A 56,861-nucleotide genomic window follows, 5' to 3' on the forward strand; every position below is an offset into this window, starting at 1 on the left:
CCTGATCCGGCTGGTGCCGGGCGACCCCATCGAAACCATGGCGGGCGAGCGCGGGATCGATCCCGAGCGCCATGCCCAGCTGCGCGCGGCCTACGGCTTCGACAAGCCGGTGATCGTGCAGTACGGCATCTACATCGGCCGCGTGCTGCATGGCGATCTCGGCAAGTCGCTCATCACGCAGGAATCGGTCGCCAGCGAGTTCCTTGCGCTGTTCCCCGCCACGGTCGAGCTTGCCGCGTGCGCGATCGCCTTTGCGCTGCTGCTGGGGCTGCCGGCGGGCATCCTGGCGGCGGTGCGGCGCAATTCCATCTTCGACCATGGCGTGATGGCCACCTCGCTCACCGGCTATTCGATGCCGATCTTCTGGTGGGGGCTGCTGCTGATCCTGTTCTTCTCGGTGCAGCTGGGCTGGACGCCCGTGTCGGGCCGCATCTCGGTGCAGTACTTCGTCGAGCCTGAAACGGGCTTTCTCTTGATCGATGCGCTGCGCGCCGGCGACACCGGCGCCTTCTGGTCGGCGCTGCATCACCTGATCCTTCCGGCCATCGTGCTCGGCACCGTGCCGCTCGCGGTCATCGCGCGCATGACGCGCTCGGCCATGCTCGAGGTGCTGGGCGAAGACTACATCCGCACCGCGCGCGCCAAGGGCCTCTCGCGCCTTCGCGTGGTGGGGCTGCATGCGCTGCGCAATGCGCTGATTCCGGTGGTCACGGTGATCGGGCTGCAGGTGGGCGTGCTCTTCACGGGCGCGATCCTCACCGAGACCATCTTCTCGTGGCCCGGTGTCGGCAAGTGGCTGATCGAGGCCATCGGCCGGCGCGACTACCCGGTGCTGCAGGGCGGCATGCTGCTGCTGGGCGGCATCGTGATGCTGGTCAACCTGCTGGTCGACGTGGCCTACGGCGTCATCAATCCACGCATCCGGCATTGACCGATTCCATGGCAACGACAACGACACACGCAGTTTCGAGCAGCAGCGCTGGCGGCGCAGCGCCTCCCGGTCCCTGGCGCGAGTTCTGGACGGCCTTCTCTGCCAACCGCGGCGCGGTGATCGGCCTTGCCACCGTCGCGCTGCTGCTGCTGGTCGCGCTGTTCGCGCCGTGGATCGCGCCGCATGCACCCAACGAGACCAACAGCGCCGTCTTCCTGCTGCCACCCGCATGGCAGCAGGGCGGCTCCGCAAGCTACCTGCTGGGCACCGACGCCATCGGGCGCGACATTCTTTCGCGGCTGATGCACGGCGCGCGGCTCTCGCTGTCCATCGGCGTGGCGGTGGTGGCGCTGTCGGTGGTCGTCGGCGTGGTGCTCGGCCTTGTCGCGGGCTTCTTTCGCGGCGTGCTGGAGATCGCGATCATGCGGCTGATGGACATCGTGCTCACGATGCCGAGCCTGCTGATGGCCATCGTGATCGTCGCGATCCTCGGGCCGGGGCTGGTCAACGCCATGGTGGCGGTGGCCATCGTCGTGCTGCCGCACTACGTGCGCATCACGCGCGCCGCGGTCATTGCCGAGATCTCGCGCGACTACGTGACCGCCGCGCGCGTGAGCGGCGCCGGCACGCTGCGCCTGATGTTCCGCGAAGTGCTGCCCAACTGCGCAGCGCCGCTGATCGTGCAGGCCTCGCTCGGCATCTCCACGGCCATCCTCGATGCGGCGGCGCTGGGCTTCATCGGCCTGGGCGCGCAGCCGCCGTCGCCGGAATGGGGAACGATGCTGGCCGATGCGCGCGAGTTCGTGCTGCGCGCCTGGTGGGTCGTCACCTTCCCGGGCCTTGCGATTCTTGCGGCGGTGCTGGCGTTCAACCTGCTCGGCGACGGCCTGCGCGATGCGCTCGACCCGAAGCTCAAGCGATGAACATGCTGCTCGACATCAAGGACTTGCACGTCGAGTTTCCCACTCAGGGCGGCGTGCTGCACGCCGTCGACGGCGTGAGCCTCACGCTCGAGGAGGGCGAGGTGCTCGGCATCGTCGGCGAATCGGGCTCGGGCAAGAGCGTGACGATGATGGCGCTGATGGGCCTCGTGGGCTTTCCGGGCCGCGTGCGCGCACAGCACATGCGCTTTGCCGGCAAGGAACTGCTCGGCATTTCCGACAAGGCGCGCCGCGCGCTGGTCGGCAAGGAGGTGGCCATGATCTTCCAGGAGCCGACCACCAGCCTCAACCCCTGCTTCACCATCGGCTTCCAGCTGATGGAAACGCTGCGGCTGCACCTTCATCTGGACCGGCGCACGGCGAAAAAGCGCGCGACCGAGCTGCTCGAGCAGGTCGGCATACCGGCCGCGTCGTCGCGCCTGGGCAGCTATCCGCACCAGCTCTCGGGCGGCATGAACCAGCGCGTGATGATCGCAATGGCCATTGCCTGCAACCCGCGCCTGCTGATCGCCGACGAGCCGACCACCGCGCTCGACGTGACGATCCAGGCGCAGATCCTCGACCTGCTGCGCGAGCTGCAGAAGGAGCGCGGCATGGCGCTGGTGCTCATCACGCACAACATGGGCGTGGTCAGCGAGATGGCGCAGCGCATCGCCGTGATGTATGCGGGCCAGGTGATGGAGCAGCAGCGCGTCGACCGGCTCTTCGCGGATCCGCAGCATCCCTACACCGAGGCCCTGCTGGCCGCGCTGCCCGAACGCGCCGCGCCCGAGGGGCGGCTGGCCACCATCGCGGGCGTGGTGCCGGGCGTGCACGACCGGCCGGCCGGCTGCCTGTTCGCGCCGCGCTGCGGCTATGTGACGACGAAGGCCTGCAACGTGCGGCCGGCGCTGCGCGCGGTTGCGTCGCCGCCCGGCGCCGAGGTGCGCTGCCATTTCCCGCTCGGCGAGCCCGGGCGCATGGCGGCCATCGAGGCCGACCGGCCGCGGCCACAGGCCGTGGAGGCGCTGCCATGAGTGGCGATGCCATCGGCGACGTCGTCGTGGAGGCGCGCAACCTGCAGCGCACCTATGCCGTGCGGCGCGGCATGTTCCGCGCGCCTGCGCAGTTGCGCGCGGTCGGCGACATTTCTTTTCGCATCGAGCGCGGCCGCACGCTTGCGGTGGTCGGCGAATCGGGCTGCGGCAAGTCGACGCTCGCGCGCATGGTCGCATTGATCGAAAAGCCCACGGCCGGGCAGCTCGTGCTGGCCGGCCACGATGCCGTGGACCCGCCGCCCGCATACCGGCGCGAACTGCGCCAGGCCGTGCAGCTGGTGTTCCAGAACCCCTATGGCTCGCTCAATCCGCGCAAGAAGATCTCTGCGGTGCTCGAGGATCCGCTCGCCATCAACACCGCGCTCGGAAAGCCCGAGCGGGTTGCCAAGGCGCGCGAGATGCTGGCGCGCGTGGGCCTGCGGCCCGAGCATGCGAACCGCTATCCGCACATGTTCTCGGCGGCCAGCGCCAGCGCATCGCCATTGCGCGCGCGCTCATGCTGGAGCCGCGCCTGCTGGTGGCCGACGAGCCGGTGTCGGCGCTCGACGTGTCGATCCAGGCGCAGGTGCTGAACCTGCTGGCCGACCTGCAGGCCGAGCTGGGCCTGGCCTATCTCTTCATCTCGCACGACCTGGGCGTGGTGCGGCACATCGCGCACGAGGTGCTCGTGATGTACCTCGGCCATGCGGTGGAGCAAGGTTCCAAGGCGCGCATCTTCGCGCGGCCGCTGCATCCCTACACGCAGGCGCTGCTGGCATCCACGCCCGGCCTCAGCAGCCAGCGCATCGTGCTCAAGGGTGAGCTGCCGTCGCCGCTCGATCCGCCCACGGGCTGCGTCTTCAACACGCGCTGCCCGCACGCGACGCAGCGCTGCCGCGAGGAGCGGCCGCTGCTGCGCGCGCTCGACGAGCGCCTGGTGGCCTGCCACTACGCGGAGAAATTCCTCGATGGCACGCCGCCGGTCAGCGCCGATGTGCCCTTGTCCCCGCCGTTCGCCGCGCCTCTGGCGGCGAACCCCTAGTTCACTTCCACCGTGTCCCAAGGAGTTGCCATGAAGAAGACCACCCAGCCATCCGTTTTGCGCCGCTCGCCCAGGCTTGGCGCGCTGCTCGCGCCGGCGGCGCTCGCCGTACTCGCACTGGGCGCGGGCGCCGTGTCCGCCAAGACGCTGGTCTATTGCTCGGAGGGCAGTCCCGAGAACTTCTATCCGGGCGTGAACACCACCGGCACCTCGTTCGACGTGACCACGCAGGTGTACAACACCATTGTCGAGTTCGAGCGCGGCGGCACCAAGGTCGTGCCGGGCCTGGCTGAAAAATGGGACATCTCGGCCGATGGCACGGTCTACACCTTCCACCTGCGCAAGGGCGTCAAGTGGCACAGCACCAGCAAGAGCTTCAAGCCCACGCGCGACTTCAACGCCGACGACTTCATCTTCATGCTCGAGCGGCAGTGGAAGGAGAGCGACCCCTTCTTCAAGGTCACGAGCCAGAACCACTCCTACTTCAACGACATGGGCATGCCCAAGCTCCTGAAGTCGGTGGACCGCATCGACGACCTGACCGTGAAGATCACGCTCAACCAGGCCGAGGCGCCGTTCCTTGCCAACCTGGCCATGCAGTACGCGGGCATCCAGTCGAAGGAATACGCCATTGCAATGCTGAAGGCCGGCACGCCCGAGAAGGTCGACCAGGACCCGATCGGCACCGGCCCGTTCTACCTCGTGCAATACCAGAAGGACGCGGTCATCCGCTTCAAGGCCTTCCCGCAGTACTGGGGCGGCAAGGCGAAGATCGACGACCTCGTGTTCGCGATCACGCCCGACGCCTCGGTGCGCTGGGCCAAGCTGCAGAAGGGCGAATGCCACGTCATGCCGTATCCGAATCCGGCCGATCTCGACGCGATCCGCAAGGACCCGAACGTGCAGGTGCTCGAGCAGCCCGGCCTCAACGTGGGCTACCTTTCGTACAACACCACCAAGAAGCCCTTCGACGACGTGCGCGTGCGCAAGGCCATCAACATGGCGATCAACAAGAAGGCGATCATCGACGGCGTGTACCTGTCGACCGGCGTGGCCGCGAAGAACCCGATCCCGCCGACCATGTGGTCCTACAACGACGCGGTCAAGGACGATCCCTACGACCCCGAAGCCGCCAGGAAGCTGCTGGCGCAGGCCGGCTTTCCCGATGGCTTCTCGACCGACCTGTGGGCCATGCCGGTGCAGCGGCCCTACAACCCGAATGCCAAGCGCATCGCCGAGCTGATGCAGGCCGACCTGGCCAAGATCAACGTCAAAGCCGAGATCAAGAGCTTCGAGTGGGGCGAGTACCGCAAGCGCCTGCAGGCCGGCGAGCACCAGATGGGCATGCTCGGCTGGACCGGCGACAACGGCGATCCCGACAACTTCCTCTACACGCTGCTGGGCTGCGCCTCGGCCAAGTCGGCCAGCGGCAGCAACATCTCCAAGTTCTGCTACCAGCCCTACGAAGACCTCGTGCTCAAGGCCAAGAGCGCGACCAAGCAGGCCGAGCGCGATGCGCTGTACAAGAAGGCGCAAGTCATCTTCAAGGAGCAGGCGCCCTGGTTCACCATCGCGCACGCGGTGCAGCTGAAGCCGGTGCGCAAGGAGGTGGTCGACTTCAAGCTCAGCCCCTTCGGCCGCCACACCTTCTACGGCGTGGACATCAAGTAGCCGATGAACGCACCCGTTGCCATCGTCGCGGCGATGCACGAGGAGCTGGGCGCGCTGCTCGCGCAGATGCCGGACGAGCAGCGCGTGCGCGCCGCGGGCCGCGACTTCTGGGTCGGCCACCTGCACGGCCAGCCGGTGGTGGCCGTGCTGTCGCGCATCGGCAAGGTCGCGGCGGCGGTCACGGCCGCGGTGCTGCTCGAGCGCTTCGGCGTGCGCGCGATCGTGTTCACGGGCGTGGCAGGCGGGCTCGCGCCGGGCGTGGACGTTGGCGACGTGGTGGTCGCCACGCAGCTGCTGCAGCACGACCTCGACGCCTCGCCGATCTTCCCGAAGTACGAAGTGCCGCTCATGGGCCTTTCGCGCTTTGCGGCCGATGCCTCGATCGGCGATGCGCTGGCGGCCGTGGCCGAAGCCGCGCTGCGCGATCCGGCGGCGCTGGTGGGGCAGGCGGCCGCCGATGAATTCGGCCTCCGGTCGCCGAAGGTGCACCGCGGCCTGCTGGTGAGCGGCGACCGCTTCGTCTCGACGGCCGCCGAGAGCGCTGCCTTGCGGCGCAGCCTGCCCGATGCGCTCGCAGTCGAGATGGAAGGCGCGGCGGTCGCGCAGGTGTGCCACGACTACGGCGTGCCGTTCGCGGCCATGCGCACCATCTCGGACCGAGCCGACGACGCCGCGCATGGCGACTTCGCGCGCTTCGTCGCCGAGGTGGCGAGCCGCTACAGCCTGGCCTTGGTCGATGCGTGGCTGGCCACGCTGCCTTCTTGCGGAATGCCGGCCGCTACTTGAGCCAGCCGCGCCGGCGGAAGTACCACATCGGCACCAGCGCGCTTGCCGCCATCAAGGCCAGCGCATACGGATAGCCCAGCGACCAGTCGAGCTCGGGCATCAGCTTGAAGTTCATGCCGTAGATGCTCGCGATCAGCGTGGGCGGCAGCAGCGCCACGCTGGCCACCGAGAAGATCTTGATGGTCTTGTTCTGGTTGATGTTGATGAAACCGACGGTCGCATCCATCAGGAAGTTGATCTTGTCGAACAGGAAGGCCGTGTGGTTGTCCAGCGATTCGATGTCGCGCAGGATCTGCCGCGCCTCCTCGAACTGCTCGGCGTTGAGCATGCGGCTGCGCATCATGAAGCTCACGGCGCGGCGCGTGTCCATCACGTTGCGGCGGATGCGGCCGTTCAAGTCTTCCTGGCGCGCGATGGCGCCCAGCACCTCGCCGGCCAGCTCGTCGCTGACGTTGCCTTCGAGCACCTTCTTGCCCGCGATCTCGAGCTCGTCGTAGATGTTCTCGAGCGTGTCGGCCGAATATTCCGCGTCGGCGTCGAACAGCTTGAGCAGCACTTCCTTGGCGTCTTCGATGAGGCCCGGCGCGCGGCGCGCACGCATGCGCAGCAGCCGGAACACCGGCACGTCCTCGTCGTGGATCGAGAACAGCACGCCGCGGCTGCGAAGCTCGGTGTTGTGCTGGTTCAGGATGAAGGCCACGCGCACCGACCGCGGGTCTTCGTCGTCATCGATCAGGAAGTCGGAGCGGATGTGCAGCTCGCCGTTGTCTTCTTCATAGAAGCGGGCCGACTCCTCGATGTCCTCGTCCATCGCGTCTTCGGGAATCGAGAGGCCGTAGTACTGCTTGATCCAGCGCTTTTCCTCGAGCGTGGGCGATTCGAGGTCGACCCAGATCGGCTGGAACTTGGAAAGCTCCTCGAGCGCCTCGATCTCTTCCTGGACAAGGCGGCCGTTGGCAAGCGTAAAGATATTGAGCATGGGCTCACTCCCGTGAAATGGCTGAGGCGATGGGGCGAGGGGAGGGGTGCTTTCAATCCCCGGGCCCGGGCGTCAGGACGCGGGAGTTGAAAGCTGCCGAGACGGTGCGGTTTCCATGATGCGGTCTCCAGTTGCAGCGAGCGGCGATTATGTCATCGGCCATGTGACGGCAGGCCCTCCGATCTGGATGGACATACAGTAAAGTCGCGGGCATGCAGACCGCTGCGCTCCCCGCTTTTTCCGCCACCGGTGCCACCCAGGCCGAGCGCCTGGCCGCGGCGCTCTCGGCGCTCAACGACGAGCAGCGCGCCGCCGTCGAGCACGGCGTCGGCACGCTGACGGCCGGGCGCGACGAGCGGCCGCTGCTGGTGATCGCCGGTGCGGGCTCGGGCAAGACCAGCACGCTGGCGCACCGGGTGGCGCACCTCATCGCCGGCGGCGTCGATCCGCAGCGCCTGCTGCTTCTGACCTTCTCGCGCCGCGCGGCGCAGGAAATGGAGCGCCGCGCGGGCCAGGTGCTGGCGCGCGTGCTCGGGCTCAAGTCCGACAAGCCGCCCGCGCTGCCCTGGGCCGGCACTTTCCACGGCATCGGCGCGCGGCTGCTGCGCGAATACGCCGCGCACATCGGCCTCGACGACCACTTCACCATCCACGACCGCGGCGACGCCGAGGACCTGATGGGCCTCGTGCGCCACGAACTCGGCCTGTCGTCGAGCCTGAACCGCTTTCCGCGCAAGGGCACCTGCCTTTCGATCTATTCGCGCTGCGTCAACACGCGCGCCCCGCTGGCCGAGGTGCTGGCCGAGGCCTTTCCGTGGTGCGCCGAATGGGAAGCCGAACTCAAGCGCCTGTTTGGCGCCTACGTCGAGGCCAAGCAGCAGCAGAACGTGCTCGACTACGACGACCTGCTGCTCTACTGGGCCGGCATGGTGGCCGAGCCCGCGCTGGCGGCGCTGGTTGGCGAGCGCTTCGACCAGGTGCTGGTCGACGAATACCAGGACACCAACCTGCTGCAGGCCTCGATCCTGCGGGCGCTGAAGCCCGACGGCCGCGGCGTGACGGTGGTGGGCGACGATGCGCAGTCGATCTACTCGTTTCGCGGCGCAACGGTGCGTAACATCCTCGACTTTCCGTCGCAGTTCTCGCAGGCTGCGCGCGTGGTCACGCTGGAGCGCAACTACCGCTCGACCCAGCCGATTCTCGATGTCTCGAACCGGGTCATTGCACAGGCGGCCGAGCGGCATGCCAAGACGCTCTGGACCGACAAGCCCTCCGCCGGCCGGCCGCAGCTGGTGCTGGTGCCTGACGAGGCGCAGCAGGCCGTCTGGGTGGCCGACAAGGTGCTGGCGCACCGCGAGGGCGGCCTCGCGCTCAAGTCGCAGGCGGTGCTGTTCCGTGCCGCCACGCACAGCGCGCCGCTCGAGCTCGAACTGGCGCGCCGCAACATCCCGTTCGTGAAGTACGGCGGCCTCAAGTTTCTCGAGGCCTCGCATGTGAAGGATCTGCTCGCGGTGCTGCGCTTCGCCGAAAACCCGCGCGGCCGCATGGCGGGTTTCCGCGTCACGCAGCTCATCCCGGGCATCGGGCCGGCCACGGGCGCGCGGCTGCTCGATGCCATGGACCAGGCCGCCGATCCGGCGGCGGCGGTGCGCGAATTCGTGCCGCCCTCGGCCGCCCGCGCGGAATGGGCGGTCTTTGCCGAAGCCTATGCCGCGCTGTGCGCGCCCTCGCTGCCGTGGCCGGCCGATGTGGAACTGGCGGTGCGCTGGTATTTGCCGCACCTGGACCGGCTCTACGACGACCCCTCCGGCGTGCGGCGCGGCGACGTCGAGCAGCTGGCGCGGCTGGCCTCGGGCTACGGCTCGCGCGAGCGCTTCCTGACCGAACTCACGCTCGATCCGCCCGAAGCCACCAGCGACAAGCCGGGTCCGCCCTCGCTCGACGAGGACTACCTCATTCTTTCGACCATCCACTCGGCCAAGGGGCAGGAGTGGAATTCGGTGCACGTGCTCAACGTGGTCGACGGCTGCCTGCCGGCCGACGTGGCGCAGAGCGCGCACGAACTCGAGGAGGAGCGGCGGCTGCTCTACGTGGCGATGACGCGGGCGCGCGACCACCTGCATCTTCTGGTGCCGCAGCGCTTCTACGTGACGCAGCAGGCCGTGCGCGGCGACCGGCACCTGTATGCCAACCGCACGCGCTTCATTTCCGAATCGGATCTTGCGGGCTTCGAGCAGCAGACCTGGCCGCCGCCGCCGGCGCGCCCGCCCGCAGTGCCGCCGCCGGCCGCGGTGATCGACCTGCGCAACCGCATGCGCGCGGCCTGGAACTGAGCCGGCCGGCCCTTCGCCCGGCAGGGTCACCGCTGGTGACGCACTGAAACACTTGCTGCCAAAGTGCCGCATCGGCGGGCCTGCATGCGCGGGCCGCTATGGAATCGCTAGCGTGAGCAGCGCATGGTCCGCCGGCGTCCGCCACCCGGAGAAGTCTGCTATTGCAATACCGTGACAGCTTGGGCATAGTGAATCGACCGTTCCCTCTTTTCTCTTCTTCCCCTTTTCTCCCCCAACCCCATATCTGTTTCGCCGGCCACGCCCCATCCCGGAGCGGGGCCATTTTCCCAACCGTCAATTCTCAGGAGGTCATTCATGAATTTGACGATCAGCGGTCATCACCTCGACGTCACACCTGCCTTGCGCACCTACGTCACGAGCAAGCTGGACCGGATCACACGGCACTTCGACCAGGTGGTCGATGTGAAGGTGCTCCTCACGGTGGAAAAGCAGAAGGAAAAGGAACGCCGCCAAAGGGCGGAGTGCAACATTCACGTCAAGGGTAACGACATGTTCGCGGAGTCGAGCCACGCTGATCTCTATGCTGCGGTCGATGAACTGGTCGACAAGCTCGACCGCCAGGTGGTGCGCCACAAGGACCGCCTGCAGGACCACCATCACGCCGCCCCCAAGCGCGTGATGTAGCAGGCCACGGGCCAGAGGGCTGCAGCCCCTGCCGAGCCGCCTGCGGGCGGCTTTTTGCTGCCTGTTGCTGTTACCGGCGCTGACAAGGCTGCGAGGCCTCCGGGCAACATGTAGCCAAAAAGTAAGTAACGGGAGTGGGGGTTTTTACCAAGCGGGTGCATAATCGCCCCCGCCCTTCCCCCACCATGAATCGCCTCGCGTCCATCCTGCCGCCCGCTCAAGTGCTTGTGAGCGTTGACGCTACCAGCAAGAAACGTGCTTTCGAAGAAGCCGGCTTGCTGTTCGAGAGCCTTCACGGCCTCGGCCGCGCGCTCATCACCGACAGCCTGTTCGCACGCGAACGCCTCGGCTCCACCGGGCTCGGGCACGGGGTGGCCATTCCGCACGGCCGCATCAAGGGTCTCAAGGCCCCCATGGCCGCGGTCTTCCAGCTGGCCAACCCGATCGGCTTCGACGCGCCGGACGAGCAGCCCGTCGGGCTCCTGATCTTCCTGCTGGTGCCCGAGGCGGCCACCCAGAAGCACCTTGAAATCCTCTCCGAGATCGCCGAGCTGCTGAGCGACGCCAACCTGCGCGAGCAGATCAAGTCGAGCACCGACGCGGCCGAACTGCACGGACTCATTGCCGGCTGGCAGTCGACGCAAGTCGCCTGAAGTGCCTGCCCAGAGGCTCCCGCGGCCCTGCCGGGCCGGTTCCGCGGTATTCTGGCCGGCCTCCAACTAGGCGCGCAGCGCCATTTCCCTACGCATGAAGCCGACCGTCATCAGTGCCGACGCCATGTTCGAGGAATTCCGCGGGTCGCTCCGCTGGGAATGGCTCGCCGGGCTCGGGGCGTCAGAGCGCCAGTTCGACCCTGAAGTCATCAGCCGGGCCCAATCGGCGGCCGATCTGGTCGGTTACCTCAATTACATCCATCCGTACCGCGTGCAGATCCTGGGCGCGCGCGAAGTGGCCTACCTGACGCGCGGCAGCCAGGAAGACTGCGCCCGGCGCATCGCCCGCATCGTCACGCTGGAGCCGCCCATGCTGGTGCTGGCCGACGGCCAGGCCGCGCCGGACGAGCTGCTATCGATTTGCGAGCGCGCCCAGCTGCCGCTGTTCGCCACCCGCGAGTCGTCGGCCTTCGTGATCGACCTGCTGCGGGCCTACCTGTCCAAGCATTTCGCGGAACGCACCTCGATGCACGGGGTGTTCATGGACATCCTGGGCATGGGGGTCATGATCACCGGCGAATCGGGGCTCGGAAAGAGCGAGCTCGGGCTGGAGCTGATCTCGCGCGGCAACGGCCTGGTGGCCGACGACGCGGTCGACCTGTTCCGCATCAACCAGAACACCATCGAGGGCCGCTGCCCCGACCTGCTGCTGAACCTGCTGGAGGTGCGCGGCATCGGCCTTCTGGACATCCGCGCGATCTTCGGCGAGACGGCGGTGCGGCGGAAGATGCGGCTCAAGCTGATCGTGCACCTGGTGCGGCGCGACAGCTTCGAGCGCGACTACGAGCGCATGCCCTCGGCGCCGCTCACGCAGGACGTGCTGGGCATTCCGGTGCGCAAGGTCATCATCCAGGTGGTGGCCGGGCGCAACATCGCCGTGCTGGTGGAAGCCGCCGTGCGCAACTCGATCCTGCAGCTGCGCGGCATCGACACCTATGCCGATTTCGTGGCGCGCCACCACAAGGCGATGGAAAGCGGGCGCGACGGGGACTGAACGGCTACCTTTTGTTTACGCAGTCGCCGCACAGGCCGTAGAGCGACATCGCGTGGTCCTGCAGGATCCAGCCCTTGTCCTTGGAGATCATCTGCTGGCGGCGCTCGATCTCGGCGTCGTAGAACTCCTCGACCTTGCCGCACGAGGTGCAGATCAGGTGGTCGTGGTGGGTGCCTTCGTTGAGCTCGTAGACCGCCTTGCCGCTTTCGAAATGGCTGCGCTCGAGGATGCCGGCCTGCTCGAACTGCGTCAGCACGCGGTAGACGGTGGCCAGGCCGATGTCGGAGTGCTCGTTCAGGAGCACGCGGAAAACATCTTCGGCCGTCATGTGGCGCTGGCTGCCGGTCTGGAAGATCTCGAGGATCTTCAGGCGTGGCAGAGTGGCCTTGAGGCCGGTGTTCTTGAGTTCGTCGATATTGGCCATGATGGTTCCTGCGCCCTGGGCTGCAGACAGGCCCCAAAAAGGGCCAGCCGCTACAATGGCCGATCATATCGCTACCCCCTTTTTTCCTCCCATGCCTGCCATTCTCCAACGCCGTCCCTGGCTGCTGGCCGCGGCCGTCGCCGCGACCTTCTGCCTCGGTGCCTGCAGCGGCTTCAGCGATCGCACGCGTGGTGCGCTGACGGCCATCACGCCCTACAAGGTCGAAGTGGTCCAGGGCAATTTCGTGTCGAAGGAACAGGTCGAGGCGCTCAAGCCCGGCATGTCGCGCCAGCAGGTGCGCGAAATCCTCGGCACCTCGCTTCTGACCGACGTCTTCCACAAGGACCGCTGGGACTACGTCTTCACGATCAGGCGCCAGGGCGTCGATCCCCAGGAGCGCCGCCTGACCGTCTTCTTCAACGGCGAATTGCTCGACCGCTTCGAGGGCGACCCGATGCCCAGCGAGGAAGAATTCGTCGCCACGCTGGACACCCGCAAGAAGAGCGGCAAGGTGCCGCCGCTCGAGGCGTCGGAAGAAGAGCTCAAGAAATTCGCCCCCAAGGACGACGGCAAGAAGGCCGATGCCACCGCCACGGCCACCAGCCTGCCGCCGCTTCCCGCCGCATACCCCCCGCTCGAAGCCGCGCGCTGAGCACGCGCCAAACACAGGGCGAGGGCGGGCGCACCCGCCGGGTCAGGCGGGGCGTGCCGGTTTCCATGCCAATTTCGAAGGCTGAATCCGCGTGACTGAATCCATTTCCACTTCTTCGTCCCTTTCCGAGTCTTCCACGCCCCCCCTGCGGCGCATCGCGATCGCAGGCGCCTCGGGCCGCATGGGCCGCATGCTGGTCGAGGCGGTGCGCGAGGCGCCCGATTGCCGGCTGGCCGGCGCGCTCGACATGGCGGGCAGCAACGCCATCGGTGCCGATGCGGCTGCGTTCCTCGGCTTCACGAGCGGCGTGCCGATCGTGGCCGACCTGCGCACCGGCCTCAAGGACGCGCAGGTGCTGATCGACTTCACCCGCCCCGAAGGCACGCTCGCGCACCTGGCTGCCTGCCGCGAACTCGGCGTGCAGGCCGTGATCGGCACCACCGGCTTCAGCGATGCGCAGAAGGCCGAGATCGCCGAGATCGCCAAGGACATCGCGATCATGGTCTCGCCCAACATGAGCGTGGGCGTCAACGTCACCTTCAAGCTGCTCGAAATGGCGGCCAAGGCGCTCTCGACGGGCTACGACATCGAGATCATCGAGGCGCACCACCGCCACAAGGTCGATGCGCCCTCGGGCACCGCGCTCAAGATGGGCGAAGTGATCGCCGGCGCGCTGGGCCGCGACCTGAAGGACTGCGCCGTGTACGCGCGCGAAGGCATCACCGGCGAGCGCGACCCGTCCACCATCGGCTTCTCCGCGATCCGCGGCGGCGACATCGTGGGCGACCACACCGTGCTGTTCGCGGGCACCGGCGAGCGCATCGAGATCACCCACAAGTCCGCGAGCCGCGTCACCTACGCGCAGGGCGCGCTGCGCGCCGTGCGCTTCCTGGCCGGCCAGAAGGCGGGCCTGTTCGACATGTTCGACGTGCTGGGCTTGCGCTGAAAGAACGATGAGCGTCCTCGAACTGCTCACCCAGGGCGACGGCGTGAGCCGCTCGGTGGCGGCGCTGCTGCTTGCGATGTCGATCGCCAGCTGGGTGGTGATTCTCTGGAAAGCCTGGCTGCTGCGCGGCGGCACGCGCGACGTGCTGCGCAGCATTGCGGCGTTCTGGCAGTCGGCCACGCTCGCCGATGCGCAGCAGCGCCTGCAGGCCTTCGACCGCGCCATGCTGGTGGGTCCGGCCGTGAGCGCCATCAGGAATGCGGCAGCGACGGATGCAGGCGACGCCACGCTCGGCGCCACCACCGGCGACCGCAACCAGCGGCTCACGCGGGCGCTGCGCGGCGCGCTGCATGGTGCGCTGCGGCGCCTGCAGTCCGGCCAGATCCTGCTGGCCACCGTCGGCGCCACGGCGCCCTTCGTGGGACTGCTCGGCACGGTGTGGGGCATCTACGGCGCGCTGTCGGGCATCGCGGGCCAGACCGGCGGCTTCACCATCGACAAGGTGGCCGGACCGGTGGGCGAGGCGCTGGTGATGACGGCCTTCGGCCTGGCCGTGGCCATTCCGGCCGTGCTGGCCTACAACGTGTTCGGCCGCGTCATCGGCCGCATCGAAGCCGAGCTCGAGGGCTTTGCGCACGACCTGCTCGGGAGCTTCGGCAGCCCGCCGACACCGCCCGCGCCGCCGCCCGCGCGGCCCATGCCGGTGTCGGCCTAGCCGAGCGGAGCGCACGAGCCATGGCCTTCGGTCGCACCTCCCTGGGCAGCAGTGCCGCCGGCGGCGGGCGCGCGACCGGGGCGGGCGGACAGCGGCCGCTGTCCGACATCAACGTCACGCCGCTGGTCGATGTGATGCTGGTGCTGCTGGTGATCTTCATCATCACCGCGCCGCTGATGGCGAGCTCGATCAAGCTCGACCTGCCGCAGACCGATGCCGGCCAGCCCAACGACACGCCCAAGTTCGTGAGCGTGTCGGTCGATGCCGCGGGCAAGACCTTCTTCAACGACCAGCCCGTGACCGACGAGGAACTGGCCGCCCGGCTGCAGAAGGCCGCCGCCGACAGCAAGGACACCGAGGTGCAGTTGCGCGCCGACCAGACGGTGCCCTACGGCAAGCTGGTGGCGCTGATGGGCATTGCGAACAAGGCGGGCCTGAACCGAATCGGCTTTGTGACCGAGGCCAAGGCGGCGCCCGGAACGCCGCGCTGATCCTGTCTTGCTCCTTCCCCTTCCGGGGGAAGGCTGGGATGGGGGCTGGCCCCGCATCCGATGACGCGAAGGCATCGAGGCCGACGTGCCCCCCACCCCGGCCCTCCCCCGGCAGGGGAGGGAGAAAGTCGAAGGCTCAGGCCAGCACCACGGGCTTGGTGTGCCAGATCTCGTGCGCGTACTGCGCAATCGTTCGGTCGGACGAGAACGCGCCCATGCCCGCCACGTTGAGGATGGCCATGTGCGTCCAGGCGTCCGGGTCGCGGTAGAGCGCATCGACCTCGGCCTGCTTCGCGACGTAGCTCGCGTAGTCGGCCAGCAGCAGGTAGTGGTCGCCCCAGTTCACGAGGGCGTCGTAGATGCCCTGGTAGCGCGAGGGCTCGCCGGCCGAGAAGGCGCCGTCACGGATCGCATCGAGCACGCGCTTGAGCTCGGCGTTCTCTTCGTAGATGTCGCGCGGCTGGTAGCCGTGGGCGCGGATGTCGGCCACCTCTGGCGTGGTGTTGCCGAAGATGAAGATGTTCTCCGCGCCCACGTTGTCGCGCATCTCCACGTTGGCGCCGTCGAGCGTGCCGATGGTGAGCGCGCCGTTGAGCGCGAACTTCATGTTGCCGGTGCCCGAGGCCTCGGTGCCTGCGGTGGAGATCTGCTCCGACAAATCGGCCGCGGGCATGATCACCTCGGCCAGGCTCACGCTGTAGTTGGGCAGGAACACCACCTTCAGCAGCTTGCCGACGCGGCTGTCGTTGTTGATGGTGTGGGCCACGTCGTTGACCAGCCGGATCACGAGCTTGGCCATCTGGTAGGCCGAGGCCGCCTTGCCCGCGAACACCACCACGCGCGGCACGATGTCGACCGGCGCGCCCGCGGCCTGCGCGTCGAGGATGCGGTGGTAGCGCGTGACCACGTGCAGCACGTTGAGCAGCTGCCGCTTGTATTCGTGGATGCGCTTGACCTGCACGTCGAACATCGCGTCGGTGTCGAGCACCAGGCCCATGTGCTGCTCGACCCAGTTGGCCAGGCGCAGCTTGTTCTCGCGCTTGGCATGGCGAAAGGCCCGTGCGAAGGGCGGCTGGGCCGCCATCGGCCGCAGCGCCTCGAGCTGCGAGAGGTCGCGCCGCCAGCCCTTGCCCAGGCGCTGGTCGAGCAGGCTCGCGAGCGGCGGGTTGGCCTGCGCGAGCCAGCGCCGCGGCGTGACGCCGTTGGTCTTGTTGTTGAAGCGCTCGGGGAAGATCTTTGCGAAGTCCGCGAAGATCGATTGCTTCATGAGCTCCGAATGCAGGCCCGACACGCCGTTGATCGAATGGCTCGCGAGCACCGCCACGTAGGCCATGCGCACGCGGCGCTCGCCCGCTTCGTCCACCAGCGAGAGCCGGCGCAGCAGCTCGACGTCGTTGCCCGCCTTCTGCGTCACGGCCGCGAGGAACTTCGCGTTCATGTCGTAGATGATCTGCAGGTGCCGCGGCAGGATGCGCCCGAGCATCTCGACCGGCCAGGTCTCCAGCGCCTCGTGCATCAGCGTGTGGTTGGTGTAGCTGAACACCTTCTGCGTGTGGGCCCAGGCCACGTCCCATGCCAGGCCGTGCTCGTCGAGCAGAAGGCGCATGAGCTCGGGCACCGCGAGCACCGGGTGCGTGTCGTTCAGGTGGATGCTGACCTTGTCGGCCAGCTGGTCGAAGCTCTTGTGGTTGCGCAGGTAGCGCCGCAGCAGGTCCTGCACGCTCGCGCTGCAGAAGAAGTATTCCTGGTGCAGCCGCAGCTCGCGGCCCGAGGGCGTGGAGTCGTCTGGGTAGAGCACGCGCGAGACGTTCTCGGAGTGGTTCTTGCTCTCCACCGCCGCCATGTAGTTGCCGCGGTTGAAGGCCGAGAGATCGATCTCCTCGGTGGCGCGCGCCGACCACAGGCGCAGCGTGTTGGTGGCCTGCGTGCCGTAGCCCGGGATGATGGTGTCGTAGGCCACGGCCAGCACGTCGTGCGTGTCGACCCAGTCGGCCGCGCCGTAGGGCGCGTTGGTGCCCTCGCGCTTCTGCACGCGGCCGCCGAAGCGCACGCGGTAGTTCACCTCGGGCCGCTGGAATTCCCAGGGGTTGCCGCGCGTGAGCCAGTAGTCGGGCGTCTCGACCTGCTGGCCGTCGACGATGCGCTGGCGGAACATGCCGTATTCGTAGCGGATGCCGTAGCCCATGCCCGGCACGCCGAGCGTGGCCATCGAATCGAGAAAGCAGGCCGCGAGCCGGCCGAGGCCGCCGTTGCCCAGCGCCGCGTCGGGCTCGCGCTCGGCCAGGGCCGCCATGTCGACGCCGAAGTCGGCCAGGGCTTCCCGCACCGTGTCGTAGAGGTCGACCGCCAGCAGCGCATTGGTGAAGGTGCGCCCGATCAGGAACTCCATCGAGAGGTAGTAGACGCGCTTGAGGTCCTGCGCATAGTTGGCGCGCGTGGTCGCCATCCAGCGCTCGACCAGCTGGTCGCGCACGGCCAGCGCGGTGGCGTGCAGCCAGTCGTCCTGGCTGGCCGCGACGGGGTCCTTGCCGACCGCATAGATCAGCTTGTTGGCGACGGCGCGCTTGAACGCGGCCACGTCGCGGTCGGGATGGTCGTAGGCGAAGTCTTTGAGGGTCATGGGCTTCGGTGAAGAGTGGTGGGGTGGTGCGCCGTGGCGCTTGGTTCAGGTGCCGGCGGACTCGAGCGCCTGCCGGTAGACCTCGATGTACTGGCCGGCGGCGCTGGCCCAGTCGGCCGGGCGCCGCATGGCATTGCCGCGCACGCGGCGCCAGTCGGGCGCACGCTGGTAGAGCGCGAAGGTGCGCCGCAGCGCGCGATCGTAGTCGGTGGCATCGAAGCGGTCGAAGACAAAGCCGGTGGCATGGCCGCTGGCCATGTCCTCGAGCGTGCAGTCGACCACCGTGTCGGCCAGGCCGCCGACGCGGCGCACCAGCGGCAGGCTGCCGTACTTGAGGCCGTACATCTGCGTGAGGCCGCAGGGCTCGAACAGCGACGGCACCAGCGTCACATCGCCGCCGCCGAAGAGCTGGTGCGCGAGCGTTTCGTTGTAGCCGATGGTGACGCTGACCGCGCGCGGCGCGGCCGCCGCGCGCTCGCGGAAGGCTTGCTCGAGCCCGGCCTCGCCGCTGCCGAGCAGCGCGAGCTGGCCGCCTTCGGCCAGCAGCGTGTCGAGGCCGCCGAGCACGAGGTGCAGGCCCTTCTGCTCGGTGAGCCGGCTCACCAGGATGAAGAGCGGCGCATCGGGGCGCTCGGCCAGGCCGAGCTGGTGCTGCAGCACCGCCTTGCAGCGCGCCTTGCCCGCCATGTGGCGGCCTTCGGGCGTGTGGTAGCCCTGCACCAACGCACTGTCGGTGGCCGGATTCCAGACCTCGTCGTCGACCGCGTTGAGGATGCCCGTGAGCACGCCGCCGCGCAGGCGCAGCAGGCCGTCCAGGCCGAAGCCCTGCTCGGGCGTCTGGATCTCGCGGGCGTAGGTCGGGCTGACGGTAGTCAGGCGGTCGGCAAAGTAGAGGCCGCCCTTCATGAACGACACCTGCCCGTGGTATTCGAGCCCGTTCATGTGGAACGCCGGCGCTGGCAGGCCGAGGTCGGCAAAGTTCCACGGCGCCGAGATGCCCTGGTAGGCCAGGTTGTGCACCGTGAACACGCTGCCCGTGCGGGTGGCGCCGGCCTCGCGCGCGAAGTGCAGGTAGGCCGGCGCCAGCCCCGCATGCCAGTCGTGCGCATGCACGACCTCGGGCTGCCAGGTGGGATCGAGCCCCTGCGCCAGCTGCGCCGCGGCCCAGCCCAGCAGCGCGAAGCGCCGGTGGTTGTCGCCGTAGGGCTGGCGCGTGGCGTCTTCATAGGGGTTGCCGGGCCGGTCATACAGCGCCGGCGCATCGATCACGTAGGCGGGGATCGGCGCCGCCGCGCCGTCGATGGCGATGCGGCCCGCGCGCAGGCCGAAGCGTTCCGGGCCCCAGGGCGCCGTGAATTCGGCCACGGGCGCCAGCTCGCGCACGCCGGCCAGGATGGCCGGAAAGCCGGGCAGCAGCACGCGTGCGTCCTGTCCGGCGGCCATGAGCGCGAGCGGCAGCGCGCCGGCCACGTCGGCGAGGCCACCGGTCTTGAGCAGGGGGAAGAGTTCGGCGCTGACCTGGAGGATTCGCATCGGGGAAGGGTGCGGCCTCAGGCAGCCAGCAGGCGCTTGAGCATTTCGCGGGTGACCAGCACCACGCCGTTGTCGGTGCGCTCGAAGCGCGCGGCATCGGCGTCGGCGTCTTCGCCGATCACCATCTCGTCCGGAATGACGCAGCCGCGGTCCACCACCACGCGGTTGAGCCGGGCGCCGCGGCCCACCTCAACGTCGGGCAGCAGCACGGCCTCGTTGATGTCGCAGAACGAATGGATGCGCACGCCCGAGAACAGCACCGAGCTGCTGACCTTGGAGCCCGAGACGATGCAGCCGCCCGAGACGATGGTGTTGACCGTCATGCCGTGCTTGCCCTCGCGGTCGAGCACGAACTTGGCCGGCGGCAGCTGCCGCTGGTAGGTCCAGATGGGCCAGTCTGTGTCATAGATGTCGAGTTCGGGCGTGATGGAGGCCAGGTCGAGGTTGGCTGCCCAGAATGCATCAATCGTGCCCACGTCGCGCCAGTAGGCCTTGGCGCCGGGCCCGCGCGAGGCGCGCGTGACGCAGGACATGCCGAAGGGATGCGCCAGCGCGCGGCCCTGCGCCACGGCGCGCGGGATGATGTCCTTGCCGAAATCGTGGCTCGAATCGGGGTTGGCGGCGTCTTCCTCGAGCAACTGGTAGAGGTACTCGGAATCGAACACGTAGATGCCCATGCTGGCCAGCGCCACGTCGGGATGGCCCGGCATGGCGGGCGGGTCGGCCGGCTTTTCGAGGAAGGCCGTGATCTGGCGGCCGTCGTCGATGGCCATCACGCCGAAGGCGGTGGCCTCCATGCGCGGCACCTCGATGCAGCCGACCGTGCAGCCCAGGCCGCGCTCGGCATGGTCCTTGACCATGATCGAGTAGTCCATTTTGTAGATATGGTCGCCGGCCAGCACCACCACGTAGTCGTGCTTGGTGGAGCGGGTCTGGATGATGTCCAGGTTCTGGTACACCGCGTCGGCGGTGCCGCGGTACCAGTGCTCGTCGCCCGTGCGCTGCTGCGCGGGCAGCACGTCGACCATCTCGTTGAGCTCGGCGCGCAGGAAGCTCCAGCCGCGCTGCAGGTGGCGCATCAGCGAATGCGACTTGTACTGCGTGACCACCGCCATGCGCCGGATGCCGGAGTTCAGGCAGTTCGACAGCGCGAAGTCGATGATGCGGAACTTGCCGCCGAAGTACACCGCCGGCTTGGCGCGCCGGTCGGTCAGCTGCTTGAGGCGCGAGCCCCGGCCGCCGGCCAGCACCAGCGCGATGGTGCGGCGGACCAGTTGATGCGCCTGCAGGGGGGCCTGCGGCGTGCTGTTGCTGCTGATGCTGTGGTTGTCCATCCTGTGTCTCCGTTCGTTTGGCGGTTTGTCGTCTTGTCTTCTTCGTCTTCAGCGCTTCTGCAGCCAGCCTAGCACCGTGTGGCGCGGCTGGCTTCTACCTTCTTGCAATCCGGAGGCTCGAACGCGGTACCTCCACCGTGCCGGCATGCGGCTGTGGCTGCGCGGCGCCGGCCTCGGGCGCCGGATCGTCGGTCGCGAGCCGCCACTGCCATGAACCCGCCGGCAGCCTGAACGGCATGGCCGCCGGCCCCGCATTCACCAGCACCAGCCAGGCGCCCGCATCCGCGGCCGCCGCTTCGAAAAGGATTGCAAGCGCCGTGCCGCAGTGCCAGTCGGCCTCGCGCATCGGCTGGCCGTCGGGCCGCAGCCAATGGATGCCCGGCGCGCCCTCTGCCGGCTCGGCCGGCCACCAGCGCGTGCTGCGCAGCACGGGGGCTTCGCGGCGCAGCGCGACCAGCCGGGCGACGAAGGCGCTCAGCCGCGCTGCTTCGCTGGCGGGATCGTGGGCGCCGATCCAGGCGAGCCAGGTGGTTTCGTTGTCCTGGCAGTAGGCGTTGTTGTTGCCTTGCTGGCTGTGGCCGAGCTCATCGCCGGCCAGCAGCATCGGCGTGCCCTGCGACAGCAGCAGCGTGGCGAGCAGCGCGCGCTGCAGGCGGCCGCGCTCGGCCTGCACGGCGGGGTCGTCGCTCGGACCCTCGACGCCGCAGTTGTTGCTCAGGTTGTGCGCATGGCCGTCGCGGTTGTTCTCGCCGTTGGCCAGGTTGTGCCGCTCTTCGTAGCAGAGCAGGTCGCGCAGCGTGAAGCCGTCGTGCGCGGTGATGAAGTTGACGCTGGCGGTGGGCGCGCGGCCATGGTGGGCGAACTGCGCGCTCGAGGCCGTGAAGCGATGCGCGAAGTCGCCCAGGCCGGCGGCCCCCTCGCGCCCCTGCCGCAGCCAGAAGCCGCGCTGGGTATCGCGGTAGCGGTCGTTCCATTCGAGCCAGCCCGGCGGGAATTCGCCCAGGCGGTAGCCGCCCGGCCCGATGTCCCAGGGCTCCGCGATCAGCAGCGTGCGTGACAGCACGGGGTCTTGCGCGATGGCCGCGAAGAAGGGCGCGCGCGGGTCGAAATCGCCATCGGCGCCGCGGCCCAGCACGGGCGCGAGGTCGAAGCGGAAGCCGTCGACACCGAGCGCGCAGGTCCAGTGGCGCAGGCTGTCCATCACGAGCTGCAGCACGCGCGGCTCGGCCAGGTCGAGGCAGTTGCCGGTGCCGGCCCAGTTGGTGTAGAGCGCGCGGTCATCGGCGCGCAGGTGGTAGTAGAGCGCGTTGTCGATGCCGCGCATAGACAGCGTGGGACCGAGCTCGTCGCTCTCGGCGCTGTGGTTGTAGACCACGTCGATCACCAGCTCCATGCCGCGCGCATGCACCGCGTCGGCCAGGGCGCGGAATTCGCTGGCCGGCGTGGTGCCGGCGCGGCCGCTCCAGTAGCGCGCCTCGGGCGCGAACCAGCCGATGGTGTTGTAGCCCCAGTAGTTGCCGAGGCCCATGGCGAGCAGCCGCTGTTCGTCGGCGCGGTGCTGCACCGGCATCAGGCTCAGCGTGGTGACACCCAGGGCCTGCAGGTGGTCGAGCACCACGGGCTCGGCCAGGCCCGCATAGGTGCCGCGCAAGGCCGCGGGCACGCCCGGGTGCAGCCGGGTCTGTCCGCGCACATGCAGTTCGTAGAGCACGCGCTCGCCGGCCGGGATGCGGGCATGGCCCGGTGCGGCCGAAGCATCGGCGGCGGCCGCCACGCGGCCCTTGAGCGCCACGGCGCCGTTGTCGCGCGTGTTGCGCTGGTGCGGATTCGCGGGATCGTGCCCGAGGAACAGGTCGCTGCCGTCGTAGCGGCCGACGATCTCGCGCGCATACGGGTCGAGCAGCAGCCTCGCGGGATTGAAGCGCTGTCCCGCGTGCGGCGCCCATGGCCCGTGCACGCGAAAGCCGTAGACCAGCCCGGCGCGACCGCTCGGCAGCAGCCCGTGCCAGACGCCGTCGGTGAAGGCCGGCAGCCGGATGCGCTGCTGCTCATGCTGGCCCGTGCCGTCGAAAAGGCAGAGCTCGACGGCTTCGGCGTTGGGCGCCACGAGCGCGAAGTTCACGCCGTTCGGCGAGAGCGTCGCGCCAAGGGGGAAGGGGGAGCCCGGGCTCAGCATCGCTTCAAGCCAGCACCCACATCACGGTGGCCAAGGGCGGCACGCTGATGAGAATCGAATCGGCCCTGCCGTGCCAGGGCACCGGTTCGCTGTCGACCACGCCGTTGCCGACACCGCTGCCGCCGTACACGGCGCCGTCGGTGTTGATGGCCTCGCGGTAGGCGCCCGCCGCGGGCACGCCGAGCCGGTAGCCGTGGCGCGGCAGCGGCGTGAAGTTGCACACGGCCACCACGAAGGAGCCGCCCTGGGCCCGGCGCACGAAGGCGAAGACCGACTGCTCCCGGTCGTCATGCACCAGCCACTCGAAGCCGGCCCTTTCGGTGTCGAGCTCGTGCAGCGCGGGGAAGTGCCGGTACACGTTGTTGAGGTCGCGCACCAGCCGCCGCATGCCCTGGTGCGGCGCCTGCTCGAGCAGGTGCCAGTCGAGGCTGCGGTCGGCGTTCCATTCCGCCACCTGGGCGAATTCATTGCCCATGAACAGCAGCTTCTTGCCCGGATAGGCCCAGAGGTAGCCATAAAGATTGCGCAGCCCCGCGAACTTCTGCCACTCGTCGCCGGGCATGCGGCCGAACATCGAGCCCTTGCCGTGCACCACCTCGTCGTGCGAGAGCGGCAGCACGAAGTTCTCGCTGTGCGCATACATCAGGCCGAAGGTGATCTTCTGGTGGTGGTGCTTGCGGTGGACCGGGTCGATGCCCGCATAGGCGAGCGTGTCGTTCATCCAGCCCATGTTCCATTTGTAGTGGAAGCCCAGGCCGCCGTCCTCGGGCGGCCGCGTCACGCCCGGAAAGCTCGTGGACTCCTCGGCCAGCGTGATGGCGCCCGGGCGCTCGACGCCCACCACCCGGTTCATGCGCCGCAGGAAGTCGATGGCCTCGAGGTTCTCGCGCCCGCCGTGGATGTTGGGCACCCATTCGCCGGGCTGGCGGCTGTAGTCGCGGTAGAGCATGGAGGCCACGGCGTCGACGCGCAGCCCGTCGACGCCGTAGCGCTCGAGCCAGTACAGCGCATTGCCGACCAGGTAGTTGCGCACCTCGGTGCGGCCGTAGTTGAAGATGAAGGTCTTCCAGTCGTTGTGGAAGCCCTCGCGCGGATCGGCGTATTCATAGAGCGCGGTGCCGTCGAAGCGGCCCAGGCCGTGCGCGTCGGTGGGAAAGTGCGCGGGCACCCAGTCGAGGATCACGCCCAGGCCCGCGGCATGCGCGGCTTCGACCAGATGGCGGAAGTCGCCGGGCGTGCCGAAGCGCGAGGTGGGCGCATACAGGCCGATCGGCTGGTAGCCCCAGGAGCCGTCGAACGGATGCTCGCTGACCGGCAGCAGCTCGATGTGCGTGAAGCCCATGTCGCGCGCGTACGGCACCAGTGTGTCGGCCAGCTCGCGGTAGTCCAGCCATTCATGGCCGTTCTTGCGGCGCCAGGAGCCCAGGTGCACCTCGTAGATGCTCATCGGCGCATGGCGGCCGTTGGCGGCGGCGCGCCCGGGCGGCATCGCCACCGGCGCGGGCAGCGGCGCGACCACGCAGGCGGTCTCGGGCCGCAGGCGCGAGGAGAAGGCGAAGGGATCGGCCTTGCGCAGCACCTCGCCCTGGGCCGAGAGGATCTCGAATTCGTAGCCGTCGCCCGTGGCCAGCTGCGGCGCGAAGATTTCCCACACGCCGCATTCGCGGCGCAGCCGCATCATGTGGCGCCGGCCGTCCCAGTTGTTGAAGTCGCCGACCACCGAGACGCGCCGCGCATTGGGCGCCCAGACCGCGAAGGCCACGCCCTTGACGCCATCCATCTCGCACAGGTGCGCGCCCAGCCGCTCCCAGGGCCGCAGGTGCGTGCCTTCGGCCAGCAGCCATACGTCGGTGGCGCCCAGCACGAACGCGAAGCGGTACGGGTCTTCGAGCCGCGAACTGTGCGTGCCCCAGTCGACCTGGAACGAATAGCCCAGCAGCGCCTCGGCTGCGGGCACCAGTCCCGCAAAAAGATCGGAGCCTTCCTGCCGCGACAGCAGCGCCAGCGGCCAGCCCGTGCGCGTGTGCACCACGGCGACGCTCTGCGCGCCCGGCAGCAGCGCGCGCACCAGCAGGCCGTCGCGCGTCTCGTGCGGACCGAGCACCGCGAACGGATCGCCGTGCTCGGCGCGCATCAGCGCGTGCACTTCGCGTTCGGGCAGCAGCAGGGAAGGCATGTTGTTCTTCACATCGGTTCTTCTTCGCCGGCGGGGCGGCCGAAAAACACGCCGTAGGGCGCCAGCCTCAGCATGCGCCTTTCAGCGCCGGCCTGCAGGGTCGACGACGATGCCAGCGGATGCCCCGCGAGCGGCTCGAGCGCCCCGTGCAGCGCGATGGACACCGACTCGCCTCCCAGGTTGAAGACGGCCTGCAGCGATTGGTTCCCTTCGCGCCGTTCGAACCACAGCACCGGCTCCGGTGCATCGAAGAAGGCGATGCTGCCGGTGCGCAGCAGCGGCTGGGTGCGGCGCCAGCGCAGCAGCGCGCGGCTGAATGCGAGCATCGAGTCGGGATCGGTGGACTGGCGGTCGACGGCCAGCGGCAGGTGGCGGCCGTAGACCGGCAACCAGGGCCCGCCGGTGGTGAAGCCGGCGTGCAGCTCGTCGGCTTTCCAGGGCATGGGCGTGCGGCAGCCGTCGCGGCCCTTGAATTCGGGCCAGAAGGCGCGGCCGTAGGGGTCCTGCAGCAGCTCGAACGGCACCTCGGCCTCGGGCAGGCCGAGCTCCTCGCCCTGGTAGATGCTGGCGCTGCCGCGCAGCGCGAGCAGCAGCGCGAGCCAGAGCCGGTCGCGCCGCGTGTCTTCCGGGCCGCCGCCGCTCCAGCGCGTGGCCACGCGCGGCACGTCGTGGTTGGAGACGGCCCAGCAGCCCCAGCCGCCGGTCGGCGCGAGCGCCTGGTCGAGCGTCTCGACCTGGTGGCGCAGGTGCCTGGCGCTGTGCTCGGCCGTCAGCAGGCTGAAGCTGTAGGCCAGGTGCAGGCGCTTGCCCAGTTCGGTGTACTGCGCCATGACGGGCGGCGCGTTCTCGTCGCCGACCTCGCCGAGCGCGACCGCGCCATAGTCGTCGAGCAGCCCGCGCAGGCTTTCGAGGAAGCGCAGGTTCTCCATCTGGCTCTTGTCGTAGAGGTGCTGCTGCATGGCATAGGGGTTGTCGGCCCGCACCGTGCTCACCTCGTCCAGCGAGGCGGCGCTGGCCGGCGGGTTGTCGCGCAGCAGCGCATCGTGGAACTGGTGGTTGCAGGCATCGAAGCGGAAGCCGTCCACGCCGCGCTCGCACCAGAAGCGCACTTCGCCCAGCAGCGCTTGCTGCACCTCGGCGCAATGGAAGTTCAGGTCGGGCTGCTCCTGGAGGAAGCTGTGCAGGTAGTACTGGCGGCGGCGCGAATCCCACTGCCAGGCCGGCCCGCCGAAGACGGAGAGCCAGTTGTTGGGCGGCGTGCCGTCGGGCCGCGGATCGGCCCACACGTACCAGTCGGCCTTGGGGTTGTCGCGGCTCGCGCGGCTCTCGGCGAACCAGGCGTGCTGGTCGGAGGTGTGCGAGAGCACCTGGTCGATGATGATCTTCAGGCCCAGCGCATGGGCGCGCGCCAGCATCTCGTCGAAATCGGCCAGCGTGCCGAAGATCGGATCGACCGCGCGGTAGTCGGCCACGTCGTAGCCGAAGTCTTTCATCGGCGAGCGGAAGAAGGGCGACACCCAGATCGCATCGACCCCCAGGCTCGCCACATGATCGAGCCGCGAGGTGATGCCGGGCAGGTCGCCGATGCCGTCGCCGTTGCTGTCCATGAAGCTGCGCGGGTAGATCTGGTAGATCACCGCGCCGCGCCACCATTCGCCATTGCTGCTGTTGTTGCTGCGCATGCTGTCCCTGTGGTCTGAAAATCATTGTGGCATGCGAGATCCGGGCCCGGTCCGTGCATGGGCCTGTCCCGGTCCCGCCTGAAAAGCTTTCTACACTGGGCGGGGTTCCCTGCGAACCCGCTTCCCGTTTCGTTTTGCAAGATGACCACCGACGCCGCTTTCCCCGCCCCATCCCCCCACCCGCAAGGCCTTGCCGCGCTCGAGCAGCGGCTCGCCCGGGATCTCGAATGCCTCGGCTGGCCCGTGCGCGCATGGATGCCGGTTCGCACGCACGGCGGCGAACCCGTGCTGGACGTGGCCATCATCGGTGCCGGCCAGGCCGGGCTGGCGGCCGCGGCCGCGCTGGCCCAGCAGGGCATCCGGGCCGTGGTGTTCGATCGCTCGCCTGCGGGCAGCGAAGGGCCATGGGCCACCACGGCGCGCATGGAAACCCTGCGTTCGCCCAAGGAACTGACCGGCCCCGCGCTGGGCCTGCCCGCGCTGACCTTCCGCGCCTGGTTCGAGGCCCAGTTCGGCTCGGAGGCCTGGACTGCGATGGACAAGATCCCGCGCCTGCAGTGGATGGACTACCTGCGCTGGTACCGCCGCGTGATGAACATCGATGTGCGCAACGACATGGCCGTCACCGGCATGCAGCCGCTCGCCGATGGTGCGATGGTGCGGCTCGCGCTGCGCACGCCGGCCGGTGCACAGCAGGTGCTGGCGCGCCGCGTGGTGCTGGCCACGGGGCGCGACGGGCTTGGCGGCCCCGCGGTTCCGGCGTTCGTCAACGCGCTGCCGCGCTCGCAGTGGGCCCATTCGTCCGACGAGATGGACTACGGCCGGCTCGCCGGGCTGCGCGTGGGCGTGGTCGGCGCGGGCTCGTCGGCCATGGACAGCGCGGCCACCGCGCTGGAGGCCGGCGCGCACAGCGTCGAGCTCCTGATCCGCCGGCCCGACCTGCCGCGCGTCAACAAGGGCAAGGGCGCCGGCGTGCCGGGCCTGACGCAGGGCCACTACGACCTGCCCGACGCGTTCAAGTGGCGCATCCGCCACTACATCAACGTGGCCAACGTGCCGCCGCCGCATGGCAGCACGCTGCGCGTGTCGCGCTACCCGAACGCGTTCTTCAATTTCGGCTGCCCCGTGCTTGCGGTCGAGCCGCAGGGCGCGGCAATGCGCGTGGCCACGCCCAGGGGCGACTTCGTGTTCGACTTCCTCGTTGTTTCGACCGGTTTCAAGATCGACTGGCGCTGCCGCCCCGAGTTCGACACCATTGCATCGCATGTGCGCACCTGGAAGGACCGTTTCGTGCCCGCGCCCGGCGACGAAGACCAGGAGCTGGCCGATTCGCCCGATCTCGGGCCGGCCTTCGAATTCCGCGAGCGCACAGCGGGCGAGTGCCCGGGCCTCGAGCGCATCCATTGCTTCTGCTATCCCGCGGCCTTGTCGCACGGCACGGTGTCGGGCGACATTCCCGCGATCAGCGATGGCGCCCGGCGGCTTGCGAGCGGCATGGCCAGCCTGTTCTACCGCGAGGACTTCGAGCAGCACTTCGCCAACCTCGAGGCCTACAGCGAGCCCGAACTGTTCGGCGACGAATGGATGCCCGCGCCACCGCCGTCCGAACGCGGCTGAACTCCAGACTTCTTCATCGAAACGCATGACCACTCTTTCCGAATCTCCCTTAGCCATCGACGTGATCGACGCCACGGTGCCGCTGGTGCCCGGCCACGCCACCCGCCTGCTGCGCCAGCAGCGCGACAAGGTCGTGGCGGCCACGCAGGGCAGCTACGACGCGATGTTCTCGCCATCGGTCGAAGGCCTCTCGGTGGCTGAGCGTCTGCTGGTCGCGCTGCATGCATGCAGCGTGTCGAAGGCCGCGACGCTCGCCGCGCACTACCGCGAGCAATTGCTGGCCGAGGGCGTGGACCGCGAGCTGATCGCGGCCGTGGGCAGCGGCGCCCCGGTGGCCGATGCGCGGCTGCGCACGGTGCTGGCATTCACCGCGAGCCTGATCGAGCGACCCATCGAGGGTGACAAGGCCGCGGTGCAGTCGCTGGCCGACGCCGGGCTCTCGACGCCCGCCATCGTCGCGCTGGGCCAGCTGATCGCCTTTCTCTCCTACCAGGTCCGCGTGGTCGCAGGGCTGCAGGCGCTGGCTGCTGCGGAGGTTGCAGCATGAGCACGAGCAATACGAACACGCCGATCCGCATCAAGGGCTTCACCAACGAGGTGCTGAGCTGGAAGCCCTGGCTCGACCCGGTCGACGTTGCCTCGGCCACGCCGGCCCAGCTGGCCGCGCTCGACGAGATGAGCCCGCAGGCGCGCACCTCGCCGTACTTCCTGCTGCTCGCGCATCAGCCCGAGATGCTGCTGCAGCGCTCCATCGCCTTCAACGCGATCATGTTCGCACCGGGCGGCATGCCGCGCGCGGAGCGCGAGCTGGGCGCCACGGTGGAGTCGCGCGTCAATGGCTGCGTGTACTGCGCCTCGGTGCATGCGCAGCGCTTCGAGCAGCTGGCCAAGCGCAGCGATGTGATCTCGCAGGTGTTCGAGGAGCCGGCTTCCGCGGGCACCACGCCGCGCGAGAAGGCCATCGTCGAATTCTCGATCCGGCTCGGCGCCGAGCCCGGCAAGGTGTCGGCCGACGATGTGCGAACGCTCAAGGCGGTGGGGCTCACCGAGCTCGAGATCCTCGACCTGGTCCATTCCGTGGCGCTCTTCGCCTGGGCCAACCGGCTGATGCTCAACCTGGGCGAGCCGGTCTTTCCGGCTGCGGCGGCCGCCGCGTCATAGGCGGGCGAGCAGGCCGGCCACGGTTTCAGTGACCAGATTCAGCGGCGCCAGCAAGTCGTTCTGCTGCCGGAAGTCGATGCCGCTGACCAGCGAGGCGGCGTCCACGATGGTGCGCGTCGCGGGTGTCGCCACGCCGGCGATGGCGCCGAGCGCTTCCACGAAGGCCAGGCCGTAGGGCATGTCTTCGCTCAGGTAGCGCGTGTCGGTGCGCACGGGGCCGGGCGGCCCGCCGCGCTTGGCATGCAGCTCGGCCGCGATGTCCTCGAGCCGCGACGATTCCGTGCCGAAGGAGCGCGCGAAATGCTCCTCGATGGGCCCGAGCGCGATGCCGAAGGCCTGGGCCACGGCGCGCCGCTCCCGGTCCAGCGCCTCGATCGCGCGGGCCACGCCGGGCGTCATGCAGTGGTACTGCGGCCAGTTCTCGGCATGCTCGATGCGCGTCCAGTTGAAGACGGCCAGCGGGCCGTGCGACTGCGGGTTGACGTTCGCGAGCGCGCTGGCGAGCGTGTTCTCCTGCGCGAAGAAGCCGCCGCCGAACAGCGCGGCGCACAGTTCGATGGCGCTCTCTATTTCCGCACTCGGCAGCGCTGACACACCGACCGCCTGGCGCCGCGTCATCACCCTGACCTGCGTGGCGGATTCGCGGCGCGCGGTCAGCACCGTGGTGCCGAAGCTCGCGACCGTCACCCGCTTGCCCGCCCGCCGTGCGCCTTCGTGCAGATAGAGCGACGACAGCGAGGCCATCGAGCTGACGATCACGACCTGTCCATCACGCAGGAAGGGCAGCAGCGCATCCATCACGCGCCGGTGTCCGTTGACCGGCAGGGCAATCAGCAGCACGTCCGATGCGCGGCAAAGTTGCGCCGCATCGCCGGCCACCTCGACCGCCACGCGGCAGGGCTGCACGCCGGCGGCTTCGAGCGGCTGCGTGCGCAGGGCCTCGGCACCCTGGCCGCCCGGCGACCAGAGCATCGCGGCGTGGCCCGCCTGGCGCAGCCACGCCGCGCTTGCCAGGGCGATCGCCCCGGTGCCCGCGATGCCGACGCGCAGGCGCCCTGCCGCAGGCTCAGTCAACTTTGATCCCCCCCTGCTTGATGACCTTCGCCCAGCGCTGGCTGTCTTCGGCAATCACCTTGCCCAGCGCCGCGCCGCCGCCGCAGGTGTTCACCGCGCCCAGCTGGGCGAAGCGCTGCTTGGTCTCGGGCAGGTTGCACACCTCGACCAGCGCCGCCGACAGCTTCTCGATGCTGGCCGCCGGCATGCGCGCGGGCGCCATCACGCCCACCCACACCGGCACGTCCATGCCCGCGAGGCCCGCCGCCTCCGCGACCGTCGGCGGCGTGCCGAGGCTGGGCAGGGCCGCGCGCGAAAAGGTGCCGAGCACGCGGGCCTTGCCGCTCGCCACCATCGGCTCGATGGAGGCGGCGCTGGTCACGATCAGCGCCACCTGGCCGCCCAGCAGGTCGGTCAGCGCCGGCGCCGCGCCGCGGTAGGGCACGTGCAGCAGGTCCACGCCGCTCGCCTGCGCCAGCAGCGCGCCCGTCAGGTGCGAGACGGTGCCGTTGCCGGTGGAGGCGTAGGTCAGCTGCCCGGGCTTCGCCTTGGCGTCGCGCAGCAGGTCGGCCAGCGTCTTGTAGGGGCTTTCGGTGCGCACGGCCACGGTCATCGGCGTGTCGCCGACCAGGGCCACCGGCGCAAGGTCATGCACCGGGTCATAGGGAAGCCTGGACTGCAGGTGGGGCGCGATGGTGATGGCGCCGCCGGTGGCCAGCAGCACGGTGGCGCCATCGGTCGCCTTGGCCACCGCATCGGCCGCCACGATGCCGCCCGCGCCCGCCTTGTTGTCGACGATCACGCTGCCGCCGAGCTTGTCGGTGAGCTTGGCGCCCAGGTAGCGGGCGATCACGTCCTGCGCCCCGCCGGCGGCGAAGGGCGCCACGATGCGCAGCGGCTTGTCGCCGTTCGGCTGCGCATGCAGCGGCACCGCGGCCAGGCTGGCAGCGGCCGCGAGGCCCAGGGCGAGGTGTTTCAGGAGCAGTTTCATGGCGTTTTCCGTCTGCGTCAGGTGGCAGGAAGTCATGCATTTTTCGCGAAACGCCGCGGAACCGGCTTTGCCGGGCCGCTGGTGTTGCCCCCGGCAGGGGGTTGGCGCAGCGACACGAAGTGCGCGAAGACTGGGGGCGAGTCTAGTCCGGCGCGATAATCCGTCCTCCCCGGCCACCCCGCGCCGGGTCTTGCCGAACCGCCATGAACCCCAGCTACAAACCCAGCGACGTCGAGTCCGCTGCCCAGGCGCAATGGAGCGCCGCCGATGCCTACCGCGTCACCGAGGACGCGAGCCGTAAAAAGTACTACGCCTGCTCGATGCTGCCGTACCCCAGCGGCAAGCTGCACATGGGCCACGTGCGCAACTACACCATCAACGACATGCTCACGCGCTACCTGCGCATGAGCGGCTACAACGTGCTGATGCCCATGGGCTGGGACGCCTTCGGCCTGCCGGCCGAGAACGCGGCGCTGAAGAACGGCGTGCCGCCGGCCAAGTGGACCTACGAGAACATCGACTACATGCGCGGCCAGCTCCAGGCCATGGGCCTGGCGATCGACTGGAGCCGCGAGATCGCCACCTGCGATCCGAGCTACTACAAGTGGAACCAGTGGCTGTTCCTCAAGATGCTCGAAAAGGGCATTGCCTACCGCAAGACCCAGGTCGTCAACTGGGACCCGGTCGACCAGACCGTGCTGGCCAATGAGCAGGTGATCGACGGCAAGGGCTGGCGCACCGGCGCCACGGTGGAGCGCCGCGAGATTCCGGGCTACTACCTGAAGATCAGCGACTACGCCGAAGAGCTGCTCGAGCACACGCAGCACAAGCTGCCGGGCTGGCCAGAGCGCGTCAAGCTGATGCAGGAGAACTGGATCGGCAAGAGCGAGGGCGTGCGATTCGCCTTCACGCACGACATCCAGGATGCGAGCGGCCAGCTGATCCAGGACGGCCGCATGTACGTGTTCACCACGCGCGCCGACACCATCATGGGCGTGACCTTCTGCGCCGTGGCGCCCGAGCATCCGCTGGCTGCGCATGCCGCCACGCTCGACCCCAAGGTCGCGGCCTTCATCGAGGAATGCAAGAGCGGCGGCACCACCGAGGCCGAGCTTGCCACGCAGGAAAAGAAGGGCGTGCCCACGGGCCTGACCGTCAAGCACCCGATCACCGACGAGCAGGTGCCGGTGTGGGTGGGCAACTACGTGCTCATCAACTACGGCGACGGCGCCGTGATGGGCGTGCCCGCGCACGACGAGCGCGACTTCGCCTTTGCCAACAAGTACGGCATCGAGATCATCCAGGTGGTGCTGGTCGACGACGAGCCGCACTTCGACTATCACAGGTGGCAGGACTGGTACGGCGACAAGCAGCGCGGCGTCACCATCAACTCCGACAACTTCAGCGGCATGACCCACAAGGAGGCCGTGGCCGCCGTGGCGCATGCGCTCGCCCAGAAGGGCCTGGGCGAGATGCAGACCACCTGGCGCCTGCGCGACTGGGGCGTGAGCCGCCAGCGCTACTGGGGCACGCCGATCCCGATCATTCATTGCGATGAGCACGGCGCGGTGCCGGTCCCCGAGAAGGACCTGCCCGTGGTGCTGCCGACGGACTGTGTGCCCGACGGCTCGGGCAACCCGCTCGCCAAGCACGAAGGCTTCCATGCCGGCGTGGTGTGCCCGGTCTGCGGCAAGCCCGCGCGGCGCGAGACCGACACCATGGACACCTTCGTCGACAGCTCGTGGTACTTCATGCGCTACTGCGACCCGAAGAACGACCAGGCCATGGTCGCCGAGGGCGCCGACTACTGGATGCCGATGGACCAGTACATCGGCGGCATCGAGCATGCGATCCTTCACCTGCTGTACGCGCGCTTCTGGACCAAGGTGATGCGCGACCTGGGCCTGGTGAAGGTCGACGAGCCCTTCAGCAAGCTGCTCACGCAGGGCATGGTGCTCAACCACATCTACTACCACCGCGACGAGAAGGGCGGCAAGAACTACCACCCGCCGCTGGAGGTGACGCCCACGCTCGACGCGCAGGGCCGCATCGTCGGCGGCACCACCGCGGACGGCACCAAGGTCGAATACGGCGGCGTCGGCAAGATGGGCAAGAGCGAACGCAACGGCGTCGACCCGCAGGACCTGATCGAGAAGTACGGCGCCGACACCGCGCGCCTGTACACCATGTTCACCGCACCGCCCGAGGCCACGCTCGAGTGGAACGACGCGGCCGTCGAAGGCAGCTACCGGTTCCTGCGCCGGGTCTGGAACTTCGGCGTGGCGCAGGCCGACGTGGCCCCGGTGGCGTTCGGCGGCCAGGCCTTCGGCAAGGCCGCCCAGGCGCTGCGGCGCGAAGTGCACACCGTGCTGCGCCAGGTCGACTACGACTACCAGCGCATGCAATACAACACCGTGGTTTCAGGCGCGATGAAGCTCCTGAATGCGCTCGAAGGCTTCAAGCCCGATGGCAGCGCCGGCGATGCCGCCGCGCTGCGCGAAGGCCTGGGCATCCTGCTGCGCTGCCTGTATCCGGCCACGCCGCACATCGCCCACCAGCTCTGGCAGCATCTGGGCTACGACAAGGAGCTGGGCGACCTGCTCGATGCGCCCTGGCCCGTGGTAGACGTGGCCGCGCTGGAGCAGGACGAGATCGAGCTCATGCTGCAGGTCAACGGCAAGCTGCGCGGCGCGCTGCGCGTGCCGGCCGGCGCCTCCAAGGCCGAGATCGAAGCGCTCGCGCTCTCGTGCGACGACTTCGTCAAGTTCGCCGAAGGCGCGCCGGCCAAGCGCGTCATCGTGGTTCCCGGCCGGCTGGTCAACGTGGTCATCTGAACGAAACGAACGATAGAAGCATGAACAATCGCAACGCCCCGCTGCCGCGCCGCGGCTTTCTCCTGGGCCTGGCTGCGGCGGGCGCCAGCCTCGCGCTGGCCGGCTGCGGGTTCGAACTGCGCAAGGCGCCGGTGTTCGCGTTCAAGACGCTGTCGCTGTCGGGCAATTCGGAACTGATCAACCGGCTGCGGCGCGAGATGCGCGCCGCGGGCACCGTCACGCTGGTGCCGCCCGATCAGACCCAGAGCGCCGACGCGATCCTCGAGATCCTCGGCGAGAACCGCGACCGCATCGTGATCTCGACCAATTCGGCCGGCCTGCTGCGCGAGCTGCAGCTGCAATTGCGCGTTCGCTTCAGCCTGCGCACGCCGGGCGGCAAGATGCTGCTGGCGCCCAGCGAGGTGTCGCAGACGCGCGACCTGAGCTTCAACGAAACCAACGCGCTCGCCAAGGAAGGCGAAGCCGAGCTGCTGTACCGCGACATGCAGGCCGACATCGCGCAGCAGCTGATGCGCCGCCTTGCGGCCGTCAAGGAACTCTAGGCGGATGCAACTTGCCAGTGCCCAGCTGGGCTCCCATCTGCAGAAGGGGCTGAAGCCCCTCTACACGATCCATGGCGACGAGCCGCTGCTCGCGCAGGAGGCGGCCGATGCCATCCGCGCCGCGGCGCGCGTGGCGGGCTATACGGAGCGCAGTTCGTACACCGTGGCCGGCGCGCACTTCGACTGGAGCGCGGTGCTTGCGGCGGGCGGTTCGCTCTCGCTGTTCGCCGACAAGCAGATCGTCGAGATCCGCATTCCCTCGGGCAAGCCCGGCAAGGACGGCAGCACCGCGCTGCAGCAGCTGGCCGAGGCGGCGCAGGGCAACGACAGCACGCTCACGCTGGTGATGCTGCCGCGGCTGGACAAGGCCACGCGCACCGGCGCCTGGTTCTCGGCGCTCGAGAACAACGGCGTGAGCCTGCAGGTCGACCCGATCGAGCGCAACGCGCTGCCGCAGTGGATCGCGCAGCGCCTGGGCCTGCAGGGCCAGCGCGTGATGCCCGGCGACGAAGGCCAGCGCACGCTGCAGTTCTTTGCGGACCGCGTGGAGGGCAACCTGCTGGCCGCCCACCAGGAGATCCAGAAGCTCGCCCTGCTGCACCCGGCCGGCGAGCTGAGCTGGGAGCAGGTCGAGGGCGCGGTCAACAACGTGGCGCGCTACGACGTCTTCAAGCTCTCCGAGGCCGTGCTGGCCGGCAACCCGCAGCGCGTGGCGCGCATGCTCGACGGCCTGCAGGCCGAAGGCGAGGCCGAGGTATTGGTGCACTACACGATCGCTGAGGACATCCGCGCGCTCAAGCGCGTGAAGGACGCCATGGCCGCGGGCCGGCCGCTGCCGATGGCGCTGCGCGAGAACCGCATCTGGGGCCCGCGCGAGCGCGCCTTCGAGCGCGTGCTGCCCCGGCTGGACGACCGCATGCTGGCCCGCCTGCTGCGCGCGGCCCATGTGGTGGACGGCATCTGCAAGGGGCTCAAGCAGCCCGACTGGCCGGCCGGCGGCTGGCAGGCGCTGCAGCGGCTGGCGCTGATGCTGTGCCGCGCCTGCAGCACCGCTCCCGCTCCCTCTCCCTCTCCCTCTCCCTCCGGGAGAGGGTTGGGATGAGGGCCGGCGGCCTTCATCGCATCGCGCGTTTTCGGGTGCCGCGGCCCTCACCCTAGCCCTCTCCCGGAGGGAGAGGGGACAACCCGGCAAATGGGCGAGGCCCGGGGTTGATCCAAATGCACGAAAATGCCCGCATGAACGCGTTCAACGTCAGCGAGCACATGCAGACCCTCGGCCTGCAGGCAAAAACCGCCGCATTCCTCATGGCCCGAGCGGATGCAGCTACCAAAAACAGAGCATTGAAGGCGCTGGCCAAGCGCCTGCGCGAAGCCGGCCCGGGGCTGGCCGAGGCCAACCAGAAGGACCTGGCGCGCGCCACGGCCGCCGGCCTGTCGGCGCCGATGGTCGACCGCCTCAAGCTCACGCCCAAGGTCATCGAGACCGTGGCGCTGGGCTGCGAGCAGCTTGCCGGCATGGCCGACGTGATCGGCGAGATCATCGGCATGAAGCAGCAGCCCAGCGGCATCCGCGTGGGCCAGATGCGCGTGCCGATCGGCGTCTTCGGCATGATCTACGAGAGCCGCCCCAACGTGACCATCGAGGCCGCGAGCCTGGCCATCAAGAGCGGCAACGCCGCCATCCTGCGCGGCGGCTCGGAGGCGATCGAGTCGAACAAGGCGCTGGCGCTGCTGGTGTCCGGCGCGCTGGCCGAGGCCGGCCTGCCGGTCGAGGCGGTGCAGCTGGTGCAGACCACCGACCGCGAGGCCGTGGGCCAGCTCATCGCGATGCCCGAGTTCGTGGACGTGATCATCCCGCGCGGTGGCAAGGGCCTGATCGAGCGCATCAGCCGCGATGCCAAGGTGCCGGTCATCAAGCACCTGGACGGCAATTGCCATGTCTACGTGGACGACACGGCCGAGTTCGAGATGGCACTGCGCATCGTCGACAACGCCAAGACGCAGAAATACAGCCCCTGCAACGCGGCCGAAGGTCTGCTGGTGTCGGCCGCGGTGGCCGAAGACTTCCTGCCCCGGATCGCCGCCATCTTCGCGGCCAAGGGCGTCGAGATGCGCTGCGACCCGGTGGCGGCCCGCATCCTGCGCGCCGACGAGGCATTGGCCGGTGCCGGCGCAAGAATCGTCGACGCGGTCGAGTCCGACTGGTCCGAGGAATACCTGGCCGCGGTGATCAGCATCAAGGTGGTCCAAGGGGTCGACGAGGCCATTGCGCACATCAACCGCTACTCGAGCCACCACACCGACGCGATCGTCACGCGCGACCACGTGCATGCGCAGCGTTTCCTGCGCGAGGTCGATTCGGCCAGCGTCATGGTCAATGCGAGCACACGCTTCGCGGACGGTTTCGAGTTTGGCCTGGGGGCGGAAATCGGCATCAGCACCGACAAGTTCCATGCGCGCGGACCGGTCGGCATCGAAGGTCTGACCTCGCTCAAGTACGTGGTGCTCGGGCAGGGCGAAGTGCGCAGCTGATGCACCGGAAGCGGGCGGACTGAACCAAGTCCGCTCTACGTAGTCTTGTCATTGGGGCGGCCATCCCCAAATCCTACAATTCCGCTCTACCTTTCAAGTACAAATCCAACAAGGCCGCCGCATGGTTCCGCATCTCGTCACCGCCCTGACCGGCCCGATCAACGAACTGGAACAGCGCGTCCTCGACTCCACGCCCGCCATCGAGCGCTGGTTCCGGCTCGAATGGATGGAGCACACGCCGCCGTTCTACAGCGCGGTCGACATCCGCAACGCGGGCTTCAAGCTGGCGCCGGTCGACACCAACCTCTTCCCCGGCGGCTGGAACAATCTCACCAAGGAGATGCTGCCGCTGGCGGTGCAGGCCGCGCAGGCCGCCATCGAGAAGATCTGTCCGGAAGCGCGCAACCTGCTGGTCATTCCCGAGAACCACTCGAAGAACACCTTCTACCTCGCCAACGTCGCCCAGCTGGTGCGGATCTTCCACATGGCGGGACTGAACGTGCGCGTGGGCTCGATCGATCCGGCCATCAAGTCGCCCAAGAAGATCGAGCTGCCCAACGGCGAGACCGTGTGCCTGGAGCCCGTGGTGCGCAGCAAGCGCCGCCTCGGGCTCAAGAACTTCGATCCCTGCACCATCCTGCTCAACAACGAGCTGACGGCCGGCACGCCGGGCATCCTGGAAGACCTGCACGAGCAGTACCTGCTGCCGCCGCTGCACGCGGGCTGGTCGGTGCGGCGCAAGAGCAACCACCTGCACAGCTACGAGGAGCTGTCCAAGCGCTTCGGCAAGCTGCTGGGCATCGACCCCTGGCTGATCAACCCGATCTATGCGCGCGCCGACGGCGTCGATTTTTCCGAAGGCCGCGGCATCGACGTGCTGACCAGCCACGTGGACGCGGTGCTGACCAAGGTGCGCCGCAAGTACAAGGAATACGGCATCAACGAGAAGCCTTTCGTGGTCGTCAAGGGCCATGTCGGCGGCGACGGCCCGGGCGTGGTCACCGTGCGCGACGCGAAGGAAGTCGAGGGCCTGGTCGGCAAGCCGCGCAGCGCTCCGGCAGGCAAGGCGGGCGCGGCCGCCAGGGAGCTGCGCGAGCCCGGCGAGGTGATCGTGCAGGAAGGCGTGCTGACCAACGAGCGCGTGCACAACGGCGTGGCCGAGCCGGTGGTCTACATGATGGACCGCTACGTGGTGGGCGGCTTCTACCGCGTGCATGCCGAGCGTGCGCCCGACGAGAACCTCAAGCTCCCGGGCGCGAGCTTCGTGCCGCTGGCGTTCTCCGAAAGCGCGCACCTGCCGCAGCCCGGCGCCAAGCCCGGCGCGAGCGCCCCGAACCGCTTCTACATGTATGGCGTGGTGGGCCGCCTGGCCATGGTGGCTGCGAGCTACGAGATGGAAGCCACCGATCCGGACGCCGAAATCTACGAATGATTTTCCGGGGCGGCTTGCGCGGGCCCCGGTCGGCGGCAAAATAGCGGCCCCACAGCAAAGGAAACAAAAGGGCGGAGGGGTGCGCGCGGCGGCTGGAAATTCCACCGCGGCAGCATCTCGGTGCGTGTGACGTCTGGTTACGCGCGGGCAGCCTCCCTTTTTCCCATCGACTTCGTGTCACCTCCCAAATCCACTTCCGCCGCCGCCTTGATCATCGGCGCCATCGGTGTCGTCTATGGCGACATCGGCACCAGCGTGCTGTATGCAGTCAAGGAAGTGTTCGGCCACGGCCACCTGCCGTTCACTATCGAAAACGTCTACGGCATCCTGTCGATGTTCTTCTGGACGCTCACCGTCATCGTGTCGATCAAGTACGTGGTGCTGGTGCTGCGCGCCGACAACGAAGGCGAGGGCGGCCTGGTCGCCATGCTGGCGCTGGCCTCGCGCGCGGTGGCCGACAAGCCCAGGCTGCGCCACGTGCTGCTGCTGGTGGGCATCTTCGGCACCTCGCTCTTCTATGGCGACGGCGTCATCACGCCGGCCATCTCGGTGCTTTCGGCGGTCGAGGGCCTCGAAGTGGTGTCGCCCCACTTCAAGCACTATGTGCTGCCGGTCACGCTGGTGGTGCTGTTCGGCCTCTTCGTGGTGCAAAAGCGCGGCACGGCGGGCATCGGCAAGTTCTTCGGGCCCATCACGCTCGCGTGGTTCCTGGCCATTGCGGTGCTCGGCGTGTCGCAGATCCTGCACCACCCTGAAATCCTCAAGTCTCTGAATCCCTGGTTCGCGCTGAAGTTCATGTGGGACAACCCGGGCACCAGCTTCATCCTGCTGGGCGCCACGGTGCTGTGCGTGACGGGCGCCGAGGCGCTCTACGCCGACCTGGGCCACTTCGGCAAGCGGCCGATCCGCGTGGCCTGGTTCACGGTCGTGATGCCGGCGCTCACGCTCAACTACTTCGGCCAGGGCGCGCTGCTGCTGGCGAACCCCGAGGCCGTGAAGAACCCCTTCTTCATGATGGCGCCCGAATGGGCGCTCGTTCCGCTGGTGCTGCTGGCCACGGCGGCCACCGTCATCGCGTCGCAGGCGCTCATCACGGGTGCCTTCAGCGTCACGCGCCAGGTCATCCAGCTGGGCTACCTGCCGCGCCTGAACATCGAGCACACGAGCGTGCGCACGGCGGGGCAGATCTACATTCCGCTGGTCAACTGGGGGCTGTTCGTGGCCATCGTGCTGGCGGTGGTCATGTTCCGCTCGTCGAGCAGCCTGGCCGCGGCCTATGGCATCGCCGTGACCACCGACATGCTGATCACCACGATCCTGACCTTCTTCGTGATCCGCTACGCCTGGAAGCTGCCGCTGGCGCTGTGCATTGCATCGACCGCGATGTTCTTCGTGGTCGACTTCCTGTTCTTCGCCTCGAACCTGCTCAAGCTGTTCGAGGGCGGCTGGTTCCCGCTGGTGATCGGCGGCGCCGTGTTCACGCTGATGATCACCTGGAAGGAAGGCCGCCGGCTGATGGGCGAGGTGCAGCGCGCCGACGCCATCGAGCTGAAGGCCTTTCTCGATTCGGTGTTCGAGAGCCCGCCCGCGCGCGTGGACGGCACCGCGGTGTTCCTCACCGCCGAACCCGGCGTGGTGCCCAATGCGCTGCTGCACAACCTCAAGCACAACAAGGTGCTGCACGAGCAGAACATGTTCGTGACCGTGCGCAACCACGAGGTGCCCTGGATACCGATGGACAAGCGCATCGAGATCGAGGCGCTCGGCCATCACTGCTGGCAGGTCACCGTGCACTACGGCTTCAAGAACGACATCGACCTGCCGCGCGCGCTCGACAATGCGCGCATGCGCGGCTGCCAGCTCGAGCCCATGACGACGAGCTACTTCCTCTCGCGCGACGTCGTCATTCCCACGCTGGGCAGCGGCATGGCGCCGTGGCGCGAGAAGCTGTTCGCGCAGATGCACCACAACGCGAGCGGCGCCGCCGCGTTCCTGGGGCTGCCGAACAACGCGGTGGTCGAGCTGGGCTCGAAGATCGAGATCTGATGAGGACGGCGACGGGCCCTGCCGCGGCAGGCCGCCCGCCGCCGCTCAGCCCAGTCCCAGCATCTGGCCCAGGCTGCGCCCGGAAGCGGGCCGGTCGAGCGCGATGTTCTTCTCGAGCACCAGGAGGTGCGCTTCCATCAGGCGCACGGCCTCGTCCGCATCGCCGCGCGCAATGGCATCGACCACGTCCGCATGCTCGCCGTGCTCGCACGATGCATTGCCGGGCGGCTCGTAGAGCGCCACGATCAGCGAGCAGCGCGACATGAGCTCGCTCAGGTAGCGCTCCAGGATCGGATTGCGCGCGAGCTTCGCCACGCGCAGGTGAAAGGTGCTGGCCAGGCGCGCCCACTCGGGCTGCGCATAGCGGTGCATCGCAGCATGCTCCTGCTTCAGGTGGCGCCGCAGCTCGGCGACTTCCGCACGCGTGGCATTGCGCACTGCCATGCGCACCAGCGCGGCCTCGAGCGCGCGGCGCGCCTCGAAGATCTGCCGCGTCTCCTCGGGCGAGGGCATGGCGACGATGGCGCCGCGGTTCGGCCGCAGTTCCACGATGTGGTCGTGCGCGAGCCGCTGCAGCACCTTGCGCACCAGCGCGCGGCTCACGCCGAACAGTTCGCACAGCGATGCCTCCGGCAGCTTGGTGCCGGGCGCGAGGCGCTGGCTGGCCACGCCTTCGAAGACCGAGCGGAAGATGCGTTCCTCGATGTCGCCGTTGCCCTCGTTCTTTGCCGCGGCGCCGCCGGTGGGCGGCAGCTTGCGCCGGGTGGGTCGCGGCGCGGTGGCGGGCTTGGGCGGCGAAGAAGAACGGGGCATGGCGCAGTCGATGGGGGAACCTGCCCATTATCGAGCGCGTGCGGCGCGTGCCGGGGCTTATGCAAAGTCTGCGGGCCGGTCCGCCGCAAGCTGCTGCATGTGCGATGCGATCGCCCCGGGCGTGGTGAACCAGATGTCGCCGCGGTCGCGCGCGCGGGCCAGGTGCGCGAGCGCGGTGCGCAGGTGGCGCAGCCGGTAGGGCTGGCCCACGATGTAGGGATGCAGCGCGAGGCCCATCACCAGCGGCTGCGCGCGCGACTGCTCGCGCATCTCGTCGAAGTTGTCGACCACCATCGCGCTGAAGTCCCTGGCGTCCATGAGTCGGCCCACGATCATCGGAATGTCGTTGAGCTCCTGCGGATACGGCACCGACCAGATCGAGCTGCCGCCGCGCGTGCGCATGCGCACCGGCTGGTCGTCGTGGCACCAGTTGAGCGTGTAGCCGTAGCCGGTCTCGGCCAGCAGGTCGGGCGTGACGGCGCTTTCCGAGATCCATGGCGACAGCCATCCGGCCGGCGCCTGGCCGCTTTCGCGCTGCATGCGCTCGCGGCAGCCTGAGAGCAGCGCGCGTTCGTGCGCCTCGTCCCATGCGCCCTGCCGCTCCGCATTGCTGTGGCCGTGGCCGATCAACTCGTCGCCGCGCGCCACACAGGCCTCGACCAGTTCCGGGCAGTGGTCGTAGAGAGCGGTGTTGACGAGCGCGCCCGCCGGCAGCGCCAGCGCATCGAACAGCTCGAGGCAGCGCCAGGCGCCCACGCGGTTGCCGTATTCGCGCCAGCCGTGGTTCAGCACGTCGGGCTGCGGCGAGGCCGGGCCGATGCAGGCGCCCAGCCCGTCGCCGAACGCGAAATGCTCGATGTTGAAGCCGATGTACACGGCCAGCCGCGCGCCGTTCGGCCAGGCGTAGTCGGGCCGCCGCGTGATCGCGCTGTAGCCGAAGCGGCCGTGCGTGGGAAGCCGCTCGGGCCAGCGTGCGGTCATGCGCGCGGCCTCACAGCACCGCCAGCCCGGCGCGCACCAGCAGCCATTCGGCGCTGTCGTTCCACACGTCCATGCGGCTGATGAGGCCGTGGCGCACCACGTAGCGGTCGACATAGCGGTTGCCTTCGAAGGCAGTGCCGTCGGGCCAGGCGCCGTAGAGCGTGCCGAGGCTGTAGACCACGGTTTCCTCGGGCGTGCCGCCGGCCACCACTTCGGTGCGCTCGATCTTCTTCTTCACCCAGGCGTAGCGTTTCGCATTGAAGGCCGAGGTGTCGCCGGGTGCCTGCATCTCGCGGTTGCCGGTGAAGCGGATGCGGATGTCGGGCGCGGTGAAGCGCGACGCCGATTGCGGGTCGGGAATCATCACGAGGCGAAGGAATTCGTCGACCACCTCGGCGGGCGTGGAAGGATGCGGCGATGGGGGTGCATCGGGCGAAGCAGGCGTGTTCATGGGTTCTCCAGCGTGGGGGCCATGGCGGCGCATGGCGGAAAGCACGGCAGTGCTGCTGCAATTCTCGTGCCGATTGTCGACGTAACTTGATGGAAATTGTCGACAATCCATGAGCGTGGCGGCGGAGCCGGCGGCTGGGCGCCGCCGCGGCGTCCCCGGCACAATCGCCCGATGCGTTTTTTCAAGGATCTGAGCCTCTCGGCCTTCACTGCGGGCTTCGTCGCGGTGCTCGTGGGCTTCACGAGCTCGGTGGCCATCGTGTTCCAGGCCGCGCAGGCCTTCGGCGCCACGCCCGAGCTTGCGGCCTCGTGGATGTGGGCGCTGGGCATCGGCATGGGCCTGCCGTCCATCCTGCTGTCGCTGTGGTGGCGCAAGCCGGTGATGATCGCCTGGAGCACGCCGGGCGCCGCGGTGCTCGCCGTGGCGGCCGGCAGCTATGGCATGGGCGAGGCGGTCGGCGCCTTCATCGCCTGCGCGCTGCTGGTCGTGCTGGCGGGCGCCACGGGATGGTTCGAGCGCGTGATGAACCGGATCCCGATGGCCATTGCCGCCGCGCTGCTGGCCGGGGTGCTCGCGCGCTTCGGGCTCGACGCCTTCATCGCCGCGAGAACCGCGCTGCCGCTGGTGCTGCTGATGCTCGGCACCTACCTGGTGGCCAGGCGCCTGCTGCCGCGCTATGCGGTGCCGCTCACGCTGCTGGCGGCCGTTGCCTTTGCGGCCGCGCGCGGCGAGATGAGCGTGTCCGCGGTGCAGTTCTCGCTCACCTGGCCGGTGTTCACCATGCCGGTGTTCGGCTGGCAGGCCATCGTGAGCCTGGCGCTGCCGCTCTTCATCGTCACCATGGCCTCGCAGAACCTGCCGGGCGTGGCGACCATCCGCGCCGCAGGCTACGGCGACCTGCCGATCAGCAAGATCATCACGGCAACCGGCCTCGCCACGCTGGTGCTCGCGCCCTTCGGTGCCTTTGCCCTGAACCTGGGCGCGATCACCGCCGCCATCTGCATGGGCCGCGAGGCGCACGAAGACCCGGCGCGCCGATACACGGCCGCGGTGAGCTGCGGCGCGCTCTACGTGGTGATCGCCTTCTTCGGCGCAGCGGTCACCGGGCTGCTCACGGCCTTTCCGAAGGAACTGGTCGCCGCCATTGCCGGCCTGGCGCTGCTGGGCACCATCGGCAGCGGGCTGGCCGCCGCGGTGCGCGACGAGCCGCACCGCGAGGCCGCGGTCATCACCTTCCTGGTGACGCTCTCGGGCGTGGCCATCGCGGGCATCGGCTCGGCCTTCTGGGGCGTGGTGGCGGGCGCGCTCGCACTCGCGGTGCAGCAGGCCGGGCGCACAAAGGCCTCCGCCGGCAAGGGCATCGCCGCTTCCGGCAACATCGCGCCAGACAGCAGCAACATGGCGGCCACACCCGGCGCCGGAAAGACTCCCAGATGAAAAACATCCTCTTCGTCGCCGATCCGCTCGATCACTTCAAGATCTACAAGGACACCACCTTCTCGATGATGCGCGAGGCCCAGCGCCGTGGGCACCGCATCGCGGCCTGCCTGCCGGAAGAGCTGCAGTGGGTGTCGGGCGGGCTGGTCACGGCCAACGTGCAGCAGATCACGCTCACCGGCGACAGCAAGGCCTGGTACCGCGAGGACATCCGCGAGTCGAAGGCGCTGAAGGACTTCGACGCGGTGCTCATGCGCAAGGATCCGCCCTTCGACGCCGAGTACATCTACGCCACCCACCTGCTCGAGCAGGCCGAACGCGAAGGCGCGCACGTGGTCAACAAGCCGCGCGCACTGCGCGACCATCCCGAGAAGCTCGCGATCATGGAGTTTCCGCAGTTCACCACGCCCACGCTGGTCACGCGCAGCGCGCAGGCCGTGCGCGACTTCCATGCCGAGCACGGCGACATCATCCTGAAGCCGCTCGACGGCATGGGCGGCATGGGCATCTTCCGCGTGAGGCAGGACGCGCTGAACCTCGGCTCCATCGTCGAGACGCTCAACAAGAACGGCGCCGAGACCATCATGGTGCAGCGCTTCGTGCCCGATATCGTGCAGGGCGACAAGCGCATCCTGATCATTGCGGGCGAGCCGGCGCCCTTCGTGCTGGCGCGCATTCCGCAGGGCACCGAAGTGCGCGGCAACCTGGCGGCCGGCGGCAAGGGCGTGGCGCAGCCGCTCACGCCGCGCAACCGCGAGATCGCCGAAACCGTGGGCCGCGCCCTCGCACCGCGCGGCCTGCTCCTGATCGGGCTCGACGTGATCGGCGACTCGGTGACCGAGATCAACGTGACCAGCCCGACCTGCTTCCAGGAGATCACCGAGCAGACCGGCTTCGACGTGCCGGCGATGTTCATCGACGCGCTGGAGAAAACCCTGCGTCCTGCCTGAGCGCCGGGGCCGCGCCGGCCGGTTCGCGCTGGCGCTGGTCCTGCAGCCGCCGCGAGCGCAGCTTGCGCGCCCAGATCACGATGCCCGTGATCGACAGCATCGCCACCGCAAGGCCCATGGCCGACATCAGGATGCGCCCCGGCAGCCCGAGGATGCGCCCGCCATGCAGCGGCAGCTGCAGCTGCGCGAACACGTCGGCCGCCGTGCCGTGCCACGGCCGGTTGCTGCCGATGAGGTGGCCGTCGCGCCCGTCGAGGTAGAGGTTCGACAGGCCCATGCCATCGCTGTCGTCGTGCGAGGCGCGGTCGAAGAACGAGATGTTGTAGAAGCCGCCGCGCGCGTTGTAGAACACGCCGCCCAGCGGCGTGGTCCAGCCGCGGCGCCGCGCCTCGGCATCGGCCCGCGCCACGATCTCGCGAAAGCCGATGGCGGGCTCGATGCGCGTGCCCAGCGGCGCGAGCGGCACCAGCGCCGACGGTCCCGGCGTGGTCTTCGACACCAGCGAGAGCATCGGATGGAACACCTCCTTGTAGAGGTTCAGCGAGAACGAGGTGAAGGCGATGACGATGATCAGCAGCCACATCCACAGCCCGCCCGCGCGGTGCAGGTCGAAGTTGAGCCGGTAGCCGCCGGCGGCCCAGCGCACCGTCCAGGCCGGCTTCCAGCGCTGCCACCAGGCGCCCGCGGGCCGGTGCGCCGGATGCACTGCCTGGCGCAGCCGGCGCGGCGTCGTGAGGTAGAGCGCGACGAAGCTGTCGAGCAGCCACACCAGCGCCACCGTGCCCATGATCCAGTAGCCCAGCCGGTCGGTGCCCCACATCGCCGGCACGTGCAGCATGTAGTGGAGCTTGCGCAGGAAGGGCATCAGCGTCTCGGGCTTGAGCGAGATCGCGGTCGAGTCGCGGCGGCCGCGCACCTCGGCCGTCACCGGGTCGACGAACACCTGGTTGTAGCCGAGCCTGAAGGGCTTGCCGGTCGCCGGGTCGGTGCGCGGCTGCACGAAGTAGCCGGCGGCGTGGCCTTCCTCGAAACCCAGCGGGAGGTAGGCGACCCGCGCGCGCGGATCGTGCGCCTCGACCGCGGCGGCGAGCTCGAACGGATCCTTGAAGGGGCCGCGGCTCGCGGTGTCGTAGAGCTTGCGGTTGAGCCAGCCGTCGATCTCGTGGTCCCACGAGATGACGGCGCCGGTCAGCCCCGAGACGACGAGGAACAGGGCCACCGCCAGTCCCGCCCAGCGGTGCACGGCGGTTGCAAGGGCGCGCATCAGAACTCGAGCGTGGCCGAGAGGTTGAACGTGCGGGGCGCGCCGAGCACCAGGTAGCCGGAGCCGGGATAGCCGCCGACCGAGGACCAGTAGTTGCGGTCGGCCAGGTTCTCGATGCGCGCGCGCAGGGTGAGCAGCTTGCCGCTCACTTCGGTCACGTAGCGTGCGCCGATGTCCACGCGGGTCCAGCCCGGCACGCGCAGCGTGTTGGCGGCATTGGCGTAGCTCGATCCGCTCGCCACCATGCGGCCGTCGAGCGAGAGGCCCTGCACGCCCGGCACATCCCATTCGACGCCGATGCTGCCCTGCGCCTTGGGCACGCCGATCACGCGCTTGCCGTCGGTGGTGCTGCTGCCCGTGTCCTTCTGCTTGGCGTCCAGCCAGGTCACGCCGCCCAGCAGCCGCAGGCCCTTGCTGACCTGGCCGAAGACGCTGAGCTCGGCGCCCTGGTGGCGGTCCTTGCCGTTCGCGGAGAAGTAGTTGCCCTGCACGAAGGCGCGCGGCTTCTCGGTGGAGAAGAAGGCGAGGGTGCCGCCGATCTGGCCGGCGTCGTACTTGATGCCGACCTCCTTCTGCTTGGAGACGTAGGGGCGCAGCTGCTGGCCGGCGTTGAGCACCGGCTGGCCGCCGGACTGGGCGGGCGCGGTTTCGCCCTGCGCCAGCCCTTCGATGTAGTTCGCATAGACCGACAGCCGGTCGTTGGCCTTGAACACGATGCCCGCCAGCGGGCTGGTGCGGCTCTGGTCGTACGAGGTGACGGTGCCGCCGGCGGCGGTCTGCCGGCCGTTGCTCACGATGCGGTAGCCGATGTCGGCGGTCTCGATCGTCTGGCGGCGCGCGCCCAGCGTCAGGCGCAGGCGGTCGTCCATGAAGGACAGCGTGTCGCCGATGGCCAGGCTCTTGAGCGTGGTGGTGCCGTTGAGCGCGGGGTTGGCGAGGTCGTTGCCCAGGTAGGTCAGCGCCGGCGGGAAATAGCTGCGCGGAGAGTAGATGCCGGTGTTGAGCGTGCCGCCGGCGCCCAGGCCCATGCCGTAGGCGTTCTTCTTCTCGAGATCGAAGTAGGAATAGCCCAGCACCCATTCATGGCCCACGCCGCCGGTGCGCAGCTTGCCGCGCACGCCGATCTCGGCCGTCTTGACCTTGTCCTCGCGCGTGTTGTCGAAGCGGGTCATCGTGGCCGCGCCCGTGAGGCCGTTGGAGACCGTCGGGCCCGCGAGGGAATTGTTCTCGTAGCTGCTGCGCGCGCCGGCGGCGGCCCAGGCCGTGATGTCCGGCGTGATGTCGTACTCGCCGCGCACCGAGCCGAAGGTGTCGCGCTCGTAGGAATAGGTCCAGGGCTGCGCGAAGTTCGTGCTGTTGTCGGGCGCCCTGGGCACCACCGTGACGCCGCTGCCGAGCGTCACGTTGGGCCGCGTGTTGCGCAGGCGGTGCTCCTGGTGGCCGATGTCGGCCGAGATGCGCGCATCGCGGCTGCGCCAGTCCAGGCCCACCGAGAGCACGTCGAGCTTGACGCCTTCGCCGTCCACGCCCGTGCCGCCGTCGCGGTGCGCGGCGTTCAGGCGCACGCCCACGCTCTGGTCGGGGCCGAAGCGGCGCGCGATGTCGGTTGCGGCATAGGCCTGCGAGCCGCTGGCCGTGCCCAGCGTGACCTGCGTGAGCGGCTCGTTCGGGGCGCGCTTGGGCAGCAGGTTGATGTTGCCGCCGATGCCGCCGCCCGAGGGCGTGGCGCCGTTCAGGAACGCGCTCGCACCGCGGAACACTTCCACGCGCTCGAACAGTTCGGACGAGATGTACTGCCGCGGCAGCAGGCCGTAGAGCCCGTTGTAGGCGATGTCGTCCGAGTTGACGATGAAGCCGCGGATGAAATACGACTCCTGGAAGTTGCCGAAGCCGCGCGCCACGCGCACCGTCGGGTCGTTCTGCAGCACGTCGGCCACGCTCCTGGCCTGCTGGTTCTGGATCAGCTCGTGGGTGTAGCTGGTGCCGGAGAACGGCGTGCTCATCATGTCCTGGTTGCCCAGGATGCCGACGCGCCCGCCGCGCGCCACCTGGCCGCCGGCGTAGGGCTTGGTCAGGCCCTCGGCCGAGGCGTCGGCGCTGGCTTCGACGGTGATGGTGGCCAGCGTGCCGTTCGATGAAGACGGCGAGGGCGAGGCGGCCGGCTGCGCCGCGGTGGTCTGTGCAAGGGCGGCCACGGCGTGCAGGGCGAGCAGCGAGGCGGCCACGGTCGGGCGAAGCCGGGGAAACGGAGCAGCGGACATGGAACGGTTCAATCTGTAATACAAATGAGAACCGTTATTATTCGATAACAAAGCCCATGATTTCGAAACTTTCCCGCCATGTTGCGGAAAAGTGTCAGGGGAAAGTCGTCAATCGAAGCCCTGCTGGACAGGACCGCTTCAGAACGGCGCCAGCTGTCCGTCCACGAACACGTGCAGCTCGCCGGGCGCGAAGGCCGTCCAGCTTTCGTTGGTGGTGAGCGGCGCGGTCACGACCACCGCCACGCGGTCGTTCGGCGTGGTGTGCTGCGCAAAGTCGATCTCCAGGTCTTCGTCCGACAGCTGCGCCGTGACGAAGGGGTGGCGCCGCTCCACGTACCAGAGGTGGGTGGAGGCGTGGGCCCAGAGCGCCTGGCCGTTCGACAGCATGAAGTTGAAGGTGCCGTGGCCCGCGAGCTGCGGCGCCAGTTCGCGCAGCGTGAGCGTGAGCTCCTCGATGCTCGGCACGCCCGCATGCGACTTGGCCAGCTCCTGCATGATCCAGCAGAAGGCGTGCTCGCTGTCGGTGTTGCCCACCGGGTGGAAGTTGCCGTGCAGCCGCGGGCGGAAATCCTTCAGGTCGCCGTTGTGGGCGAACACCCAGTAGCGGCCCCACAGCTCGCGCACGAAGGGGTGGCAGTTCTGCAGGTTGACGGCGCCCTGCGTGGCCTTGCGGATGTGCGCAATGACGTTGCGGCTCTGGATCGGGTAGCGCCGGATCAGCTCGGCCACCGGCGACTCGCTCGCGGGCATGTGGTCGACGAAGTGGCGCAGCCCGCGGTCCTCGAAGAAGGCGATGCCCCAGCCGTCGGCATGGTGGTCGGTGCGCCCGCCGCGCTGCGCGAAGCCCGTAAAGCTGAAGGTCACGTCCGTGGGCGTGTTGCAGTTCATTCCAAGCAGTTGGCACATGGCGCTATTAGAGCGCGAGCGCCGCCTGCCCGGCGAACCCCATCGCCGGTTCAGCGCACGAAGCGGCCTTCGGGCGTGACGCGCACCATCTCGATGAAACGCGAGCCGGCATTGGCGCCGGTCGAGAAGTCGATGTCCATGCCGGCCAGTCGCAGCCTGAACGCCCGCAGCGTTGCATGCAGGCGCGCGCGCGTCAGGTCGCGGCCGGTGCGCTTGAGCGCCTCGATCATCACCAGCGCGTTCAGGTAGCCCTCGAAGCTGCCGTAGCCCACCGGCACCTGCGCGCGCTCGGCCAGCCGGCGGTAGTCGCGCGTGACGGATTCCACCTCGCCCCAGGGGTAGGGCATGACCTGCGAGATGGCCAGGCCGCTGGCCTGCAGCTGCACCACCTTGGCCGTGACCTCACCCGGCACGATCGACATGCCATAGAACATCGGCTTGCTGCCGGCCGCATAGGTCGCCTTGATCACCTCGCCGGCCACGGTGCCGGCCAGGTACATCAGCACGGCCTGGGACTGGCTGTCGGCCAGCATCTTGCCGGCGGCCGCGGAGGTCGAGCCGTCGCCCTTCACCGACACCACCAGGGCGGGTGCCTGCTTGTTCGTGGCCATGGCCGCCTCGATCAGCTTCACCGCCTCCACGCCGCCGGGATTGTCCAGGTGGGCGATCGCGATCTTGTTCACGCCGATGGTCGACAGGTGCTCGACCAGCGCCTGCGCTTCGCGTGCATTGCTGGCGCGCACGAAGTAGGCCGAGCCCGCCACGCGTTCGCGCGCACTGTCGCCCACGCCGTAGCCGCCGACGCTGGGCGCGCCGCTTTGCTGCAGCAGCTTGGCCGCGGCGGCCGTGGTGCCCGAGCCCACACAGCCGAAGAACGCGAACACGCGGTGGTCGTTCAGCAGCTTGGCGTAGTTCTCGACCGCCTTCTCGGGCTTGAGCTCGTCGTCCAGCGCCACCAGCTTGATCTTGCGTCCGCCCACGCCACCCTGCTCATTGATGGCGTCGAAGGCCAGCGCGGCGCCGTTGTGCACCACCTTGATCTGCGAGCCGAGCGGGCCGCTCAGCACGGCCGAGCTGCCGAGCACGATCTCGGTGTCGGTCACCCCGGATTCGGCCGCTTGCGCGGACGAGAGATGGGCCAGGCCCGCTGCGAAAACCGCCGTTCCGGCGACAAAACTTCTGCGTTGCATGAAACCCATCCCATCATTAGCTAACAAATGCTAACAATTAGAAACGATGGGTGCTTAAGTATTACTAAGTGCTTACCCTTGCCGGATCGGACTGCCGAAGCTGCCAGGCCGCGCAAATGGCCAGTGCGCAAAGCGCCGCCAGCATCAGGAACACCTCGTCGAAGGCCGCCAGCCGCGCCGGGCTGCTCGCGGCATTGGCCAGCGAATCGCCATGCGCCGCCAGCCGCCACTCGAGCACGATGGCGCACAGGCTCACGCCGGCCGCGCCGCCCAGCATGCGCAGGAAGTTGATCGCGCTGGCGCCCTGTGGAATCAGCGGCTTGGCCAGCGGCCGCATCGAGCCGAGGTTGAGCGAGGGCAGGATGAAGCCAAGCCCGATGCGCCCGATGATCGCAAAAGCCACCAGCAGCCAGAGCGCGCTGTCGAGCCGGAGCACCACCATCAGCGCGAACGAAGCCGCCAGCAGCACCAGGCCGATGCTCACCAGCATCCAGGTCGGCTGCCGGTCGGCCAGCCGGCCCACGCCCGCAATGGTCAGGGCCAGCACGATGCCTGCCGGCAGCAGGATGGTGCCCACGTGCGACGCGGACAATTGCAGCCCGACCTGCATGTACACCGGCAGCAGGTAGGTGGAGCCGAACAGCGCCGTGCCGTAGATGAAGGCGACCACGCTGCCCATGGCGAACTGGCGGTACTGGAAGAGCGCCAGGTTCATCAGCGGTTCGCCGCCGCCGGCCGCATGGCGGCGCTGCCACCAGACGAAGGCTGCAAAGGCCAGCGCCGCGGCTGCCAGCAGCAGGCCGGCCTGCAGCGGCGAATCGCCGCGCAACTCGACCAGGCCGTTCAGCAGGCAGAGCGTGCCCACGGTGCCTAATGCAAGGCCGCGCCAGTCGAGCCCGCTGCCGCGCGTGGCCGCCACGCCGCCGGGCGCCGTGGTGGGCACGAACCGGTAGGCCAGCCAGAGCGAGGCCAGGCAGAACGGCACCACCATGAAGAAGATCGAGCGCCAGCCGAACAGGTCGACCAGCACGCCGCCGATGCTGGGGCCGATGGCCGGCGCCAGCACCACGCCCATGCCGAAGATGCCGCTCGCGCGCCCCTGCTCATGCGGCTCGAAGGCGCGCAGGATGATGATGGCCGGAATCGGCTGCACCACGCCCGCCGCAAGCCCTTCGGCCACGCGCGCCAGCAGCACCAGCGAGAAGTTGTTGGCCAGCCCGCCCGCCACGCCGCCCGCGAGCAGCAGCACCATCGTGCCCGCGTAGGTGCGCCGGTAGCCGTAGCGCGACAGCAGCCAAGGCGTGGTCAGCATCGAGACCGTCATCGCCACCATGAAGCCCGAGCTCACCCACTGCGCGCGCTCCTGACCCAGCGAGAAATGGTGGCTCATGCCCGGGATTGCGACGTTGACGATGGTCGAGGACATGATCGACGCCATCACGCCCACCATCACCGAAAGCAGCAGGTACCAGCGGTAGCGCGGGCCGTAGCGTTCGCGCAGGGTGCCGATGGAGGGCGGGGCCGGCGAAGCGGCTTCGGGCTTGGGAGTGGTGGTCATGGGCGGTGGCCCCGCTTTTTTATTCGATGCGGGTCCGTCGTCCTACAAGCATATCGGGCTTTGCGCGGCGGAGCCGGCACCTGCGCGTCACACAATGCACCGCTGTCCCGCGCTGCCTTTCCAGAACAACGACATGAATACGCCACCTGACCATGCCAGCGCTCCCGAACCGGGCGCGCCCTCCCACCTTGCCTCCGAACTCGCGGCGCCCACCGTGAGCCGCGCCTACCGCTGCCAGTGCGGCCGGCCTGTGTTCCTGCGCAACAGCCAGTGCCTGGCCTGCCGCACGCCGCTCGGCTACGTGATCGAGCGCCTGGGCGTGGTGCCGCTGGCGCCGATCGAGGCCGAAGACAAGGCCGAGGGCGGCGCAGCCGACGGCGCCGAGCCTGAAGAACAAGAGCAACTCTTCACCGTGTTCGGCAATCCCGACGGCCGCACCTACCGCCGCTGCGCCAACCTCATGACCGCCGCCAGCTGCAACTGGATGGTGCCGGCCCCGCGCGAGGGCGACGACCCTTCGTTCAACACCGACGGCCTCGCGCCCGGCTACTGCCTGGCCTGCAGCGTCACCCGCACCATCCCCGATCTTTCGGTGGAGAGCAATGGCGAACTCTGGCGCAAGCTCGAGCATGCGAAGCGCCGGCTCATCTCGCAGCTGCTCGCGCTCGGGCTGCCGGTGGTCAGCCGCCATGCCGATCCGGTGCACGGGCTGGCCTTCGACTTCCTCGGCAACATGCCGGGCGGCCCGCACGTGATGACCGGGCATGAACAGGGCGTGATCACCCTCAACGCCGAAGAGGCCGAGGACGCGGTGCGCGAGCGCATCCGCGCCGAAATGCGCGAGCCCTACCGAACGCTGCTCGGGCATTTCCGCCACGAGGTCGGCCACTACTACTGGGACCTGCTGGTGCAGCCCACGCCGTGGCTGGACGAGTTCCGCGCGCTCTTCGGCGACGAGCGCGCCGACTACGCCGCGGCGCTCCAGCAGCACTACGAACAGGGCCCGCCGCCCGACTGGGCCAACCGCTTCGTGAGCAGCTACGCGAGCATGCATCCCTGGGAAGACTGGGCCGAGACCTGGGCCCACTACCTGCACATGGCCGACACCGCCGACACGGCGATGAGCTTTGGCGTGGACGCCACCAACGTCGAGCTTGCGACCGACCTGTTCACCGCGGAAGACCTCTGGCAGCCCGAGCATCCCGGCGCCGCCAAGTTCCTGGACTTTCTCAACGGCTGGGTGCTGCTCACCAACGTGCTCAACGAACTTTCGCGCAGCATGGGCCAGCCCGACTACTACCCCTTCGTGCTGCCGCGCGTGGCCGTCGGCAAGCTGCAGTTCATCCACTGCGTGATCACGCAGCAGCGTGACCGCGGCATGTCCGCAGCCGCGTCGCCCGGCGTGCCGCTGCCGCCGGAGGCAAAAGCCCCTGCAGCTGCTTCCCAAGCGGCGCCCGCGCCAGTACCGCAGGCCCAGAACCAGCAGCAGGGCGCCGCTCAGTCCTGACGAGGCTCGGCCGCCACCCCCGCGGCGCAGCGCGCGCACATGCAGGCCTTGCCGCGCGATGCCGGCGGCAGGGCCCCAAACGGCGCCTTGCCGAAGTCGGCCGCCATGCACCAGCAGGGCGGTTGCGGCTGGCCGGTTTCGCGCGCGGTTTCCATCGCGCAGCGGTTCTCCTCGCCGCACAGCGGACAGCGCGTGGTGTCGATGGTGGCGGTGGCTGTTTCCATCGCGTCAGGCGAGCTCGAAGGCCGGCAGCTTCCTGGGCACGGCCACGTTGCGCAGGGTGGCGTACACCGGCAGGCCGTTGCGGTAGGCGGGGTAGTCCTCGCCTTCGATCAGCGGCAGCAGGTAGCGCCTGCACTGGTCGGTGATGCCCCAGCCGTCCTCCGAGATGAAGTCGCGCGGCATGGGCTTTTCGACATTCGCCACCGCGTCGAGCGGCGCGCTGCCGATGCGGTAGGTGTAGGGCGCATCGGAGGTGCGTTCGATGGTCGGCATCACCGCGTTGCGGCCTTCGAGCGCGAGCTCGACCGCGCGCTGCCCCAGCTCGTAGGCCTGCTTCACGTCGGTGGCCGAGGCAATGTGCCGCGCCGCGCGCTGCAGGTAGTCGGCCACGGCCCAGTGGAACTTGTGGCCCAGCGCCTCCTTGACCATCTGCGCCACCACCGGCGCCGCGCCGCCCAGCTGCGCATGGCCGAAGGCGTCGCGCGTGCCCTGCTCGGCCAGGAAGCTGCCGTCGGGGTAGTGGCAGCCCTCGGACACCACCACCGAGCAGTAGCCGTGCTGCTTCACCAGCTCGTCCACGCGCGCGAGAAAGCGCGCCTTGTCGAACTCGATCTCGGGGAACAGCACCACCACCGGAATGCCATGGTCGGCCACGAGCCCGCCGGCCGCCGCGATCCAGCCCGCATGCCGCCCCATCACCTCGAGCACGAACACCTTGGTGGAAGTGGCGGCCATCGAGCGCACGTCGAACGAGGCCTCCAGCGTCGACACCGCCACGTACTTGGCCACCGAGCCGAAGCCCGGGCAGCAGTCGGTCAGCGGCAGGTCGTTGTCGATGGTCTTGGGCACGTGGATGGCCTGCAGCGGAAAGCCGAGCGACTGCGACAGCTGACTCACCTTGAAGCAGGTGTCGGCCGAATCGCCACCGCCGTTGTAGAAGAAATAGCCGATGCCGTGCGCCTTGAACACCTCGATCAGCCGCTCGTATTCGCGCCGGTTCTTCTCGAGCGACTTGAGCTTGTAGCGGCACGAGCCGAAGGCGCCCGAGGGCGTGCTGCGCAGCGCCGCAATCGCCTCGGCCGGCTCGGCGCCGGTGTCGATGAGTTCCTCGGTCAGCGCGCCGATGATGCCGTTGCGCCCGGCGTAGACATTGCCGATGCGGTCCGGGTGTTTTCGTGCCGTCTCGATCACGCCGCAGGCCGACGCATTGATGACCGAGGTGACGCCGCCCGACTGGGCGTAGAAGGCGTTGAGGATGGGCATGCGGCCATTCTCCCGCAGCCTCAGGCCGGGCGCCAGGGGTGCTGTTTCAGCGCCCGCCGAGGCCCATCGCCCGCGTGATCACTTCCTTCATGATCTCGTTCGTGCCGCCATAGATGCGCTGCACCCGCGCATCGGCATACGCGCGCGTGATCGGGTATTCCCACATGAAGCCGTAGCCGCCGTGCAGCTGCACGCAGGCGTCCATCACCTTGCACTGCAGGTCGGTGGTCCAGTACTTGGCCATGCTGGCGGTGGCGGTATCGAGCTTCTCGGCCATCAGCAGCTCGATGCACTTGTCGACGAACACCTGCGCCACCTGCACTTCGGTCTGCAGCTCGGCGAGCGTGTAGCGCGTGTTCTGGTAGCTGCCCACCGGCTGGCCGAACACCTTGCGCTCCTTCACATAAGTGACGGTCTGGTCGATGGCCGCCTGCGACGCAGCCACCGCGCTGATCGCGATCTGCAGCCGCTCCCAGGGCAGCTGCTCCATCAGGCAGACGAAGCCGCGGTTCAGCTGCGCGGCGTCGCCGAGCAATGTGTCGGCCGGCAGCCGCACGTCGTCGAAGAACAGCTCGGAGGTGTCCTGCGCCTTCAGCCCGAGTTTCTTGAGCCGCTTGCCTTTTTCGAAGCCCGGCATGCCGCGCTCGACCAGGAACAGGCTGGTGCCCTTGGCGCCCGCGGCCGGGTCGGTCTTGGCGACCACGATCACGAGGTCGGCATGCCAGCCGTTGGTGATGAAGGTCTTGCTGCCATTGAGCAGGTAGCTGCCGTCGGGCTGGCGGATGGCGCTGGTCTTGACCGCCTGCAGGTCGCTGCCCGCGCCGGGCTCGCTCATCGCGATGGCGCCGACCATCTCGCCGCTCGCGAGCCTGGGCAGGTAGTGCTGCTTCTGCGCCTCGGTGCCGTAGCGCAGGACGTACGGCGCCACGATCTCGCTGTGCAGCCCGAAGCCGATGCCCGTGAAGCCTCGCGCCCAGAGTTCCTCGAACTGGATCACCGAATAGAGCAGGTCGGCGCCCGCACCGCCGTAGGCCTCGGGCAGCGCCATGC

General features: G+C 68.8%; 46 protein-coding genes and 1 pseudogene (2 of these 47 running past the window's edge). 26 read left to right on the plus strand and 21 right to left on the minus strand.

The window, feature by feature from the left end; translation table 11 throughout:
• From ACAM58_RS02615 to ACAM58_RS02640, 6 genes and pseudogenes are all read left to right on the plus strand, one after another.
• Positions 1-931 carry the 3' portion of an ABC transporter permease subunit gene (locus tag ACAM58_RS02615; RefSeq protein ID WP_369664059.1) on the plus strand. It extends 74 nt beyond the left edge of the window, so 931 of the gene's 1,005 nt are visible here — the last part of the coding sequence; its start codon lies off the left edge, out of view; it ends in the stop codon at positions 929-931.
• Between the two features lie 8 nt (positions 932-939).
• Complete coding sequence (locus tag ACAM58_RS02620) at positions 940-1,854, plus strand: ABC transporter permease subunit (RefSeq protein ID WP_369664060.1); 915 nt, start codon at positions 940-942, stop codon at positions 1,852-1,854.
• Entirely contained in the window at positions 1,851-2,888 is a 1,038-nt protein-coding gene (locus ACAM58_RS02625; protein WP_369664061.1) for an ABC transporter ATP-binding protein, read from the plus strand. Before ACAM58_RS02620 ends, ACAM58_RS02625 begins: the two co-directional genes overlap by 4 nt.
• Positions 2,885-3,930, plus strand: a pseudogene (locus ACAM58_RS02630) (peptide ABC transporter ATP-binding protein). The gene ACAM58_RS02625 and the pseudogene ACAM58_RS02630 overlap by 4 nt, the downstream one beginning before the upstream one ends.
• Before the next feature lie 30 nt (positions 3,931-3,960).
• A complete protein-coding gene (locus ACAM58_RS02635; protein ID WP_369664062.1) occupies positions 3,961-5,601 on the plus strand; it encodes an ABC transporter substrate-binding protein in 1,641 nt (546 codons plus the stop codon).
• A gap of 3 nt (positions 5,602-5,604) precedes the next feature.
• Positions 5,605-6,387 (plus strand): 5'-methylthioadenosine/adenosylhomocysteine nucleosidase, encoded by a 783-nt coding sequence (locus tag ACAM58_RS02640; RefSeq protein WP_369664063.1) that lies wholly within the window; start codon positions 5,605-5,607, stop codon positions 6,385-6,387.
• On the opposite strand, the gene corA is transcribed toward ACAM58_RS02640, so the two are convergent.
• A complete protein-coding gene (gene corA, locus ACAM58_RS02645; RefSeq protein ID WP_012745564.1) occupies positions 6,380-7,366 on the minus strand; it encodes a magnesium/cobalt transporter CorA in 987 nt (328 codons plus the stop codon). The two genes, ACAM58_RS02640 and corA, sit on opposite strands and share 8 nt — an antisense overlap.
• Before the next feature lie 212 nt (positions 7,367-7,578).
• On the opposite strand from corA, the gene ACAM58_RS02650 reads away from it, so the two are divergent.
• The 4 genes from ACAM58_RS02650 to hprK all read left to right on the plus strand — a co-directional run bounded on the left by ACAM58_RS02650 (position 7,579) and on the right by hprK (position 12,051).
• Positions 7,579-9,699, plus strand: a complete 2,121-nt coding sequence (locus tag ACAM58_RS02650) for an ATP-dependent helicase (RefSeq protein ID WP_369664064.1) — start codon at positions 7,579-7,581, stop codon at positions 9,697-9,699.
• Between the two features lie 315 nt (positions 9,700-10,014).
• Positions 10,015-10,344, plus strand: coding sequence for a ribosome-associated translation inhibitor RaiA (gene raiA, locus ACAM58_RS02655; protein ID WP_012745566.1), 330 nt, complete (start codon positions 10,015-10,017; stop codon positions 10,342-10,344).
• 185 nt (positions 10,345-10,529) lie between these two features.
• The gene (locus ACAM58_RS02660; protein WP_012745567.1) at positions 10,530-10,997 is read left to right on the plus strand and encodes a PTS sugar transporter subunit IIA; all 468 of its coding nucleotides are present in this window, start codon (positions 10,530-10,532) and stop codon (positions 10,995-10,997) included.
• A gap of 94 nt (positions 10,998-11,091) precedes the next feature.
• Positions 11,092-12,051 (plus strand): HPr(Ser) kinase/phosphatase, encoded by a 960-nt coding sequence (hprK, locus tag ACAM58_RS02665; protein ID WP_012745568.1) that lies wholly within the window; start codon positions 11,092-11,094, stop codon positions 12,049-12,051.
• 4 nt (positions 12,052-12,055) lie between these two features.
• Here the strand turns inward: hprK and fur are convergent, their stop codons facing one another.
• Positions 12,056-12,475, minus strand: coding sequence for a ferric iron uptake transcriptional regulator (fur, locus tag ACAM58_RS02670; RefSeq protein ID WP_012745569.1), 420 nt, complete (start codon positions 12,473-12,475; stop codon positions 12,056-12,058).
• A 91-nt stretch (positions 12,476-12,566) separates the two neighbouring features.
• Between fur and ACAM58_RS02675 the strand changes: the two genes are divergently transcribed.
• From ACAM58_RS02675 to ACAM58_RS02690, 4 genes are all read left to right on the plus strand, one after another.
• Positions 12,567-13,127, plus strand: coding sequence for an outer membrane protein assembly factor BamE (locus tag ACAM58_RS02675; RefSeq protein WP_012745570.1), 561 nt, complete (start codon positions 12,567-12,569; stop codon positions 13,125-13,127).
• A gap of 145 nt (positions 13,128-13,272) precedes the next feature.
• Positions 13,273-14,073, plus strand: coding sequence for a 4-hydroxy-tetrahydrodipicolinate reductase (gene dapB, locus ACAM58_RS02680; protein ID WP_259347626.1), 801 nt, complete (start codon positions 13,273-13,275; stop codon positions 14,071-14,073).
• Positions 14,074-14,080: 7 nt separating this feature from the next.
• Positions 14,081-14,788, plus strand: a complete 708-nt coding sequence (locus ACAM58_RS02685; protein WP_369664065.1) for a MotA/TolQ/ExbB proton channel family protein — start codon at positions 14,081-14,083, stop codon at positions 14,786-14,788.
• 20 nt (positions 14,789-14,808) lie between these two features.
• Positions 14,809-15,279, plus strand: a complete 471-nt coding sequence (locus ACAM58_RS02690; RefSeq protein WP_369664066.1) for an ExbD/TolR family protein — start codon at positions 14,809-14,811, stop codon at positions 15,277-15,279.
• 136 nt (positions 15,280-15,415) lie between these two features.
• On the opposite strand, the gene ACAM58_RS02695 is transcribed toward ACAM58_RS02690, so the two are convergent.
• The 6 genes from ACAM58_RS02695 to ACAM58_RS02720 form a co-directional block, all read right to left on the minus strand.
• Positions 15,416-17,899: a glycogen/starch/alpha-glucan phosphorylase gene (locus ACAM58_RS02695; protein ID WP_369664067.1), complete on the minus strand. Its 2,484-nt coding sequence runs from the start codon at positions 17,897-17,899 to the stop codon at positions 15,416-15,418.
• 45 nt (positions 17,900-17,944) lie between these two features.
• Positions 17,945-19,432 carry a glycogen synthase GlgA gene (gene glgA / locus ACAM58_RS02700; protein ID WP_369664068.1) on the minus strand — a complete coding sequence of 496 codons (1,488 nt, stop codon included), beginning with the start codon at positions 19,430-19,432 and terminating at the stop codon, positions 17,945-17,947.
• A gap of 17 nt (positions 19,433-19,449) precedes the next feature.
• Complete coding sequence (glgC, locus tag ACAM58_RS02705; protein ID WP_369664069.1) at positions 19,450-20,766, minus strand: glucose-1-phosphate adenylyltransferase; 1,317 nt, start codon at positions 20,764-20,766, stop codon at positions 19,450-19,452.
• Between the two features lie 94 nt (positions 20,767-20,860).
• Positions 20,861-22,942, minus strand: coding sequence for a glycogen debranching protein GlgX (gene glgX, locus ACAM58_RS02710; protein ID WP_369664070.1), 2,082 nt, complete (start codon positions 22,940-22,942; stop codon positions 20,861-20,863).
• Positions 22,943-22,946: 4 nt separating this feature from the next.
• Positions 22,947-25,118 carry a 1,4-alpha-glucan branching protein GlgB gene (gene glgB / locus ACAM58_RS02715; RefSeq protein ID WP_369664071.1) on the minus strand — a complete coding sequence of 724 codons (2,172 nt, stop codon included), beginning with the start codon at positions 25,116-25,118 and terminating at the stop codon, positions 22,947-22,949.
• Between the two features lie 8 nt (positions 25,119-25,126).
• Positions 25,127-26,800, minus strand: coding sequence for an alpha-amylase family glycosyl hydrolase (locus ACAM58_RS02720; RefSeq protein WP_369664072.1), 1,674 nt, complete (start codon positions 26,798-26,800; stop codon positions 25,127-25,129).
• 141 nt (positions 26,801-26,941) lie between these two features.
• Here ACAM58_RS02720 and ACAM58_RS02725 point away from each other — a divergent pair, with 141 nt between their 5' ends.
• Genes ACAM58_RS02725 through ACAM58_RS02735 form a run of 3 tightly spaced genes read left to right on the plus strand, consistent with a single transcriptional unit; the run spans position 26,942 to position 29,578 of the window.
• Positions 26,942-28,417 (plus strand): FAD-dependent oxidoreductase, encoded by a 1,476-nt coding sequence (locus ACAM58_RS02725; protein ID WP_369664073.1) that lies wholly within the window; start codon positions 26,942-26,944, stop codon positions 28,415-28,417.
• Between the two features lie 25 nt (positions 28,418-28,442).
• Positions 28,443-28,964, plus strand: coding sequence for a CMD domain-containing protein (locus tag ACAM58_RS02730; protein ID WP_018903980.1), 522 nt, complete (start codon positions 28,443-28,445; stop codon positions 28,962-28,964).
• On the plus strand, positions 28,961-29,578 hold the full coding sequence (locus ACAM58_RS02735) for a peroxidase-related enzyme (protein ID WP_369664074.1): 618 nt from the start codon (positions 28,961-28,963) through the stop codon (positions 29,576-29,578). The genes ACAM58_RS02730 and ACAM58_RS02735 overlap by 4 nt, the downstream gene beginning before the upstream one ends.
• Here ACAM58_RS02735 and ACAM58_RS02740 read toward each other — a convergent pair.
• Positions 29,573-30,652 carry an NAD/NADP octopine/nopaline dehydrogenase family protein gene (locus ACAM58_RS02740; protein WP_369664075.1) on the minus strand — a complete coding sequence of 360 codons (1,080 nt, stop codon included), beginning with the start codon at positions 30,650-30,652 and terminating at the stop codon, positions 29,573-29,575. The genes ACAM58_RS02735 and ACAM58_RS02740 overlap by 6 nt on opposite strands.
• Positions 30,645-31,622 carry a Bug family tripartite tricarboxylate transporter substrate binding protein gene (locus ACAM58_RS02745; RefSeq protein WP_369664076.1) on the minus strand — a complete coding sequence of 326 codons (978 nt, stop codon included), beginning with the start codon at positions 31,620-31,622 and terminating at the stop codon, positions 30,645-30,647. Before ACAM58_RS02745 ends, ACAM58_RS02740 begins: the two co-directional genes overlap by 8 nt.
• A gap of 203 nt (positions 31,623-31,825) precedes the next feature.
• Between ACAM58_RS02745 and leuS the strand changes: the two genes are divergently transcribed.
• The 6 genes from leuS to ACAM58_RS02775 all read left to right on the plus strand — a co-directional run bounded on the left by leuS (position 31,826) and on the right by ACAM58_RS02775 (position 41,008).
• Positions 31,826-34,456 carry a leucine--tRNA ligase gene (leuS, locus tag ACAM58_RS02750; RefSeq protein WP_369664077.1) on the plus strand — a complete coding sequence of 877 codons (2,631 nt, stop codon included), beginning with the start codon at positions 31,826-31,828 and terminating at the stop codon, positions 34,454-34,456.
• 20 nt (positions 34,457-34,476) lie between these two features.
• Positions 34,477-34,998, plus strand: coding sequence for an LPS assembly lipoprotein LptE (gene lptE, locus ACAM58_RS02755; RefSeq protein WP_278874030.1), 522 nt, complete (start codon positions 34,477-34,479; stop codon positions 34,996-34,998).
• Positions 34,999-35,002: 4 nt separating this feature from the next.
• Positions 35,003-36,100, plus strand: coding sequence for a DNA polymerase III subunit delta (gene holA, locus ACAM58_RS02760; RefSeq protein WP_369664078.1), 1,098 nt, complete (start codon positions 35,003-35,005; stop codon positions 36,098-36,100).
• Positions 36,101-36,234: 134 nt separating this feature from the next.
• A complete protein-coding gene (locus tag ACAM58_RS02765; RefSeq protein ID WP_026283918.1) occupies positions 36,235-37,530 on the plus strand; it encodes a glutamate-5-semialdehyde dehydrogenase in 1,296 nt (431 codons plus the stop codon).
• A gap of 121 nt (positions 37,531-37,651) precedes the next feature.
• Entirely contained in the window at positions 37,652-38,962 is a 1,311-nt protein-coding gene (gene gshA, locus ACAM58_RS02770; RefSeq protein ID WP_012745589.1) for a glutamate--cysteine ligase, read from the plus strand.
• A 174-nt stretch (positions 38,963-39,136) separates the two neighbouring features.
• Positions 39,137-41,008, plus strand: coding sequence for a potassium transporter Kup (locus ACAM58_RS02775; protein WP_369664079.1), 1,872 nt, complete (start codon positions 39,137-39,139; stop codon positions 41,006-41,008).
• 45 nt (positions 41,009-41,053) lie between these two features.
• Here ACAM58_RS02775 and ACAM58_RS02780 read toward each other — a convergent pair whose 3' ends face one another.
• The 3 genes from ACAM58_RS02780 to ACAM58_RS02790 are packed head-to-tail and all read right to left on the minus strand — an operon-like array spanning position 41,054 to position 43,253.
• Entirely contained in the window at positions 41,054-41,821 is a 768-nt protein-coding gene (locus ACAM58_RS02780) for a GntR family transcriptional regulator (RefSeq protein WP_369664080.1), read from the minus strand.
• Between the two features lie 57 nt (positions 41,822-41,878).
• Entirely contained in the window at positions 41,879-42,802 is a 924-nt protein-coding gene (locus ACAM58_RS02785) for a polysaccharide deacetylase family protein (protein ID WP_369664081.1), read from the minus strand.
• Positions 42,803-42,812: 10 nt separating this feature from the next.
• Positions 42,813-43,253, minus strand: a complete 441-nt coding sequence (locus tag ACAM58_RS02790) for a hypothetical protein (protein ID WP_012745593.1) — start codon at positions 43,251-43,253, stop codon at positions 42,813-42,815.
• Between the two features lie 171 nt (positions 43,254-43,424).
• Between ACAM58_RS02790 and ACAM58_RS02795 the strand changes: the two genes are divergently transcribed.
• Together ACAM58_RS02795 and gshB are read left to right on the plus strand one after the other, a co-directional pair.
• Positions 43,425-44,690: a benzoate/H(+) symporter BenE family transporter gene (locus ACAM58_RS02795; RefSeq protein ID WP_369664082.1), complete on the plus strand. Its 1,266-nt coding sequence runs from the start codon at positions 43,425-43,427 to the stop codon at positions 44,688-44,690.
• Positions 44,687-45,640 carry a glutathione synthase gene (gene gshB / locus ACAM58_RS02800; RefSeq protein WP_369664083.1) on the plus strand — a complete coding sequence of 318 codons (954 nt, stop codon included), beginning with the start codon at positions 44,687-44,689 and terminating at the stop codon, positions 45,638-45,640. Before ACAM58_RS02795 ends, gshB begins: the two co-directional genes overlap by 4 nt.
• Here gshB and ACAM58_RS02805 read toward each other — a convergent pair.
• The 5 genes from ACAM58_RS02805 to ACAM58_RS02825 all read right to left on the minus strand — a co-directional run bounded on the left by ACAM58_RS02805 (position 45,603) and on the right by ACAM58_RS02825 (position 52,819).
• On the minus strand, positions 45,603-46,904 hold the full coding sequence (locus tag ACAM58_RS02805; RefSeq protein WP_369664084.1) for a PepSY-associated TM helix domain-containing protein: 1,302 nt from the start codon (positions 46,902-46,904) through the stop codon (positions 45,603-45,605). The two genes, gshB and ACAM58_RS02805, sit on opposite strands and share 38 nt — an antisense overlap.
• Positions 46,904-49,165, minus strand: a complete 2,262-nt coding sequence (locus ACAM58_RS02810; protein WP_369664085.1) for a TonB-dependent receptor — start codon at positions 49,163-49,165, stop codon at positions 46,904-46,906. Before ACAM58_RS02810 ends, ACAM58_RS02805 begins: the two co-directional genes overlap by 1 nt.
• Positions 49,166-49,303: 138 nt before the next feature.
• Positions 49,304-50,071: a class II glutamine amidotransferase gene (locus tag ACAM58_RS02815; RefSeq protein WP_012745598.1), complete on the minus strand. Its 768-nt coding sequence runs from the start codon at positions 50,069-50,071 to the stop codon at positions 49,304-49,306.
• A gap of 50 nt (positions 50,072-50,121) precedes the next feature.
• A complete protein-coding gene (locus ACAM58_RS02820; protein ID WP_012745599.1) occupies positions 50,122-51,261 on the minus strand; it encodes an ABC transporter substrate-binding protein in 1,140 nt (379 codons plus the stop codon).
• A 64-nt stretch (positions 51,262-51,325) separates the two neighbouring features.
• The gene (locus ACAM58_RS02825) at positions 51,326-52,819 is read right to left on the minus strand and encodes a DHA2 family efflux MFS transporter permease subunit (protein WP_012745600.1); all 1,494 of its coding nucleotides are present in this window, start codon (positions 52,817-52,819) and stop codon (positions 51,326-51,328) included.
• A gap of 133 nt (positions 52,820-52,952) precedes the next feature.
• On the opposite strand from ACAM58_RS02825, the gene ACAM58_RS02830 reads away from it, so the two are divergent.
• Positions 52,953-54,326 (plus strand): putative zinc-binding metallopeptidase, encoded by a 1,374-nt coding sequence (locus ACAM58_RS02830; RefSeq protein ID WP_369664086.1) that lies wholly within the window; start codon positions 52,953-52,955, stop codon positions 54,324-54,326.
• Here ACAM58_RS02830 and ACAM58_RS02835 read toward each other — a convergent pair.
• The 3 genes in view from ACAM58_RS02835 to ACAM58_RS02845 are tightly spaced (at most 46 nt apart) and all read right to left on the minus strand, a layout consistent with a single transcriptional unit that may run on beyond the window.
• A complete protein-coding gene (locus tag ACAM58_RS02835; protein WP_369664087.1) occupies positions 54,317-54,550 on the minus strand; it encodes a cysteine-rich CWC family protein in 234 nt (77 codons plus the stop codon). The two genes, ACAM58_RS02830 and ACAM58_RS02835, sit on opposite strands and share 10 nt — an antisense overlap.
• Positions 54,551-54,554: 4 nt before the next feature.
• Entirely contained in the window at positions 54,555-55,811 is a 1,257-nt protein-coding gene (locus ACAM58_RS02840; RefSeq protein WP_369664088.1) for a 6-phosphofructokinase, read from the minus strand.
• Between the two features lie 46 nt (positions 55,812-55,857).
• Positions 55,858-56,861: the 3' portion of an acyl-CoA dehydrogenase family protein gene (locus ACAM58_RS02845; RefSeq protein WP_018903998.1), read on the minus strand. It continues 160 nt past the right edge of the window; only the last 1,004 of its 1,164 coding nucleotides appear in the window; its start codon lies beyond the right edge, outside the window; the stop codon is at positions 55,858-55,860.

This window comes from Variovorax sp. V116, from assembly GCF_041154435.1.
GTDB classification, from domain to species: Bacteria; Pseudomonadota; Gammaproteobacteria; order Burkholderiales; family Burkholderiaceae_C; genus Variovorax; species Variovorax paradoxus.

What these genes read in the sequence shown, in the direction of transcription:
- ACAM58_RS02790 (WP_012745593.1), bottom strand. Translation starts at nt 43,253, where the DNA reads ATGAACACGCCTGCTTCGCCCGATGCACCCCCATCGCCGCATCCTTCC.
- ACAM58_RS02765 (WP_026283918.1), top strand. Translation starts at nt 36,235, where the DNA reads ATGAACGCGTTCAACGTCAGCGAGCACATGCAGACCCTCGGCCTGCAG.
- ACAM58_RS02830 (WP_369664086.1), top strand. Translation starts at nt 52,953, where the DNA reads ATGAATACGCCACCTGACCATGCCAGCGCTCCCGAACCGGGCGCGCCC.
- ACAM58_RS02785 (WP_369664081.1), bottom strand. Translation starts at nt 42,802, where the DNA reads ATGACCGCACGCTGGCCCGAGCGGCTTCCCACGCACGGCCGCTTCGGC.
- leuS (WP_369664077.1), top strand. Translation starts at nt 31,826, where the DNA reads ATGAACCCCAGCTACAAACCCAGCGACGTCGAGTCCGCTGCCCAGGCG.
- ACAM58_RS02810 (WP_369664085.1), bottom strand. Translation starts at nt 49,165, where the DNA reads ATGTCCGCTGCTCCGTTTCCCCGGCTTCGCCCGACCGTGGCCGCCTCG.
- ACAM58_RS02685 (WP_369664065.1), top strand. Translation starts at nt 14,081, where the DNA reads ATGAGCGTCCTCGAACTGCTCACCCAGGGCGACGGCGTGAGCCGCTCG.
- glgB (WP_369664071.1), bottom strand. Translation starts at nt 25,118, where the DNA reads ATGCCTTCCCTGCTGCTGCCCGAACGCGAAGTGCACGCGCTGATGCGC.
- ACAM58_RS02660 (WP_012745567.1), top strand. Translation starts at nt 10,530, where the DNA reads ATGAATCGCCTCGCGTCCATCCTGCCGCCCGCTCAAGTGCTTGTGAGC.
- glgX (WP_369664070.1), bottom strand. Translation starts at nt 22,942, where the DNA reads ATGCTGAGCCCGGGCTCCCCCTTCCCCCTTGGCGCGACGCTCTCGCCG.
- raiA (WP_012745566.1), top strand. Translation starts at nt 10,015, where the DNA reads ATGAATTTGACGATCAGCGGTCATCACCTCGACGTCACACCTGCCTTG.
- hprK (WP_012745568.1), top strand. Translation starts at nt 11,092, where the DNA reads ATGAAGCCGACCGTCATCAGTGCCGACGCCATGTTCGAGGAATTCCGC.
- ACAM58_RS02835 (WP_369664087.1), bottom strand. Translation starts at nt 54,550, where the DNA reads ATGGAAACAGCCACCGCCACCATCGACACCACGCGCTGTCCGCTGTGC.
- corA (WP_012745564.1), bottom strand. Translation starts at nt 7,366, where the DNA reads ATGCTCAATATCTTTACGCTTGCCAACGGCCGCCTTGTCCAGGAAGAG.
- holA (WP_369664078.1), top strand. Translation starts at nt 35,003, where the DNA reads ATGCAACTTGCCAGTGCCCAGCTGGGCTCCCATCTGCAGAAGGGGCTG.
- gshB (WP_369664083.1), top strand. Translation starts at nt 44,687, where the DNA reads ATGAAAAACATCCTCTTCGTCGCCGATCCGCTCGATCACTTCAAGATC.
- ACAM58_RS02650 (WP_369664064.1), top strand. Translation starts at nt 7,579, where the DNA reads ATGCAGACCGCTGCGCTCCCCGCTTTTTCCGCCACCGGTGCCACCCAG.
- ACAM58_RS02730 (WP_018903980.1), top strand. Translation starts at nt 28,443, where the DNA reads ATGACCACTCTTTCCGAATCTCCCTTAGCCATCGACGTGATCGACGCC.
- ACAM58_RS02795 (WP_369664082.1), top strand. Translation starts at nt 43,425, where the DNA reads ATGCGTTTTTTCAAGGATCTGAGCCTCTCGGCCTTCACTGCGGGCTTC.
- ACAM58_RS02815 (WP_012745598.1), bottom strand. Translation starts at nt 50,071, where the DNA reads ATGTGCCAACTGCTTGGAATGAACTGCAACACGCCCACGGACGTGACC.
- ACAM58_RS02625 (WP_369664061.1), top strand. Translation starts at nt 1,851, where the DNA reads ATGAACATGCTGCTCGACATCAAGGACTTGCACGTCGAGTTTCCCACT.
- glgC (WP_369664069.1), bottom strand. Translation starts at nt 20,766, where the DNA reads ATGGACAACCACAGCATCAGCAGCAACAGCACGCCGCAGGCCCCCCTG.
- lptE (WP_278874030.1), top strand. Translation starts at nt 34,477, where the DNA reads ATGAACAATCGCAACGCCCCGCTGCCGCGCCGCGGCTTTCTCCTGGGC.
- ACAM58_RS02745 (WP_369664076.1), bottom strand. Translation starts at nt 31,622, where the DNA reads ATGAAACTGCTCCTGAAACACCTCGCCCTGGGCCTCGCGGCCGCTGCC.
- ACAM58_RS02825 (WP_012745600.1), bottom strand. Translation starts at nt 52,819, where the DNA reads ATGACCACCACTCCCAAGCCCGAAGCCGCTTCGCCGGCCCCGCCCTCC.
- ACAM58_RS02780 (WP_369664080.1), bottom strand. Translation starts at nt 41,821, where the DNA reads ATGCCCCGTTCTTCTTCGCCGCCCAAGCCCGCCACCGCGCCGCGACCC.
- glgA (WP_369664068.1), bottom strand. Translation starts at nt 19,432, where the DNA reads ATGCGAATCCTCCAGGTCAGCGCCGAACTCTTCCCCCTGCTCAAGACC.
- ACAM58_RS02635 (WP_369664062.1), top strand. Translation starts at nt 3,961, where the DNA reads ATGAAGAAGACCACCCAGCCATCCGTTTTGCGCCGCTCGCCCAGGCTT.
- ACAM58_RS02735 (WP_369664074.1), top strand. Translation starts at nt 28,961, where the DNA reads ATGAGCACGAGCAATACGAACACGCCGATCCGCATCAAGGGCTTCACC.
- gshA (WP_012745589.1), top strand. Translation starts at nt 37,652, where the DNA reads ATGGTTCCGCATCTCGTCACCGCCCTGACCGGCCCGATCAACGAACTG.
- ACAM58_RS02805 (WP_369664084.1), bottom strand. Translation starts at nt 46,904, where the DNA reads ATGCGCGCCCTTGCAACCGCCGTGCACCGCTGGGCGGGACTGGCGGTG.
- ACAM58_RS02640 (WP_369664063.1), top strand. Translation starts at nt 5,605, where the DNA reads ATGAACGCACCCGTTGCCATCGTCGCGGCGATGCACGAGGAGCTGGGC.
- ACAM58_RS02840 (WP_369664088.1), bottom strand. Translation starts at nt 55,811, where the DNA reads ATGCCCATCCTCAACGCCTTCTACGCCCAGTCGGGCGGCGTCACCTCG.
- fur (WP_012745569.1), bottom strand. Translation starts at nt 12,475, where the DNA reads ATGGCCAATATCGACGAACTCAAGAACACCGGCCTCAAGGCCACTCTG.
- ACAM58_RS02620 (WP_369664060.1), top strand. Translation starts at nt 940, where the DNA reads ATGGCAACGACAACGACACACGCAGTTTCGAGCAGCAGCGCTGGCGGC.
- ACAM58_RS02695 (WP_369664067.1), bottom strand. Translation starts at nt 17,899, where the DNA reads ATGACCCTCAAAGACTTCGCCTACGACCATCCCGACCGCGACGTGGCC.
- ACAM58_RS02720 (WP_369664072.1), bottom strand. Translation starts at nt 26,800, where the DNA reads ATGCGCAGCAACAACAGCAGCAATGGCGAATGGTGGCGCGGCGCGGTG.
- ACAM58_RS02725 (WP_369664073.1), top strand. Translation starts at nt 26,942, where the DNA reads ATGACCACCGACGCCGCTTTCCCCGCCCCATCCCCCCACCCGCAAGGC.
- ACAM58_RS02690 (WP_369664066.1), top strand. Translation starts at nt 14,809, where the DNA reads ATGGCCTTCGGTCGCACCTCCCTGGGCAGCAGTGCCGCCGGCGGCGGG.
- ACAM58_RS02675 (WP_012745570.1), top strand. Translation starts at nt 12,567, where the DNA reads ATGCCTGCCATTCTCCAACGCCGTCCCTGGCTGCTGGCCGCGGCCGTC.
- ACAM58_RS02820 (WP_012745599.1), bottom strand. Translation starts at nt 51,261, where the DNA reads ATGCAACGCAGAAGTTTTGTCGCCGGAACGGCGGTTTTCGCAGCGGGC.